The 53,639-nt window shown below is 70.7% G+C and carries 54 protein-coding genes, 2 tRNA genes and 1 other RNA gene; 26 read left to right on the forward strand and 31 right to left on the reverse strand.

Annotated elements, in window-relative coordinates; all coding sequences use genetic code 11:
- Positions 1-48 precede the first annotated feature (48 nt).
- From ACFP1K_RS30630 to ACFP1K_RS30640, 3 genes are all read right to left on the reverse strand, one after another.
- Complete coding sequence (locus tag ACFP1K_RS30630; protein ID WP_380759816.1) at positions 49-1,095, reverse strand: threonine aldolase family protein; 1,047 nt, start codon at positions 1,093-1,095, stop codon at positions 49-51.
- 106 nt (positions 1,096-1,201) lie between these two features.
- A complete protein-coding gene (locus ACFP1K_RS30635; protein WP_380759818.1) occupies positions 1,202-2,152 on the reverse strand; it encodes a D-alanine--D-alanine ligase family protein in 951 nt (316 codons plus the stop codon).
- An 81-nt stretch (positions 2,153-2,233) separates the two neighbouring features.
- Positions 2,234-3,466, reverse strand: a complete 1,233-nt coding sequence (locus tag ACFP1K_RS30640; RefSeq protein ID WP_380759922.1) for an aminotransferase-like domain-containing protein — start codon at positions 3,464-3,466, stop codon at positions 2,234-2,236.
- Positions 3,467-3,877: 411 nt separating this feature from the next.
- Here ACFP1K_RS30640 and ACFP1K_RS30645 point away from each other — a divergent pair, with 411 nt between their 5' ends.
- Positions 3,878-4,480: a GNAT family N-acetyltransferase gene (locus ACFP1K_RS30645; RefSeq protein WP_449329164.1), complete on the forward strand. Its 603-nt coding sequence runs from the start codon at positions 3,878-3,880 to the stop codon at positions 4,478-4,480.
- A gap of 195 nt (positions 4,481-4,675) precedes the next feature.
- On the opposite strand, the gene trxA is transcribed toward ACFP1K_RS30645, so the two are convergent.
- The 8 genes from trxA to ACFP1K_RS30685 all read right to left on the reverse strand — a co-directional run bounded on the left by trxA (position 4,676) and on the right by ACFP1K_RS30685 (position 13,963).
- On the reverse strand, positions 4,676-4,999 hold the full coding sequence (gene trxA / locus ACFP1K_RS30650) for a thioredoxin (protein ID WP_380759822.1): 324 nt from the start codon (positions 4,997-4,999) through the stop codon (positions 4,676-4,678).
- A gap of 13 nt (positions 5,000-5,012) precedes the next feature.
- A complete protein-coding gene (trxB, locus tag ACFP1K_RS30655) occupies positions 5,013-5,945 on the reverse strand; it encodes a thioredoxin-disulfide reductase (RefSeq protein WP_380759824.1) in 933 nt (310 codons plus the stop codon).
- Between the two features lie 205 nt (positions 5,946-6,150).
- Positions 6,151-7,236, reverse strand: a complete 1,086-nt coding sequence (locus ACFP1K_RS30660) for an anti-sigma factor family protein (protein WP_380759826.1) — start codon at positions 7,234-7,236, stop codon at positions 6,151-6,153.
- Positions 7,233-7,871 (reverse strand): RNA polymerase sigma factor SigM, encoded by a 639-nt coding sequence (gene sigM, locus ACFP1K_RS30665; RefSeq protein WP_380759828.1) that lies wholly within the window; start codon positions 7,869-7,871, stop codon positions 7,233-7,235. The genes ACFP1K_RS30660 and sigM overlap by 4 nt, the downstream gene beginning before the upstream one ends.
- A gap of 14 nt (positions 7,872-7,885) precedes the next feature.
- Positions 7,886-9,427, reverse strand: coding sequence for a protein kinase family protein (locus ACFP1K_RS30670; RefSeq protein WP_380759830.1), 1,542 nt, complete (start codon positions 9,425-9,427; stop codon positions 7,886-7,888).
- A 180-nt stretch (positions 9,428-9,607) separates the two neighbouring features.
- Positions 9,608-11,230: a murein biosynthesis integral membrane protein MurJ gene (murJ, locus tag ACFP1K_RS30675; protein ID WP_380759832.1), complete on the reverse strand. Its 1,623-nt coding sequence runs from the start codon at positions 11,228-11,230 to the stop codon at positions 9,608-9,610.
- Positions 11,227-13,338 (reverse strand): DUF6049 family protein, encoded by a 2,112-nt coding sequence (locus ACFP1K_RS30680; protein WP_380759834.1) that lies wholly within the window; start codon positions 13,336-13,338, stop codon positions 11,227-11,229. Before ACFP1K_RS30680 ends, murJ begins: the two co-directional genes overlap by 4 nt.
- Positions 13,339-13,384: 46 nt before the next feature.
- Positions 13,385-13,963 (reverse strand): YbaK/EbsC family protein, encoded by a 579-nt coding sequence (locus ACFP1K_RS30685; RefSeq protein ID WP_380759836.1) that lies wholly within the window; start codon positions 13,961-13,963, stop codon positions 13,385-13,387.
- A 139-nt stretch (positions 13,964-14,102) separates the two neighbouring features.
- On the opposite strand from ACFP1K_RS30685, the gene ACFP1K_RS30690 reads away from it, so the two are divergent.
- Entirely contained in the window at positions 14,103-15,542 is a 1,440-nt protein-coding gene (locus tag ACFP1K_RS30690; RefSeq protein WP_380759839.1) for a CCA tRNA nucleotidyltransferase, read from the forward strand.
- Positions 15,543-15,588: 46 nt separating this feature from the next.
- Positions 15,589-16,869 (forward strand): adenosylmethionine--8-amino-7-oxononanoate transaminase, encoded by a 1,281-nt coding sequence (locus tag ACFP1K_RS30695; RefSeq protein WP_380759841.1) that lies wholly within the window; start codon positions 15,589-15,591, stop codon positions 16,867-16,869.
- Between the two features lie 2 nt (positions 16,870-16,871).
- Here the strand turns inward: ACFP1K_RS30695 and ACFP1K_RS30700 are convergent, their stop codons facing one another.
- Positions 16,872-18,179 carry an MFS transporter gene (locus tag ACFP1K_RS30700; RefSeq protein WP_380759843.1) on the reverse strand — a complete coding sequence of 436 codons (1,308 nt, stop codon included), beginning with the start codon at positions 18,177-18,179 and terminating at the stop codon, positions 16,872-16,874.
- Positions 18,180-18,399: 220 nt separating this feature from the next.
- On the opposite strand from ACFP1K_RS30700, the gene idi reads away from it, so the two are divergent.
- Complete coding sequence (gene idi, locus ACFP1K_RS30705) at positions 18,400-18,996, forward strand: isopentenyl-diphosphate Delta-isomerase (protein ID WP_380759845.1); 597 nt, start codon at positions 18,400-18,402, stop codon at positions 18,994-18,996.
- Positions 18,997-19,014: 18 nt separating this feature from the next.
- On the opposite strand, the gene ACFP1K_RS30710 is transcribed toward idi, so the two are convergent.
- Both ACFP1K_RS30710 and ACFP1K_RS30715 read right to left on the reverse strand, forming a co-directional pair.
- Positions 19,015-20,094: an inositol-3-phosphate synthase gene (locus ACFP1K_RS30710; protein ID WP_380759847.1), complete on the reverse strand. Its 1,080-nt coding sequence runs from the start codon at positions 20,092-20,094 to the stop codon at positions 19,015-19,017.
- A 13-nt stretch (positions 20,095-20,107) separates the two neighbouring features.
- Complete coding sequence (locus ACFP1K_RS30715) at positions 20,108-20,758, reverse strand: PadR family transcriptional regulator (protein WP_380759849.1); 651 nt, start codon at positions 20,756-20,758, stop codon at positions 20,108-20,110.
- A gap of 146 nt (positions 20,759-20,904) precedes the next feature.
- Between ACFP1K_RS30715 and ACFP1K_RS30720 the strand changes: the two genes are divergently transcribed.
- The 4 genes from ACFP1K_RS30720 to ACFP1K_RS30735 all read left to right on the forward strand — a co-directional run bounded on the left by ACFP1K_RS30720 (position 20,905) and on the right by ACFP1K_RS30735 (position 27,025).
- Complete coding sequence (locus ACFP1K_RS30720) at positions 20,905-21,312, forward strand: DUF5318 family protein (protein WP_380759851.1); 408 nt, start codon at positions 20,905-20,907, stop codon at positions 21,310-21,312.
- 412 nt (positions 21,313-21,724) lie between these two features.
- Positions 21,725-24,325 (forward strand): transglycosylase domain-containing protein, encoded by a 2,601-nt coding sequence (locus tag ACFP1K_RS30725; RefSeq protein WP_380759853.1) that lies wholly within the window; start codon positions 21,725-21,727, stop codon positions 24,323-24,325.
- 60 nt (positions 24,326-24,385) lie between these two features.
- Complete coding sequence (locus ACFP1K_RS30730) at positions 24,386-25,735, forward strand: glycosyltransferase family 87 protein (protein ID WP_380759855.1); 1,350 nt, start codon at positions 24,386-24,388, stop codon at positions 25,733-25,735.
- A 150-nt stretch (positions 25,736-25,885) separates the two neighbouring features.
- Complete coding sequence (locus tag ACFP1K_RS30735; RefSeq protein WP_380759857.1) at positions 25,886-27,025, forward strand: mannosyltransferase family protein; 1,140 nt, start codon at positions 25,886-25,888, stop codon at positions 27,023-27,025.
- A 9-nt stretch (positions 27,026-27,034) separates the two neighbouring features.
- Here the strand turns inward: ACFP1K_RS30735 and ACFP1K_RS30740 are convergent, their stop codons facing one another.
- On the reverse strand, positions 27,035-27,790 hold the full coding sequence (locus ACFP1K_RS30740) for a deoxyribonuclease IV (protein ID WP_380759859.1): 756 nt from the start codon (positions 27,788-27,790) through the stop codon (positions 27,035-27,037).
- Between the two features lie 99 nt (positions 27,791-27,889).
- Here ACFP1K_RS30740 and ACFP1K_RS30745 point away from each other — a divergent pair, with 99 nt between their 5' ends.
- Positions 27,890-28,075, forward strand: coding sequence for a hypothetical protein (locus ACFP1K_RS30745; protein WP_380759861.1), 186 nt, complete (start codon positions 27,890-27,892; stop codon positions 28,073-28,075).
- 70 nt (positions 28,076-28,145) lie between these two features.
- Here the strand turns inward: ACFP1K_RS30745 and ACFP1K_RS30750 are convergent, their stop codons facing one another.
- Positions 28,146-28,457, reverse strand: a complete 312-nt coding sequence (locus tag ACFP1K_RS30750) for a hypothetical protein (protein ID WP_380759863.1) — start codon at positions 28,455-28,457, stop codon at positions 28,146-28,148.
- A gap of 252 nt (positions 28,458-28,709) precedes the next feature.
- On the opposite strand from ACFP1K_RS30750, the gene rpsF reads away from it, so the two are divergent.
- The 4 genes from rpsF (at position 28,710) to rplI (ending at position 30,437) form a co-directional block, all read left to right on the forward strand.
- Positions 28,710-29,000: a 30S ribosomal protein S6 gene (rpsF, locus tag ACFP1K_RS30755; RefSeq protein WP_380759866.1), complete on the forward strand. Its 291-nt coding sequence runs from the start codon at positions 28,710-28,712 to the stop codon at positions 28,998-29,000.
- Positions 29,001-29,101: 101 nt separating this feature from the next.
- Positions 29,102-29,662 carry a single-stranded DNA-binding protein gene (locus ACFP1K_RS30760; protein ID WP_380759869.1) on the forward strand — a complete coding sequence of 187 codons (561 nt, stop codon included), beginning with the start codon at positions 29,102-29,104 and terminating at the stop codon, positions 29,660-29,662.
- Positions 29,663-29,736: 74 nt separating this feature from the next.
- A complete protein-coding gene (gene rpsR, locus ACFP1K_RS30765) occupies positions 29,737-29,973 on the forward strand; it encodes a 30S ribosomal protein S18 (protein ID WP_061256131.1) in 237 nt (78 codons plus the stop codon).
- A gap of 17 nt (positions 29,974-29,990) precedes the next feature.
- Entirely contained in the window at positions 29,991-30,437 is a 447-nt protein-coding gene (gene rplI / locus ACFP1K_RS30770) for a 50S ribosomal protein L9 (RefSeq protein ID WP_380759871.1), read from the forward strand.
- A 191-nt stretch (positions 30,438-30,628) separates the two neighbouring features.
- On the opposite strand, the gene ACFP1K_RS30775 is transcribed toward rplI, so the two are convergent.
- The gene (locus tag ACFP1K_RS30775) at positions 30,629-31,939 is read right to left on the reverse strand and encodes an MATE family efflux transporter (RefSeq protein WP_380759873.1); all 1,311 of its coding nucleotides are present in this window, start codon (positions 31,937-31,939) and stop codon (positions 30,629-30,631) included.
- 304 nt (positions 31,940-32,243) lie between these two features.
- On the opposite strand from ACFP1K_RS30775, the gene dnaB reads away from it, so the two are divergent.
- Both dnaB and soxR read left to right on the forward strand, forming a co-directional pair.
- Positions 32,244-34,376 (forward strand): replicative DNA helicase, encoded by a 2,133-nt coding sequence (gene dnaB / locus ACFP1K_RS30780; RefSeq protein WP_380759875.1) that lies wholly within the window; start codon positions 32,244-32,246, stop codon positions 34,374-34,376.
- Between the two features lie 63 nt (positions 34,377-34,439).
- Positions 34,440-34,886, forward strand: coding sequence for a redox-sensitive transcriptional activator SoxR (gene soxR, locus ACFP1K_RS30785; RefSeq protein ID WP_449329165.1), 447 nt, complete (start codon positions 34,440-34,442; stop codon positions 34,884-34,886).
- Positions 34,887-34,890: 4 nt separating this feature from the next.
- On the opposite strand, the gene ACFP1K_RS30790 is transcribed toward soxR, so the two are convergent.
- The gene (locus tag ACFP1K_RS30790; RefSeq protein ID WP_380759877.1) at positions 34,891-35,694 is read right to left on the reverse strand and encodes an ABC transporter permease; all 804 of its coding nucleotides are present in this window, start codon (positions 35,692-35,694) and stop codon (positions 34,891-34,893) included.
- A 2-nt stretch (positions 35,695-35,696) separates the two neighbouring features.
- Positions 35,697-36,620 (reverse strand): ABC transporter ATP-binding protein, encoded by a 924-nt coding sequence (locus ACFP1K_RS30795; RefSeq protein ID WP_380759879.1) that lies wholly within the window; start codon positions 36,618-36,620, stop codon positions 35,697-35,699.
- 144 nt (positions 36,621-36,764) lie between these two features.
- Here ACFP1K_RS30795 and ACFP1K_RS30800 point away from each other — a divergent pair, with 144 nt between their 5' ends.
- The 3 genes from ACFP1K_RS30800 (at position 36,765) to dnaN (ending at position 40,081) form a co-directional block, all read left to right on the forward strand.
- A complete protein-coding gene (locus tag ACFP1K_RS30800) occupies positions 36,765-38,249 on the forward strand; it encodes a sensor histidine kinase (RefSeq protein WP_380759881.1) in 1,485 nt (494 codons plus the stop codon).
- Complete coding sequence (locus ACFP1K_RS30805; protein WP_380759883.1) at positions 38,246-38,899, forward strand: LuxR C-terminal-related transcriptional regulator; 654 nt, start codon at positions 38,246-38,248, stop codon at positions 38,897-38,899. The genes ACFP1K_RS30800 and ACFP1K_RS30805 overlap by 4 nt, the downstream gene beginning before the upstream one ends.
- Before the next feature lie 87 nt (positions 38,900-38,986).
- Positions 38,987-40,081 carry a DNA polymerase III subunit beta gene (gene dnaN, locus ACFP1K_RS30810; RefSeq protein WP_380759885.1) on the forward strand — a complete coding sequence of 365 codons (1,095 nt, stop codon included), beginning with the start codon at positions 38,987-38,989 and terminating at the stop codon, positions 40,079-40,081.
- A 31-nt stretch (positions 40,082-40,112) separates the two neighbouring features.
- Here the strand turns inward: dnaN and ACFP1K_RS30815 are convergent, their stop codons facing one another.
- The 5 genes from ACFP1K_RS30815 to upp form a co-directional block, all read right to left on the reverse strand.
- Positions 40,113-40,787 carry a FadR/GntR family transcriptional regulator gene (locus ACFP1K_RS30815; RefSeq protein WP_380759887.1) on the reverse strand — a complete coding sequence of 225 codons (675 nt, stop codon included), beginning with the start codon at positions 40,785-40,787 and terminating at the stop codon, positions 40,113-40,115.
- A gap of 105 nt (positions 40,788-40,892) precedes the next feature.
- Positions 40,893-42,230 carry a helix-turn-helix domain-containing protein gene (locus ACFP1K_RS30820; protein ID WP_380759889.1) on the reverse strand — a complete coding sequence of 446 codons (1,338 nt, stop codon included), beginning with the start codon at positions 42,228-42,230 and terminating at the stop codon, positions 40,893-40,895.
- Positions 42,231-42,363: 133 nt separating this feature from the next.
- Positions 42,364-42,891, reverse strand: a complete 528-nt coding sequence (locus ACFP1K_RS30825) for a PH domain-containing protein (protein WP_380759891.1) — start codon at positions 42,889-42,891, stop codon at positions 42,364-42,366.
- Between the two features lie 276 nt (positions 42,892-43,167).
- The gene (locus tag ACFP1K_RS30830) at positions 43,168-43,386 is read right to left on the reverse strand and encodes a hypothetical protein (protein WP_380759893.1); all 219 of its coding nucleotides are present in this window, start codon (positions 43,384-43,386) and stop codon (positions 43,168-43,170) included.
- Between the two features lie 135 nt (positions 43,387-43,521).
- The gene (gene upp / locus ACFP1K_RS30835; protein ID WP_380759895.1) at positions 43,522-44,157 is read right to left on the reverse strand and encodes a uracil phosphoribosyltransferase; all 636 of its coding nucleotides are present in this window, start codon (positions 44,155-44,157) and stop codon (positions 43,522-43,524) included.
- A gap of 177 nt (positions 44,158-44,334) precedes the next feature.
- Here upp and ACFP1K_RS30840 point away from each other — a divergent pair, with 177 nt between their 5' ends.
- From ACFP1K_RS30840 to ACFP1K_RS30855, 4 genes are all read left to right on the forward strand, one after another.
- Positions 44,335-44,823 (forward strand): tRNA adenosine deaminase-associated protein, encoded by a 489-nt coding sequence (locus ACFP1K_RS30840; RefSeq protein WP_380759897.1) that lies wholly within the window; start codon positions 44,335-44,337, stop codon positions 44,821-44,823.
- A 17-nt stretch (positions 44,824-44,840) separates the two neighbouring features.
- Positions 44,841-45,332, forward strand: coding sequence for a tRNA adenosine deaminase-associated protein (locus tag ACFP1K_RS30845; RefSeq protein WP_380759899.1), 492 nt, complete (start codon positions 44,841-44,843; stop codon positions 45,330-45,332).
- A 3-nt stretch (positions 45,333-45,335) separates the two neighbouring features.
- Positions 45,336-45,818, forward strand: a complete 483-nt coding sequence (tadA, locus tag ACFP1K_RS30850) for a tRNA adenosine(34) deaminase TadA (protein ID WP_380759901.1) — start codon at positions 45,336-45,338, stop codon at positions 45,816-45,818.
- 82 nt (positions 45,819-45,900) lie between these two features.
- A tRNA-Ser gene (locus ACFP1K_RS30855) sits at positions 45,901-45,990 on the forward strand.
- A 57-nt stretch (positions 45,991-46,047) separates the two neighbouring features.
- Here ACFP1K_RS30855 and ACFP1K_RS30860 read toward each other — a convergent pair.
- The gene (locus tag ACFP1K_RS30860; RefSeq protein ID WP_380759903.1) at positions 46,048-46,569 is read right to left on the reverse strand and encodes a GNAT family N-acetyltransferase; all 522 of its coding nucleotides are present in this window, start codon (positions 46,567-46,569) and stop codon (positions 46,048-46,050) included.
- Positions 46,570-46,839: 270 nt separating this feature from the next.
- On the opposite strand from ACFP1K_RS30860, the gene ACFP1K_RS30865 reads away from it, so the two are divergent.
- Positions 46,840-47,184: a hypothetical protein gene (locus tag ACFP1K_RS30865; protein WP_380759905.1), complete on the forward strand. Its 345-nt coding sequence runs from the start codon at positions 46,840-46,842 to the stop codon at positions 47,182-47,184.
- 74 nt (positions 47,185-47,258) lie between these two features.
- Here the strand turns inward: ACFP1K_RS30865 and ACFP1K_RS30870 are convergent, their stop codons facing one another.
- The 3 genes from ACFP1K_RS30870 to ypfJ all read right to left on the reverse strand — a co-directional run bounded on the left by ACFP1K_RS30870 (position 47,259) and on the right by ypfJ (position 48,928).
- A complete protein-coding gene (locus ACFP1K_RS30870; protein WP_380759906.1) occupies positions 47,259-47,534 on the reverse strand; it encodes a hypothetical protein in 276 nt (91 codons plus the stop codon).
- A gap of 122 nt (positions 47,535-47,656) precedes the next feature.
- Positions 47,657-47,980, reverse strand: coding sequence for a type II toxin-antitoxin system VapB family antitoxin (locus ACFP1K_RS30875; RefSeq protein ID WP_380759908.1), 324 nt, complete (start codon positions 47,978-47,980; stop codon positions 47,657-47,659).
- A gap of 69 nt (positions 47,981-48,049) precedes the next feature.
- Complete coding sequence (gene ypfJ / locus ACFP1K_RS30880; RefSeq protein ID WP_380759910.1) at positions 48,050-48,928, reverse strand: KPN_02809 family neutral zinc metallopeptidase; 879 nt, start codon at positions 48,926-48,928, stop codon at positions 48,050-48,052.
- Between the two features lie 369 nt (positions 48,929-49,297).
- Between ypfJ and ACFP1K_RS30885 the strand changes: the two genes are divergently transcribed.
- Positions 49,298-49,510, forward strand: a complete 213-nt coding sequence (locus tag ACFP1K_RS30885; protein ID WP_380759912.1) for a hypothetical protein — start codon at positions 49,298-49,300, stop codon at positions 49,508-49,510.
- 47 nt (positions 49,511-49,557) lie between these two features.
- Here the strand turns inward: ACFP1K_RS30885 and ACFP1K_RS30890 are convergent, their stop codons facing one another.
- From ACFP1K_RS30890 to ACFP1K_RS30900, 3 genes are all read right to left on the reverse strand, one after another.
- Complete coding sequence (locus ACFP1K_RS30890; RefSeq protein WP_380759915.1) at positions 49,558-49,752, reverse strand: hypothetical protein; 195 nt, start codon at positions 49,750-49,752, stop codon at positions 49,558-49,560.
- Positions 49,753-49,946: 194 nt separating this feature from the next.
- Positions 49,947-50,099 carry a hypothetical protein gene (locus ACFP1K_RS30895; protein ID WP_380759917.1) on the reverse strand — a complete coding sequence of 51 codons (153 nt, stop codon included), beginning with the start codon at positions 50,097-50,099 and terminating at the stop codon, positions 49,947-49,949.
- A 456-nt stretch (positions 50,100-50,555) separates the two neighbouring features.
- Positions 50,556-50,641, reverse strand: a tRNA-Ser gene (locus tag ACFP1K_RS30900).
- A gap of 137 nt (positions 50,642-50,778) precedes the next feature.
- Between ACFP1K_RS30900 and ffs the strand changes: the two genes are divergently transcribed.
- Both ffs and ACFP1K_RS30910 read left to right on the forward strand, forming a co-directional pair.
- Positions 50,779-50,874, forward strand: an RNA gene (gene ffs / locus ACFP1K_RS30905) — signal recognition particle sRNA small type.
- A 109-nt stretch (positions 50,875-50,983) separates the two neighbouring features.
- Complete coding sequence (locus ACFP1K_RS30910) at positions 50,984-53,158, forward strand: DNA polymerase III subunit gamma and tau (protein WP_380759920.1); 2,175 nt, start codon at positions 50,984-50,986, stop codon at positions 53,156-53,158.
- Positions 53,159-53,639 lie beyond the last annotated feature (481 nt).

Below are 53,639 nucleotides of genomic sequence, written 5' to 3' on the forward strand. Positions count from 1 at the left end.
GGGGGTTTCACGTGAAACGGGGGGTGGGGTTTCACGTGAAACCGGGGGTCAGGGTTTTAGGGTTTGGCGGATGGTGGTGGTGAAGGTGTCTATTTCGGTGGGGGTGGTGTTGAAGGCGGTCATCCAGCGGACGGTGTTGGTGGGGGCGTGCCAGGTGTGGAAGAGGTATTGGGATTGGAGGGTGGGGATGGTGTCGGGGGGGAGGGTGGCGAAGATGGCGTTGGACTCTACGGGGTAGCGGATGTCCAGGCCGGGGAGGTCGGAGACGCCGTCGGCCAGGCGTTTGGCCATGGTGTTGGCTTGGGTGGCGTTCTTGCGCCAGAGGTCGTCGGTGAGGAGAGCTGTTAGCTGGGCGGAGATGTAGCGCATTTTTGAGCCGAGTTGGAGGGTCTGGCGTCTCAGGTAGGGGGCGGCGTCGGCCAGGTCGGGGCGGAGGACCACCACTGCTTCGCCTACCAGGCCGCCGTTCTTGGAGCCGCCGAAGCTTAGGACGTCCACGCCGGCGTCGGTGGTGAGGGCGCGCAGGGAGCAGCCCAGGAAGGCGGCGGCGTTGGCCAGGCGGGCGCCGTCCATGTGGAGGAGCATGCCGTTGTCGTGGGCCACTTCGGCCAGGGCGGCGATCTGGTCGGGGGTGTAGCAGGTGCCGAGCTCGGTGACCTCGGAGATGGAGACCACCTTGGGCTGCACCTCGCTGATGTTGCCCCGGCCGCCGAGGCGGGCGGTCACGTCGTCGGGGGTGAGCCTGCCGTCGGGAGTCGGCACGGTGACCAGTTTGACGCCGAGGACGCGTTCGGAGGCGCCGGTCTCATGGGTCGCGATGTGCGCGCTCTCCGGGCAGATGATCGCCTCGTAGCGGCGGGTCATCATCATGCTGAGCGAGAGCATGTTGGCGCCGGTGCCGTTGAGGACCACGAAGCCGGCCGCGTGGGCGCCGAACTCGTCCCGGAGCCGGTCCTGGAGGGCCGCGGTCCACTCGTCGTCGCCGTAGGCGGGGGCGTCACCGGTATTGGCCGCCGCGACGGCGTCCATGACGGCCGGGTGCGCACCGGCGTGGTTGTCACTGGCGAAGCTTTTCGCGTAGCGGGGTTCGATCACCTCGCCAGGCTACGCCCGCCCGCCCCGCCCGCCCGAGCCGGATGCCCGGTTCGCCGGGAAGGCCCGTGGCGGGCGGAAAGAGGGCGGAGAGCAGGGAAGGGACGGATCAGTGCCGGAGCAGCGCGGCTTGCAGCAGGCCGCGGCACAGGGCGCCGAGGTCCTCGTCGGCCGCGGCGGCGGCCATGGGGAACAGCGAGGTCTCGGTCATCCCGGGGGCGACGTTGACCTCCAGGAAGTGGGGCTCCCCGGCGGCGTCCACGATGATGTCGGTGCGCGAGATGTCCCGCAGCCCGAGCGCGGTGTGCGCGGTCACCGCCATCCGGGCGCACGCGTCGGCCACCTCGGGGCGCAGCCGGGCGGGCGCGAAGAACTCGGTGTGACCCGCGGTGTAACGGGCCGAGTAGTCGTAAACACCCTCGTTGGCCACGATCTCCACCGCGGGCAGCGCGACCGGGCCCTTCCCGAGGTCGACCACCGACACCGCGACCTCGACACCCTCGACGTACTTCTCGACCAGCGCGGTGTCACCGTAGGCGAAGCACCCCACCATGGCGGCGGGCAGTTCTTCGGCCTTGCGCACGATGGACCCGCCGAGGGCGGAACCACCGCGGGACGGCTTGACGAACAACGGCAGCCCGAGCCGCTCCACGATGCGCCCGAGCACCGCGGTGGCGCCGAGGTCGTGGAACGTCTCCTTGGGCAGCACGACCGCCTCGGGGGTGCGCACCCCGACCGACCGCACGACGGTCTTGGCGGTCGGCTTGTCGTAGGCGATGCGGCACGCGTCCGGCGCCGCGCCGACGTAGGGCAGCTTCAGCAGCTCGAGGACCGAGCGGATGGCGCCGTCCTCGCCGCTGCCGCCGTGCAGGGTGACGAAGACGACGTCGGGCGGGTCGGCGAGCACGGCGGGCACCAGCGCGGCGTCGGTGTCGCGCGTCTCCACATCGACCCCGTCGGCCTTGAGCACCTCGCACACCCGGCGTCCGGAGCGCAGGGACACCTCGCGCTCGTACGACAGCCCGCCCGCAAGCACCAGCACGTGGCCGAGATCGATCATGGAGGACCTTTCTAGCGTCGTCGGAACCGCCCGTGGCGGCCCGTGGCGCGGGCCGCCAGAGTTTCCGCAGCGTAGTACATCTCAGGTCAGATCCGGACCCGGCGTGTCGACCCCGGCGTGGGGGCGCATCGGGCTGGTGCCGAACGTGTCGCGCAGCACGAGCTCTTGCTGGATCACCCCGGCGAGGCGGCGGACGCCCTCGCGGATGCGGTCGGGCTCGGGATAACAATAGGACAGCCGCATGTTGGCGGCGCCGGAGTCGTCGGCGTAGAAGCCGGTGCCGGGCACGAACGCGACCCGCTCGGCCACCGCCCTCGGCAGGATGGCCTTCGAGTCCAGCCCCTCGGGCAGCGTCATCCACACGAAGAAGCCGCCGGCGGGCTGGGTCCAGCTGCAGCCGGGCGGCATGAGGGCGGTCAGCGCGCCGAGCAGCGCGTCCCGGCGTTCGCGGTACAGCTCGCGGAAGGTCTTGATCTGCTCGCGCCACGGCTGGGTCTCGAGGTACCGCCCCACCGCGAGCTGCGCGAAGCTGGAGTGGGACAGCACGGCTGACTCCATGGCGAGCACCAGCTTGTCCTTGATCGGGTGCGGCGCCAGCGCCCAGCCCACCCGGAAGCCGGGGGCCAGGGTCTTGGAGAACGACCCGAGGTACACCACGCCGTCGGGGTCGTCGGCGCGCAGCGCCCGCATGGGCTCGGCGTCGAAGCCCAGCAGGCCGTAGGGGTTGTCCTCGACGACCAGCACGCCCGCGCGGTGGCAGATGTCCAGCACCTGGCGGCGGCGCTCCAGGGTGAGCGTGACGCCGGCGGGGTTCTGGAAGGTCGGCACGGTGTAGAGGAACTTGACGCGGCGCCCGGCGGCGGTGAGCGCCTGGATGCTCTCGGCGAGCGACTCGGGGATCAGCCCCAGGTCGTCCATCGCGACGTGCACCACGGACGCCTGGTAGGCGGCGAACGTGCCGAGCGCGCCGACGTACGACGGGCCCTCGGCGAGGATCACGTCCCCGGGGTCGATGAAGATGCGGGTGATGAGGTCCAGCGCCTGCTGCGACCCCACGGTGACCACGACGTCGTCGGGGCCGGCGTCGATGCCCTCCAGGCGCATGACCTCGCAGATCTGCTCGCGCAGCTGGGGGTCGCCCTGGCCGGAGCCGTACTGCAGCGCGACGGTGCCGCGCCGGGCCACCAGGTCGGCGACCAGCTCGCCGACGGTGTCCAGGGGGAGGGCGTTGACGTACGGCATGCCGCCGGCCAGCGAGACGACCTCGGGGCGGGACGCGACGGCGAAGAGAGCTCGGATCTCGGAGGCCACCATTCCGGCGGCACGCGCGGCGTACCGATCGATGTAGGCGTCGATGCGCGACCCGTGGGCCGCGGTCCTCCGACCGTGATCCGGCTCTTGCGTCACGGTCCACCTCCTGGGGAATGGGATGCGTGATTGTGATTGGCGCGATACGAGACACCAGAGTACGGCAGCAGCCTCTACCACATTTGGTAATTCTCACCCTGAAAGGGGGACTCCCGTGCGGGAATGGGGCCTGGCCACGGCACAAGAGGGCTCGTCACGGGTCCGGCGGGGTGCGCATGTCCGCCGTGCGGAAGCGCGGCAACGGCGGCGTACTCGGCTACCATGCCACTCTGGAGACGCCGTAGTTCGTGCGCTTTTCTGCCGTGAGCTCGCGTCCGTCTCGCAAGGGATAGGGGGCCCGGGGTGTCGCGCCGGCTGGTGAATGTCACGTTGGACAACCTCGACGATCTGCCACGCCGCTGCCGCCGGTGTGTCTTCTGGGAACTCGACCCGGTCAGCGGGGAGCGCGCCCAGCAGGCGGGCGACCCCGGGCTGGAGAAGGAGGCGTGGATCTCCGCCACCCTGCTCGAATGGGGCAGCTGCGGCAAGATCTGCTACGTCGACGGCGTGCCGGCCGGGTTCGTGCTGTACGCGCCGCCGCTCTACGTGCCCCGCTCGGTCGCCTTCCCCACCTCGCCGGTGAGCGCGGACGCCGTGCTGCTCATGACCGCGCACATCATCTCGGAGTTCTCCGGCGGCGGGCTCGCCCGCATGCTGATCCAGGGCGTGGCCAAGGACCTCACCCGCCGGGGGGTGCGGGCCATCGAGGCCTTCGGCGATCTGAAGTGGGAGCAGCCGGGCTGCATGCTCCCCGCCGAATACCTGCTCGCCGTCGGATTCAAGACGGTGCGCCCGCATCTGCGGTTCCCCCGGCTGCGGCTGGAACTGAAGACCGCCGCGTCATGGCGTGAGGACGTCGAGGTGGCCCTGGAGCGGCTCCTGGGGTCCATGTCCCCCGAACGCGCACTTCGCCCCGTCTGAGGCGATCTCAGGGCCGGACACGCCCCTCCAGGCACATGCGCCACACGCGCCACCGGGGTTCGGCGCCGCCACGGGTCACCGCAACACAGAGCCCCTCGCGCCGCCGGCGCGAGGGGCTCCGCTGGGTGGGTGCCGCCGGGAGGGCGGAGGTACGGCCACGTGATCGTGGGGGACCACCGACCGCAGGGGCGTCTGTTAGATGACGCCTTCGAGCTCGCGGAGCAGCATGGCCTTCGGCTTGGCGCCGATGATCTGCTTCACGACCTCTCCACCCTTATAGACGTTCAGGGTGGGAATCTGGAGTACGCCGTAATCGCGAGGAATGCGGGGATTTTCGTCCACGTTGATCTTGACGATGGTGAGCTTGTCCGCGTGCTCCTTGGCGATCTCCGCAAGGACGGGCGCCACCTGACGGCAGGGGCCACACCATTCGGCCCAGAAGTCGACCAGGACCGGCTTGTCGCTCTTGAGGACCTCGGCGTCGAACGTCGCGTCGGTCACGGCTTTGATCTCGCTCAAGATTTTCCCCTTATCAACTGGTGTGGTCCGCGAGCCAGCGTTCCGCGTCCAAGGACGCGGCGCACCCGGTCCCCGCGGCGGTGATCGCCTGGCGGTAGGTGTGGTCGACGACGTCGCCGCAGGCGAAGACCGCGTCGATGTTGGTCCGCGTGGTGGGCGCGTCGACCTTGATGTAGCCCTCGTCGTCGAGGTTCAGCTGGCCCTTGAACAGCTCGCTGCGCGGGTCGTGGCCGATGGCCACGAACAGCCCGGTCACTGGCAGCTCGGACTCCTCGCCGGTCTTGAGGTTGCGCAGCGTCAGGCCGCTCACCCGGGTCTCGCCGTGGATGTCGGTGACCGCGCTGTCCCAGACGAAGCGGATCTTCTCGTTGGCGAAGGCGCGGTCCTGCATGATCTTGCTGGCGCGCAGCTCGTCCCGGCGGTGCACCACCGTCACCGTGCGGGCGAACCGGCTGAGGAAGGTGGCCTCCTCCATCGCGGTGTCCCCGCCGCCCACGACCGCGATGTCCTGGTCGCGGAAGAAGAAGCCGTCACAGGTCGCACACCAGGACACCCCCCGGCCCGACAGCCGCTTCTCGTTCGGCAGGCCGAGCTCACGGTAGCCCGAGCCGGTCGCCACGATCACCGTGCGGGCGAGGTAGGTCTCCGTCACGGTCTTGACGACCTTGGGGTCCTGCCGCAGGTCCACCTCGACCACGTCGTCGGCGAGCAGCTCGGCGCCGAACCTCTCCGCCTGCTTGCGGAAGCTGTCCATCAGCTCGGGACCGAGGATGCCGTCGGGGAAGCCGGGGTAGTTCTCCACGTCGGTGGTGTTCATCAGCGCGCCGCCCGCGGTGACGGAGCCCTCGAACACCAGTGGGTTGAGATCGGCGCGTGCCGCGTACACCGCGGCCGTGTACCCCGCGGGCCCCGACCCGATGATGATCACATTACGGACGTCGCTCACGCTCTCGCCTTTCCTGCCGCGGCCCGTCGCCCGGCCCGGCCCCATCCGGTTCGCCGGCGACCGCCTCGACTCCGATTCCTTGGGTGCCAGTGGCGTCAACAGATCCTAGGCGTCCGGGATTCCCCGCGGGGTGATGACCCGCCCCGGACATCGCGAAGCCCCGGCGAGCGGGTCGCCGGGGCCTCGTCGTGGCTGAACGCGGGGGCTACTGCCAGCGGCCCACCGCGGGCTTGCGCAGGCTCGCGCAGTTGCCGTCGACGACGTACACCCAGACGGCGTTGCGCAGGCGGTCCTTCCAGAAGGCCATCACCGTGGCCTCGTTGCCCTGGTAGAGCCCCTGGTCGACGCCGATCGGGGTGGGAGCCTTGTCGGCGCCGAGCCTGCGGCCCACCCGGGCGGCGATCTGCGACACGCAACCCGTCACGGATTGGTCCGCCGAGGTGCCGCCGCCCGAACCCGGGCCGGTGGCGCCGACGTAGGTCGCCAGCGGGCCGTCGAGCACGGCGTCGGAGTAGTTGAAGTCGCTCTTGCCGATCGCGTAGTTGCCGCCGGTCTGGGTCGAGCCCTTGCCGATGGTGCCCCGCTGGGGTTGCACCACGGCCGGAGCCGGGGCCGCGGGGGCCGGCAGCGCGACGGTCGGCCCGGACGGCTGCCCGCCGGACGCCGACAGCAGGCTTGCCGTCACACCGACCGATCCGATGACCGCCGCCGCCGCGACGCTCGCCGCCGCTGGCATCAGCCAGGACCGCCGCCGGGAGGATCTCCCGGGCCGGCGCCGGGCCGGGACGATCGAGCCGTCGTCCGACACGACGCCCAGCGGCACCGGCACCTCGTCGGCCGGCGGACCGGCCTGCGAGGGCACCGGGGCGCCCAGGGGCGCCGCGGCCACGGGCACAGGCACGGGGGCCGTGCGCGCCGGAGGAACGGACCGCAGGGGCCGGGCCGGTGTCAGAGCCGGCTCGGGGACCGGCGCGGGGGCCGTCTCCCAGGGGGAGTCGCTCATGATGCGGTTCCAGTCGGGCGCCTCGTCGAGCCGCAGCCCGCCGTCGGCCGTCCTTCCCTCCGCCTCGGCCGCGAGGGCCTTGTCGATGCGCAGCGCGACGCCCATCGGCATCGCGGGAACCGGTACGGCCGCGAGCATCTCGCGGACCGCGGCCAGCTCGGCCAGGCATTCCCCACAGGAGTCGCAGACCGCGAGATGCTCGCGTACCTGCGCCGCCGTGGTGACGTCGAGGAGTCCCTCGGCCAGTTCGGCGAGGACCTCGAAGTCGTAGTGCGTTTCACCCGTCACGAAGTTCTGCTCCCTTCGGGGGATGAGACGCGACTCAAGTCTGATCGGTTCCGCAGATGCGAAAGAATCGGTGCGAGTTTGGCCCGGCCCCGGGCGCAGCGGCTCTTGACGGTGCCCGTGGGCACGCCCAGAACCTGGGCGGCGTCCTCGACCGAGTAGCCCATCATGTCCACCAGCACCAGCGCGGCCCGCTGGTCGGCGGGCAGCAGCTTGAGCGCGGCCGAGACCTCCATGGAGACGTCGCGGTCGCCGGTCTGGTCGGGGATGGGGGTGTCCCGCTCGGCGGCCTCCACGAGCTCGTCGTCGGCCACGGGGCGGATCGATTTACGCCGCATGCGGTCCAGGCAGGCGTTCACGACGATGCGGTGCAACCAGGTGGTCACCGCCGCGTCGCCCCGGAAGCTCTCAGCCTTGCGGTAGGCGGAGACGAAGGCGTCCTGCACCGCGTCGGCGGCCTCGTCGGGATCACCGAGCGTGCGCAGGGCGACCGCCCACATGCGGTCACGGTGGCGGCGGACGATCTCGCTGAACGCGTGTGGATCGCCGTCGATATGGCTCGTCAGCAGGTCGGCGTCGCTCAACGCCGACCGTGCGGCGTGCTCGACCGCCGGTGGACTATCGGGAGGAGGGTTCACAACGTGTGTTCCTGTTATGCCGATCCGGGAGAGTGCACGACTACGTCATAGATGGTGCCACGAAACTTCCCCTCAAAGGCTGGAAGGCGCGTAAACCAGATCAAAACGTACTGACCGCTGGCTGGTTTGTCCGGTGTGAGGGTCACCGTTCCTGACACGTTCTCCTGCTTGGCGGCCCTGCGGAGCGCGCCGAGGTCGGCGGAGTCGCCGACCCTCAGCTCGATCGTCGAGCCTGGCGCGTTGCCCAGTGAGACCACCACGTCGGCGACGCTGACCTCCTTGCCCATGTCCAGCAGCAGGCCGACGCCGTCCTTCAGCCTGCCGAGCTCGGCGCTCTGGTAGGTGGTGGTGTGCCACTCGGTGGACGCCTTGCCGTCGACGGCGAGGCGGGCGAGCTCGGGGTGCTCGGACAGGTCGTCGCCGAGGGGGTCGAAACCGGTGGCACCGGCCGGCTTCAGTGCGACGATCTTGGGGGAGCCCTCGGACGACGGCGTGGCGGACGCGGCCGGGGGCGGGGTGCGCTTGCCGAGGCTGCGGCCGAGGGTCCACGCGCCGAGCCCGACCGCCGCGATGAGCAGCAGGATGACCATCGCGACCACCGCCCGGCTCATCGGGCCGCCCGAGCGCCGGGCGTGCCCGCCGTGTGAGCCGTGCCCTCCGTGACCGCCGTGCCCCCCGTGATCGGAGGGGCGGGGCTGCACCGGGGGCCGCGGCGGACGGCGGGTGTCGAGGTCGTCGGGGGCCTCGGAGCGCAGGGTCAGCGCGGGCGGCCTGCCGGAGACCGGCACCGGCGCGGGGCGCGGCACCTCGGCTAGGGCCTCGGCCACGGCGGCGGGCGTGGTGAGCGGCGGAAGGCCGCGCCGGGGCTCCTGCAGCAGCGCGCGGCACGTGATGGCGTCCAGGAAACCGGGGACCCCGGCGCGGACCTGGCGCGGGGTGCAGACCTTGCCGTCGTCCAGCGGGGCGGACGGGAGGCCGGTGTCGCCCTCGCCCGGCCAGTGGCCGGTCAGCGCGGCGTACAGCAGCCGCCCGAGGCCCTCGGCGTCCTCGCGCGCGGCGTCGTCGCTCTCCACGCCGCGCAGCTTGGCGTCCACGGCGAGGCCGAGCAGCTTGACGGTGCTCCCGGCGGTCCAGATCAGCCGGTCGGGGGTCAGGCACAGGTGGGACAGGCCGGCCTCGTGGGCGTGCGCGACCGCCTCGGCGGCCTCGGCCACCAGGGCCGCGGCCCGCTCGGGCGACATCGGGCCGGAGGAGACAAGATCGGCCAGCGTCTCGCCGGTCACCCACTCGCTGACGACGTACGCCTGGCCGGCCTCCTCGGCGGCGTCGAAGACCTGGGTGACACGGGGGTCGGTGAGGCGGCTCGCGCCGCGGGCGGCGGTCACGACCTCGACGACCCGCGGGAAGTCCGGTGACAGCGTCAGCACGGAGACAGGCCGGGCCAGGACCTCGTCGATGGCCTTCCACAGGGTGGCGCCAGACGACTCGCTGACGCGGTCCTCCAGGCGGAACCGGTCGGCCAGGCGGCCGCCGGGCTCCACGGCCGGGGCGCTCATGAGGTGGTCCTCTCCCTGGTCGCGGGCGATGTCCGGGTGAATACCCCCACGCCCCTCCTGATCTTAGTCGGCCGGTGGCGCCCGGTCGTCTCCGTGCACCGGGCACCATGGTAGTCCGCGGCGGCTCCGGTCCGTGTTGTCGATTGAACGCGGCGAAGCGGACTTCCAGGTTCCTTATGACTAGCGGCCTACCCGCCCGGCCACAAGTCCAATGATCGAACTGATTTCCGCGATTCGCATGCGGTGCGAGGCGAGGAGGTAAAGCAGGCCGCCGGCACCGCCGCCGACCAGAAGCATGATGGCAGAGCTCAAGGGGGTGATGCCCGCCACTTCCGTGGTCCCCCACAGCACGATCAGCGCGACGACCGCCGCGGGGATCGCCGCGACGTACATGCGGGCGAGCGCCGCGCCGACCGCCCGGCCGCCGAGACCGCCGCCGACCCTGCGCGCGGCGAGCGTCCAGGCGACCACGCCGCCGCAGGTGTACGCGGCGGTGAACGCCATCGCGAGCCCCATGACGATGAGATCGGGCGGCAGCGTGAGATAGAGGACGAAGCTCACGGTGGTGCTCACCGCGACGTTCCCCGCCGCGATCAGCGCGGGGGTGCGGGTGTCGCCGAAGCTGTAGAAGACGCGCAGCAGCAGCTGGTAGATGGAGAACGGCACCAGCGCCAGCCCGAACACCTGGAGGACGTTGCCGATGTTCACCGCCTCGGCCACCGAGGTGCTGCCGTGCCCGAAGATCAGCACGGTGACGGCGGGACCGAGCACCATGAGCAGCAGCCCGGCCGGGACGATCACCGAGGAGACCAGCCGCACGCCGGAGGCGAACTCGTCGCGGATGGCCTCCGGCCGCCCCTCGTGCACGTGGCGGCTCATCCGGGGCAGCATCGCGGTGATCACCGAGACGGCGATGATGCCGTAGGGCAGCTGGAAGAGCTGGAAGGCGTAGCTGTAGGAGGCGATGCCGGCGACGTGCCCGGCGCCCTGTTCCGCGGCCTTGCCGGTGGCGCCGGTGGCGAGGTTGGTGGTGACGATGAAGCCGATCTGGTTGACCAGCACGAAGGCGAGGGTCCACACCCCGGCCCGGCCCATCTCGCCGAGCCTGGCGCCCCGCAGGTCCAGGCGCGGCACGAACCGGAAGCCCGCCCGGTGCGCCGCGATGATCAGCACGATCGACTGGACGACGATGCCCGCCGTGGTGCCGATGCCGAGCAGCGCGAGGTCGCCCGAGGTCACCGCGTCGATGTTCCCGCCCGCTCCGCCGGCGACGAGGTAGAGCAGCGCGACCCCGATCACCACCAGGTTGTTCAGCACCGGGGCCCACATCGGGGCGGCGAACCGGTCACGGGTGTTCAGGATGGCCCCGGAGATGGCGCCGATGCCGAAGAACGCGATCTGCGGGAGGATGTAGCGGGCCAGGGTCACCGCGACGTCGTAGCCGCGCGGCGACAGGTCGGTGGTGAGCAGCGAGACCAGCAGCGGGGCGCACAGCACCCCGGCGACCGCGATGGCGAGCAGCACCAGCGTCGCCAGGGTCATCAGCCGCTGCTCGTAGGCCCGCCCGCCGTCCGGGTCGTGCTGCTGCGCCTTGACGATCATCGGCACGATCACGCTGCTCAGCACGCCTCCGATCAGGAGGTCGAACAGGATGAACGGGATCGTGTACGCCACGTTGTACGCGTCGCCCAGCGCCGCCACGCCGATCGCCGACGCGAGCACCGCCGTGCGCGCGAAACCGGTCAGGCGGGAGACCATGGTGCCCGCGGCCATGATCGCGCTGGCGCGCAGCACCCGGCTCATGAAGGTCCCTCTCTCTGTGCGGCCACCGCCGGTGGCGCGGCCTGGCTCGCGCGGCGGCTCCTGGCGAGCCTGCGCGAGCGGCGGCTCACCACCCGCAGCGCCACCGCGGCGAGCAGCACGGTGACGGCGCCGCCGACGATGACGAGCACGATGGCGCCGTAGCCGGTGGTGGTCACGGTCAGCTCGACGGGCTGGTCGTACGGCGTGCCGTCGGCGGTGGTGAGCTGCACCTTGACCACGATCTGGCCGCCGCCGTTGGCCTCCATCGGGATGTCGAGCTGCCGGGTGCCCCCGGGACCGATGGTCACCGGGGACTCGTAGGAGCCGATGGTGAGCAGCCTGCGGTCCCGTGAGGTGATCTTCACCCCGACGGTGGCCTCCTGGTCGGGCAGGTCGTTGCGTATCGTGATCGGCACGATGCCGTTCTTGCCCGCGAGGGTGCGCTGCTCTCCGGTGGTGACCGAGATGGCGTCGGTGCGGCGGGCGATGGCCCTGTCGACCTGTTCGACGAACGGCACGGCGCTGCCGGTGCGCCCGCGCCACGCCGACGAGGCGAGGCGCAGCAGGGCGGTGTCGAACGGCCGCCGCTGGTCGCCCGTCACGGTGGAGGTGAGCGCGGCGCGGTCGCTGAGCTTCTCGGTGCCCGTCATGTACGACTTGGCGAGCTCGGCGGCCCGGTCCTTGTCGGTGTAGGTCAGGTCGGTGCGCGGTACGGGCGGGGTCGCGGGCTTGATCGAGCCGAGGGACACGGGCTTGAGCCACGGCACGGACGCGGCCGTGCGCAGCAGGTCGGTGACGTAGCCGGGGTCGGGGCTCCACCGCCGGGGCGGGGCCACCACGACCGCGCGGGGCCGCGGGGCGGTCTCGGCGCTGATCATCGCGGTCTCGGCGAGGAACCGCTGCTTGGCCAGGACGGCGGTCCCCTCGGCCGGGGTGACCAGCTCGCTCAGCACAGGGTCCGCCAGCAGGACGCGGACCCTGCCCATCACGGTCTCGAGAGAGGCGGCGGCGTCGGGGGTGTAGGTCAGCGGGGCGGCGAGCGGCAGCGCGGCGGCGCCCAGCAGCACGGTCCGCACGTCCCCCACGGCGAGGGCGTCCAGCGCGTCGTGGTCGATCACGCCGCCGACGGGCCAGTTGACGCCCGTGGTCACGTCCTTGCCGAGCAGCTGGCTCGCGACCGCGGCGCCCTTGGTGAGCGCGGCGCCGGTGGCGTCGTCCATGCCGGTGTGCACGAGGGCGGCCACGTCGGGGTCGGCGTACGGCGTGGCGGTGACGGGTGTGTCGGTCAGGGCGGTACGCAGGTCGCGCAGCCACGCGCCGGTGACCGGGTCACCGGGTTTGGCGGTCTTCTCCTGGCCGTCGTCGCCGGTGCCGAGGGAGTATCCCTGGGACATGACCTGGGCGTCGTCGAGCAGGGCCGGGTCGACGAACCAGCTCACGCCCTTGGCAGGGCTTCCGGCGATCTTCAGGATGCGGCCGAGGCGCCCGTCGTCGGCCATGGAACGCCGCAGCTCCTCGTCCACGAAGAGGTCGTCGTCGGCGCGGTGGGGCTGGTCGACGATGGGCAGCGCCCAGGAGATCTTGGTGCGCGGCGGCGCCTGGCCCGCGGGCGCGTACAGCAGGAAGGTGCGCTGGGCGGCGAGCTGGCGCTGGGCCGAGTCGACGAGCTCGATGGTCACCGGGTGGACGCCGAAGCGGTACATGCCGATCTCGGCGGGGGTGAAGGTGAACTCCCAGGGCGCCTGGCCGGACGCGGCGAGCTGGGCCACCGGCACCGAGCGCCTGCTGGTGTCGAGGATCTGCCCCCCTGCGGCGAAGCTCTGCATCTGGGCGCGGCCGGCGAACGGCTGGCGGGAGAACCGCAGGCGGACCTGCAGCCAGGTCAGGGGGGTGGCGCCGGTGTTGGTGACCTTGCCGCTGATGGTGATCGGGGTGTTGGGCTCGCTCGGGGCGTCGGGGGTGATGGACTCCACCACGACAAGGGCGTCCTGGCGGGTCGCCGCCTCCCGTACGCCACCGGCCGCCGGGAGCCCGGCGGCGGCCGCCGCCGGGGCGAACAGGAACGCGGCGACGGTCAGCAGGGAGATGAGGGCGGCTCCGCGGGTCACGTGGCGGCCAGGGGTGGAGTTCGGCGCACGCCCAGAATGGTATGGCCTAAAGCCGGGCGGGCGGCGACCCGCAACGGGGAGGGGTCACCACCGGCCGTACCTCCTTGGAGCCGGGCAGCCGGACCGTGCGGTGCCTGGCGGCCTGCAGGTCCACGAATTTGCCGGGCAGGAGAGTCAGCAGGTCGACGGCCCGCAGGCGCAGCGCGGTACGGCGTTCACCGGTCGGTGAATACAGTGGTTCGTCGGGGTCGCGGACGTCGGAGAGGCGGTCGTCCACGAGCATGGGGAGATCGGGAGGGAGCAGCAGAGGTGACACCGATGTGGCGGCGTAGTCCGTGGCGGAGTTGACGAGGAACGCGGGTGCCGGGCGCACCCGCCGGGCCGCGAGCAGCGCGCCCACCGTCCCGGGCCGCGGCGGCGCGGCGACGGTGGTGACCACGGCCACCGGGCCCCGGGAATCGCGGGTGGTGACCTCGAAGACCGTGACCCGGATACAGGAGGCGGGGTCGACGTCCAGAATGCCGGGGAGATCGTCGACACACGTTAACGCCCGGGGAAGCCTTACGATTTCGTGATGGATCTGGTGGGACAGGAGCCAACGGTGGATCGCGAGGGCGTCTTTCATCGCTCGTGCTCCTGTCCTCAGCGGGTGCCCCCGACGGATCCGCAGCCGTGACCCGGTGGCCGCCCGGGGTACATCCCCTGGCGGGACGTACCAAGGCCGGTGCGGAGGATCGCAACCGCAATCGAAGGACCTACCCAGCTTGTCCGTGTCAAATCTGAGCGTTAGTCAGCAGAAGGCAGTGATCGACCTATTCCGGCGGATTGCACCGGTCGCCGATGAACTCGGCGACCGGTTCTCCGCGCATGGCCACCAGCTCGCCCTGGTCGGCGGGTCGGTTCGCGACGTCTTCCTCGGCCGTATCGGCAACGATCTCGACCTGACCACCGACGCGCGCCCCGAACAGGTGCTGGAGATCGTCAAGGACTGGGCGGACTCGATCTGGACCATCGGTATCGACTTCGGCACGGTGGGGGTCCGCAAGGGCAACTGGGTGCTGGAGATCACCACCTACCGCAGCGAGTCGTACGACCCCAAGTCGCGCAAACCCGGCGTGGTCTACGGCGACACGCTGGAGGCGGACCTGGAGCGGCGCGACTTCGCGGTCAACGCGATGGCCGTCCGCCTGCCCGGCCACGAGTTCGTCGACCCCTACGGCGGCCTGTCCGACCTGTCGGCCAAGGTGCTGCGCACCCCCGGCGCGCCCGAGCGGTCCTTCGACGACGATCCGCTGCGCATGCTGCGGGCCGCCAGGTTCGCCGCCCAGCTCGGGTTCGCCGTCGACCCGCCCGTGGTGACCGCCATGACCGAGATGGCGGACCGCATCGAGATCGTCTCGGCCGAGCGCATCCGCGACGAGCTGGACAAGCTGATCTGCGGGGCCTACCCCCGCGAGGGCCTCGGCCTGCTCGTCGACACGGGCCTCGCCGCGCACGTCCTGCCCGAGCTGCCCAAGCTCCGCCTGGAGATCGACGAGCACCACCGCCACAAGGACGTGTATGAGCACACCCTGATCGTGCTGGAGCAGGCCATCGCGCTGGAGCAGGCCGGGCCGGACCGCGTGCTGCGGTGGTCGGCGCTGCTGCACGACATCGGCAAGCCCAAGACCCGCAGGTACGAGGAGGGCGGGCGGGTCTCGTTCCACCACCACGAGGTGGTGGGCGCCCAGATGACCAAGAAGCGGCTCCAGGAACTGCGGTTCCCCAAGGACGTGGTGGCCGACGTGGCCCAGCTGGTGGAGCTGCACCTGCGCTTCCACGGGTACGGCACCGGCGAGTGGACCGACTCGGCCGTGCGCCGCTACGTCCGCGACGCCGGCCACCTGCTGGAGCGGCTGCACAAGCTGACCAGGGCCGACTGCACGACCCGCAACCGGCGCAAGGCCCAGGCGCTGTCGCGCACCTACGACGACCTGGAGCGGCGCATCTCCCGCCTCGCCGAGGAGGAGGAGCTCGCCAAGATCCGGCCGGAGCTCGACGGCAACGAGATCCAGCGCATCCTCGGCGTGCGGCCGGGCCCGGTCGTGGGCGAGGCGTACAAGTTCCTGCTGGAGATGCGCCTGGACAAGGGCGTGGTCGGCGCGGAGGCCGCCACCGAGGCCCTGCTCCACTGGGGCCGCGAGCGGGGCGTCGGGAAGGACTGAGGCCGGGCCCGCCGGCTCTCCCGGCGGGCCGCGCTAGGGTGGCCGGGTGAACGCCGGCACGCTGCGTGACCTCGACCGCGCGCATCTGTGGCATCCGTACGCCGGGGCCACCCCGCCCGAGCCCGCCCACCCGGTGGCGGGGGCGGACGGCGTGCGCCTGACCCTGGCGGACGGCCGTGAGCTGATCGACGGCATGTCGTCGTGGTGGGCGGCCATCCACGGCCACAACCACCCGCGCCTCAACGCCGCCGCGCGCGAGCAGCTCGACGTGATGGCGCACGTGATGTTCGGCGGGCTCACCCACGAGCCCGCGGTGCGGCTGGCGGTGCGGCTGGCCGAGCTGAGCGGCCTGCCGAAGGTCTTCCTGGCCGACTCGGGCTCGGTGGCCGTCGAGGTCGCCATCAAGATGGCCGTCCAGGCCACCGGCCGCGGCCGGCTGCTCACGATCAGGAACGGCTACCACGGCGACACGTTCGGCGTCATGGCGGTCTGCGACCCGGTGAACGGCATGCACCACCTGTTCACCGATCTGCTGCCCCGGCACGTCTTCGCCGACGCGCCCCCCTGCGACCACGGACGGCACCTCGGGCCGGCGGGGGAGCGCGACGCCGCCCCGCCCGACCCGGCCTACCTTGCCCACCTGGACGAGCTGGTGGCCCGGCACGCCCCCGAGCTCGCGGCGATCATCGTGGAGCCCGTGGTGCAGGGCGCGGGCGGAATGCGGTTCTACCACCCCGCCTACCTGCGCAGGCTGCGCGAGCTGGCCGACGAGCACGGCGTGCTGCTCATCGCCGACGAGATCGCCACCGGGTTCGGCCGCACCGGCGAGATGTTCGGCTGCGACCACGCGGGTGTCCGGCCGGACATCATGTGCGTCGGCAAGGCCCTCACCGGCGGATACCTCACCATGGCCGCCACCCTGTGCGCCGAGGAGGTGGCCGAGCGGGTCGGCGTGCTCATGCACGGGCCGACGTACATGGGCAACCCCCTGGCCGCGGCCGTGGCCGGCGCCTCGCTCGACCTGCTGGCCGAGCGCCCGTGGCGGCAGGAGGTCGGGCGGATCGAGGACGGCCTGGCCGCCGGGCTGGCCGGGGCGGCGCGCGCGCCGGGCGTGGCGGACGTCCGGGTGTTCGGCGCGATCGGGGTCGTCGAGGCCGCCGCGCCGGTGGACGTCGCGAAGGTGCAGGAGATCGTGATGGGCCACGGCGTCTGGCTGCGGCCGTTCGGGCGGCTGATCTACACGATGCCGCCGTACGGCATCACGCCCGCCGAGCTGGCGGCCGTCACGGACGCGATGTCGGCCGCCGCCGCGGCCCTGCCCGCCTAGGGCTACTGCTGGGGAAGCTGCTCGGGCGCGCGGCGCGAAATGGCGCCGCCGGTGAACAGCCGGAAGACGACGGCGGCGGCGACGTACCCGAGCGAGGCGACGGCCAGCACGACGTAGGACTTGCCGTTCGCGGGGAGCAGGAACGCGGCGACCGTCGCGGCCAGCACGAGCATGCCGTTGAAGAGCATGTCGTAGATCGAGAAGACCCGCCCGAGGTACACGTCCTCGACGTCGCGCTGCACGATCGTGTCGGCGCAGATCTTGACGCTCTGCCCGGTCACGCCGAGCACGAAGCCCGCCGCGAGGAACCCCGCCTGGTGGAACGGCAGGCACAGCGCCAGCTCGAGCACGCCGCCCGTGGCCAGCATGATGGGGATCCACCCCTCGGGACGGAACCGCTCGGTGGCCCACGGAGTGATCAGCGCCGCCACGAAGAACCCCGCGCCCGAGGTGGCGAGCACGCCGGTGATCTCGCTGAGGCCCGCCTCGACGTCGGTGGTGAAGTAATAGCGGTAGAGCATCACGGTCATCACGATGGTGAGCCCGTACATGAAACGGTGGGCGGCCATGCCGCCGAGCGCCGCCGCGGGGGACCGCTTGTGCAGCACGTGGCGGGCGCCGTCCACCAGACCGGTGAGGACGTTGCGGACCGCCTCGCGCGCCTGCGGGAGACGCGGGTCGTACGTCGGGCCGAGCAGGTCCCGGGCCATGGTGGCGGCCACGAACGCGCTCAGGCCGAACAGCACGCCGGACACCACCAGGATCAGCGCGGTGCCGCTGTGCGCGGGCCCGAACAGCATGCGCAGCAGGAACCCCGAGCCCGCCCCGATGAACGTGGCGATGGTGCCCGACGTGGGGGTCACCGCGTTGGCGGCGAGCAGCAGCCGCTCGCCCTCGACCACGTGGGGCAGCCCGGCGCTGAGCGCGGACAGGAAGAAGCGGTTGACGCCGAGCACCACCAGAGCGGTGGCGTAGAAGACGAGGTCCGGGGCGTTCAGCGCGACGAGCAGCGCGGCGACCAGCAGGGACCCGCCGCGTACGATCGGCGCGATCACGAGGATCTGCCGGCGCGACCAGCGGTCGATCAGCACTCCGGCGAACGGCCCGAGGATGGAGTACGGCAGCAGCAGCACCGCGAACGCGACGGCGGCCTCGGTGGCGCTCGTCTGCTTCTCGGGGGTGAAGAAGGCGTATCCGGCCACTGCGAACTGGAACACGCCGTCGGAGAACTGCGAGACCAGGCGAGTGGCGAAAAGCCGCTTGAAGTCCCGGCCTCGGAGGACGACGCGGAGGTCGGAGACGAAAGACACGCGGGTCAGCCTACTGGCCGGGTGCCCTGGGTCACATCGGGAACATCCCCGATATGCCGCCAAGAGTGGGTGAAGACCCCATTTCCCACGGCGCCGACCGGCGGGGATGAGACCTGATCCACCCGGGGTGAGTTTTTCCTCACCAGGGAGAAAGCAGCTACGACGCGCCGGGCCGCGGCTTCGTGCCGGTGGGCGGGCACCGCCACGTAACCTCGGTCACGTGACCCATGACGAACATGTCGTGCTGCTGAACGCCGCCGGCGAGGCCGTCGGCACCGCGCCGAAGGCCGCCGTACACGGCACCGACACGCCGCTGCATCTGGCGTTCTCGTGCTACGTGTTCGACGACGAGGGAAGGGTGCTGCTCAGCCGCCGGGCCTCGCACAAGGCGACCTGGCCCGGGGTGTGGACCAACAGCGTGTGCGGTCACCCGCTGCCGGGCGAGCCGCCCGCCGAGGCGGTGGCCCGCCGGATGGGGTACGAGCTGGGCCTGGCCGCCGACCGCATCGAGCTGATCCTGCCCGGTTTCGCGTACCGCGCGGTGATGGCCGACGGCACCGTGGAGCACGAGATGTGCCCGGTCTACCGCGCCGTTGTCTCCTGCGACCCGCGGCCCAACCCCGACGAGGTGGGGGCGGCACGGTGGATGCCGTGGAAGGAGTTCGCCGACGACCTGACGAGCGGGCTTCTCGCCATATCCCCGTGGTGCGGTGAGCAGGTTCCCCTTCTCACCGCACTCGGTCCCGACCCGTCGGCGTGGCCCGTGGGCGACCCGGCGGAGCTGCCGCCCGCCGCGCGCGCCGGGGCTTCCGGCTGACGGCGGCGGGCGCGCCCGTCAGCGCTCGACCTCGCCGCGGATGAACTTCTCGACGGCCTCGCGGGCGTCGTCGTCGGAGTACTGCTCCGGCGGGGACTTCATGAAGTACGAGGAGGCCGACAGGATCGGCCCGCCGATGCCGCGGTCCATCGCGATCTTCGCGGCGCGCACGGCGTCGATGATGACGCCGGCGGAGTTGGGCGAGTCCCAGACCTCCAGCTTGTACTCGAGGTTCAGCGGGGTGTCGCCGAAGGAACGGCCCTCCAGGCGGACGTAGGCCCACTTGCGGTCGTCCAGCCACGGCACGTGGTCGGACGGGCCGATGTGCACGTCGGCCTTGGCCATCTCGTGCGGGATCTGCGAGGTGACCGACTGCGTCTTGGAGATCTTCTTGGACTGGAGGCGCTTGCGCTCCAGCATGTTCATGAAGTCCATGTTGCCGCCGAAGTTGAGCTGGTACGTCCTCAGCAGCTCGACCCCGCGGTCCTCGAACAACTTGGCCATGACGCGGTGCGTGATGGTGGCGCCGACCTGGGACTTGATGTCGTCGCCGATGATCGGGATCCCGGCGTCGGTGAACTTCTGCGCCCACACGGGGTCGGAGGCGATGAAGACCGGCAGCGCGTTCACGAAGGCCACGCCCGCGTCGATGGCGCACTGGGCGTAGTAGCGGTCGGCCTCCTCCGAGCCCACGGGAAGGTAGGACACGAGCACGTCGGCCCGGGCCTCCTTCAGGGCGGCCACGACGTCCACGGGAGCCTCGTCGGACTCCTCGATCATCTCGCGGTAGTACTCGCCGAGACCGTCATAAGTGGGGCCGCGGTGAACGGTGACGCCGGTGGGCGGTACGTCACAGATCTTTATGGTGTTGTTCTCGGACGCCACGATCGCCTCGGAGAGGTCGCGGCCGACCTTTTTGGCATCGACGTCGAAGGCGGCCACGAACTCCACGTCCCCGACGTGGTATTCGCCGAACTGGACGTGCATCAGCCCGGGGACCCGGATGGCCGGGTCGGCGTCCTTGTAATATTGCACGCCCTGCACCAGCGCCGCGGCGCAGTTGCCCACGCCCACGATGGCTACGCGCACGGAACCCATCGCACTCGCTCCTTTACTCGTTCGTCTCATCAGGAACGGGCTCGGCTGACTGCGCCTGTGCCCTCTCCGCTTTTGCTCGAACGGCTTGCGCGCGTTCGGTATCGATCAGTTCGTTGAGCCAGCGCACCTCGCGCTCGACCGATTCGAGGCCGTGGCGTTGCAACTCGAGGGTGTAGCTGTCCAGCCGTTCGCGCGTTCGGGCGAGAGCGGTGCGGACGCCGTCGAGACGCTCTTCCAGACGGCTGCGGCGACCTTCGAGGATGCGCAGCCGAATTTCGGCCTCGGTGAGGCGGAAGAAGGCGAAGTGGACGCCGAAACTCTCGTCCTCCCAGGACGAGGGCCCGGCCTGGGTGAGCAGTTCCTGGAGTCGTTCCTTGCCCTCGGCCGTCAGTTTGTAGACGATCTTGGACCGGCGGCCGGTGAGCGGCGGGGCGACTTCGCCCTTGACCGTGGTTCCGCAGCCACCGTCCTCCGGCGGCTCCTCCGCGATGAGCCCGTCGGCGAGCAACTGCCGAAGGCACGGATAGAGCGAGCCATAGGAGAACGCCCGGAACATGCCGAGCAGGGCGTTGAGCCGTTTGCGCAGCTCGTAGCCGTGCAGCGGGGTTTCGTTGAGCGAGCCGAGCACGGCAAGTTCCAGCTCACTGCTTCGTCCTGCCGCCACTGGAACCGCCCCCTCTCGCGGTGATGTGTTCCGCCGATGTATCGAGTCGATACATCCTCAGGATACGTCGCGGCGGCATACTCCGCAATCGAGAAAGTCGTCAAGCGGTTGGCCTGAAAAGCGAAAAAAGTCGTAGTCTGACGCTCATGTGGTCACAGCGACGGGTCGTGGACTACGGCCTAGCGAAGCGCGCGACGGTCCAGTCGCTGCGTTCCGGTCGCGCGACCAGGCGTGATGTGTGCGATGCTCATCCCTACCTTCTGCGCGCGGCCAGGTACCACGGCGAGCCCACCCAGCGCAGATGCCCCATATGTGAGCACCAGAACGTGACCCATGTCACATACGTGTACGGTGACCAGCTCGGCCGGGCCGCGGGACGCGTAAAGGCAACGTCAGACCTTGTTCAGATGGCTCGCGAATACCCGGAATTCCGGGTCTACGTTGTTGAGGTCTGCCAAGGTTGTGCATGGAATCACCTGACGGTCTCCTTCGTCCTAGGCACTGATGGGCCACCGGGCGACTCCGAAACGGACCGGCGGATCGTGGAGAGGTAGCCGGCCCGCGACCCGAGTTCTCCTGTTTCCCAAGGCGCGTGTTACCCGCCTGCCGCACAGACGTCGAAGACCTCCAGATCGCCAGATGACCCGACGAGGACGCGTGAGTTACAGCAGCTTTGGCCCCGAGCCGACCGGCCGCCCCGGCCCAGCCGAGGGATCCGGTTCATCAGCTCGTCCGGGGCGGCGCCGTCGCTCTACTCAGGGGAGCGCGCCCACCGCTGGACACCAGGCCCCGCCACCGGGCTGGTCGCAGGAACCTTCACCCGGGCGGCGCGCCGCGCCGCCCGGCGCGGAGAACCGCGACCGCGCGGCGCCACAGCCGCCTCCGGACCGGTACGGCGAGCAGCCGCGCCGTCCGGCGGGCGAGCCCGCGCCGCGGGGCGGCGACCCCCGGATGAACGACCCCCGGATGAACGACCGCCGGGCGGCGGGCGACCCCCGGGCGGGCGGCGAGCGTCGCGCGCCCGCGGGCGGACCACGTCCCCGGCGCGCCGAGGCGGCCTACGAGGACACCCAGTCGATGGGGCGGGTCGGCGGCGGCTCCGCCGCGGCCCACGGCCCCGGCGGCGGTCCTGGCGGCTCCGGCGCCCCCGGCGGCCCCCGTCGTGATCCCGGCGCGACCGAGCGCCGCGATCCGGCCGCGACCGAGCGTCGTGACCTGGCAGGCACCGAGCGCCGCGACCCGGCGGAGACGGCCCTCAGCCGTGACCCGGGCGCACGGCCCGGCCGTCGCGCCCGTGGCGGTCCCGGCGGTCCCGGCGGTCCTGGCGGGCCGGAGGGTCCCGGGGGCCCGGGTGGTTCCGGAGGGCCCGGCGGGCCGGGAGGTCCCGGCCGGCGACGGGCGGCGAAGGGTGGGGAGTCGCCCCGCCGCAGGGGCTGGAGGCGCTTCCTGCCCAACTGGAAGATCGTGATGGTCGGCTCCGTCGTGCTCACGGCGGGTGTCTTCGGCATGATCGCCGTCGCCTACGCCAACACCCAGCTGCCGACCGAGAAGGACGCCCAGGAGGCGGCCGTCTCGCAGGGCAGCACCTTCTACTACGCCGACGGCACCTACATGGCCCGTCTCGGCATCGAGCGCCGCGCCGTCAAGCTCGACGACGTACCGCAGTACGTGCGGGACGCCGTGGTGGCCGCGGAGAACGACACCTTCTACAGCGACGACGGCATCTCCTTCACCGGCCTGGTGCGCGCCGCGTGGAACACCGCGACCGGGGAGCAGGTGCAGGGCGCGTCCACCATCACCCAGCAGATGGCGCGCAACTACTTCAAGGGCCTCAGCCAGGAGCGGGAGCTCAAGCGGAAGATCAAGGAGATCTTCATCGCCATCAAGCTCGACAAGGAGTGGAGCAAGGACAAGGTCCTCGAGTACTACCTCAACATCATCCCCTTCGGCCGCAACACCTACGGCATCGAGGCCGCCGCCAACGAGTTCTTCGGCCACGGCGTCAAGAAGCTGACCCCGGCCGAGGGCGTGTACCTCGCGGGACGCATCCAGCAGCCGGGCGCGTTCGACACGGCGGAGGAGAAGAAGAACTTCTCCGGCACCCAGTTCCGGTTCGGCTACGTGCTCAAGCAGATGGCCAAGCTGGACCCGCAGAAGTACGGCGCCTACCCCACCACCCTGAAGTTCCCCAAGCCCGGCTCCCGCCAGGACTCCTCGGCGTTCAGCGGCCTGCGCGGCTACATGCTCACCGAGGCGCTCAAGGAGCTCGAGGCCAAGGGCCTGCCGCGCAGCCAGATCGAGACCGGCGGCTACAAGATCTACACGACCTTCGACCGCAAGCTCATGCTGGCCGCCAAGACCGCGGTGAACCAGACCACCGCCGGGCTGCCCAAGGAGGTCCACACCGGCCTGGCCGCCGTGGACCCGACGAGCGGGCGCGTCGTGGCGTTCTACGGCGGCAACAACTACCTCGGCAAGCACCCCGACCAGTTCAACGAGGCGTTCCAGGCGCGCAAGCAGGCCGCGTCGGCGTTCAAGCCCTACGTGCTGGCGGCGTGGCTGGAGGCCGGGCACAGCCTGAAGAGCTACGTGACGGGCAAGCAGCCGCTCAAGCTGGAGGGAACGACCCCGATCTCCAACGGGCACTCGACCCCGTCGTCGATGAACATCATCTACGCGACCCAGCACTCCATCAACACGGCCTTCGGCCAGATGGGCTTCGAGGTCGGCCTGGACGCGGTCAAGCGCATCGCCGAGGACGCCGGGCTGAGCAAGGACGCCATGGAGAAGAGCGTCGCCGACCACAAGTACCTCTTCTCGATCGGCAGCGCCGGCGTGACCCCGGTGGAGCAGGCGGCGGGCTACTCGATCTTCGCCAACGCGGGGAAGCACTACCCGACGCACACCGTCATCCGGGTCATCGACCCGAACAAGATCCAGATCATCTCCGAGGACAAGACGCCGAAGCAGGTCATCGCCGAAGAGGTGGCGGCCGACGCGGTGGTGGCGCTCCAGTCGGTGGTGAAGGGCGGCACGGGGACGGCGGCGGCGCTGTCCGACCGTCCGGTGGCCGGCAAGACGGGGACGAACAACGACAACAAGGAAGCCTGGTTCGTCGGGTTCACCCCGCAGCTGTCCGCCTCGGTCGGCATGTACAAGGAGAACCGCAAGAGCGGAGCCGAGCTGTCCCTGGGCAACAACTTCGACGGCGGCACCGTCCCGGCCCGGGTGTGGCGCGCGTTCATGGCCGAGGCCATGAAGGGCAGGAAGGTCGCGGAGTTCCCCGACCCGTCCAACATCGGGAGCCCGCTCGACCTCGCGCCCAAGCCGACGCCGACGCCCACCCCGACGCCGCAGGACGAGTTCCCCGACGACGGGTTCCCGACCGACGACGGCCAGCCCGACGACAACGGTGGCGGCGGCGAAGGCTGCCTGCCGTGGGACGACGCCTGCAACAACAACGGCAACCCCGACCCGTTCGGGGGCGACGCGCCCGGAACGGCGTCCACGCCACCGCCCACCCCTGACCCGGCTCCGACGGGCGGACGACGCACACCGTCCCGGTGAGGCATCATCGTGGGGTCCCGGCGCCAGCGGGGTGCCGGGACATGGTGATGGGATGAGGTCATGAACCGATCGACGTACGCCCCGGGAACGTCCGGTTCCGTGGCGCGGGCCGTGGCGCCGTTCGTGCCCCTCGCGCTCCTGGCCACGGCAGGGGCGGTGCTCGCCTACCTGTGGAAGGCGCCCTGCCGGTTCGGCGGCGCCTGGAACGACGGCACCCAGCAGTTCCTGAACTTCTGTTACACCGACATCTATCCGCTGTGGTGGAACGAGAAGCTCGACCAGGGCTTGGCGCCGTACTTCGGGCACCCGGTGGAGTACCCCGTCGGCATCGGCGCGCTGATGTGGGTGATCCAGCGCATTGTGGCCGGGTTGAGCGAGCCCGGGGTGTGGTTCTACGACCTCACCGTGCTCCTCATGGCGGTGTCGCTGGTCGTCGGGGTGGTGGTCCTCGCGAAGCTGTCGCTCCTGCAGCGCCGGCCGTGGGACGCCGCGTGGTACGCCCTTGCGCCCGCCCTGATCCTCACCGCCTTCATCAACTGGGACCTGCTGTGCGGCGCGCTCGCCCTCGGCGCCTTCCTCGCCTGGTCCCGCAAACACCACTTCCTGGCGGGGGTGCTGCTCGGGCTGGCGGTGGCCACCAAGTTCTATCCCGTGGTCTTCCTCGGCCCGTTGTTCCTGCTCTCGGTGCGTGCCAGGAAGTTCCCCGCGTTCCTGTACACCGTCGCGGGCCTGGTGATCACCTGGGTGGCGGTGAACCTTCCGTACATGCTGCTGGCCTTCCAGGGCTGGAAGCGGTTCTACGTCTTCAGCAGCGAGCGCGGCGCCGACTGGGGGTCGCTCTGGTACTTCTTCCAGATGAAGCAGTGGCCGTTCCTCGGGGACGCGGCCCGGCTGGACACCCTCGGGATCGTGTCGTTCGGCCTGATGTGCGCGGCCATCGCGGTGCTCGCGTTCACCGCGCGCACCCGGCCCCGGCTCATGCAGCTGTGTTTCCTGGTGCTGGCCGCGTTCATGGTCACCAACAAGGTGTGGTCCCCGCAGTACGTGCTGTGGCTGGTGCCGTTCGCCGTGCTGGCCCGGCCCAACTGGAAGCCGCTGCTGCTCTGGCAGATCGCCGAGTGCTGGTACTTCTTCGCGATCTGGCTCTACCTGGTCGGCATCCAGCCGGGCAACGAGGCGCTCGGCATCAGCGACGTCACCTACTACACCGCAGTGTGGGGCCGGGCCCTGACCATCGCGTTGCTGGCGGCGTTCGTGGTGCGCGACATCCTGCGCCCGGAGCACGACGTGATCCGTCAGGACGGCCTGGACGACCCGGTGGGCGGTGTGCTGGACGGTGCGCCCGATCATTTCGTGCTACGCCTGGACTCGCCCGCGGCGCGCGAAGAGGCGCCCGCGACGCCCGCCTGATCCCGTCGGCGTACGAAACTTTCACGATCGCCCCGGCCGTCGGCGCACGCCGTCGCCGGGGCGATCGCATGATTCGGTCGGCTGTGCGGTGGGTCACTTGGCTGCCGAAATCTAATCGGGAGTCCGGGATGACCATCTATTCTCCTCTGTGTGCAGACCTCCCCTCAGGAGGCCGTGGCCGTAGCCGTCGCGCCCTCTCCCCGTGGCCGCGGCACGGCCACCGGTGAGGCGATCCTGCTGTGGACGCTCTCACGGGCCGGGCTCGTCATCGCGGCGGCGGTGTGGATCGGCGTGCTCGCCGAGGACAAGACCAGCTCGTTCCTCGATCGGTGGTCGCACTGGGACGCCAAGCACCTGGTGGACATCGCGAAGCACGGCTACGACGGCGTCCCCGGCACGCCGCCGGATCTCGGCCTGCCGGCCTTCTTCCCCGGCATGCCCCTGGCCCTGCGGCTGGTGCACATGATCGTCTCTGACTGGTCGCTCGCGGGGCTGCTGATCTCGTTCGTCGCCGGCACGGTCGCCATGATCGCGCTGGCGCGGCTCGGCGAGCTGGAGGGCCCGCCCGGCACCGGCCCGCGCGCCGTGCTCGCGCTGCTGCTGTGCCCGACCGCGGTGTTCCTGCTCGCCGGGTACAGCGAGGCGCTGTTCCTGGCCTTCGCGATCCCGGCCTGGCTGGCCGCGCGGCGCGGCAACTGGATCGCCGCCGGGCTGCTCGCCGCCGGGGCCTCGTGCGTGCGCATCACCGGCCTGTTCCTGGCGCTGGCGCTGATCGTGGAGTTCGTCGCGCGGCGGCCGCCCGCGCGCCGGGCCCCGTGGCTGCTGGTCCCGTTCGTGCCGCTGGTGGCGTATTCGGCCTATCAGTACAGCCGTACGGGCGACTGGCTGGCCTGGCAGCACGCCCAGGAGGCGGGCTGGGGCCGCTCGATGACGTGGCCGTGGGACTCGTTCTGGACCACCTGGCAGATGGCCACCAACGACGGGCCGTTCGCCTGGCCGTTCCGCATGGAGCTCGCGGGCGCGGTGCTCGGGGTGGTGGCCCTGCTGTGGCTGCTGGCCGTGCGGCGCTGGAGCGAGTTCCTGTACGTCGGGCTGCAGCTCGGCGCGCTGCTGCTCTCGTCGTACTACCTGTCGATCCCGCGCTCGGCGCTGTTGTGGTGGCCGATCTGGATCCTGATCGCGCAGGCGGGGGTGCGCCGAAGACCGATCTTGTGGGGTTACGCGTTGCTGGCGGGGCCGCTGATGGTGCTCAACACCCTGACGTTCCTCAGCGGGGCCTGGGCAGGCTGAGGCCCCGCCTCAGAGGTGCTCGCGCAGGAACGCGATGTCGGCCGCCTGGCCGTCACCCGGGGTCTCCACCACCACCGGCGCTCCGGCGGCGCGGCACACCGCGAGGATGAGCTCGGGGTCGATCGTGCCCTTGCCGAGGTTGGCGTGGCGGTCGGCGCCGGAGTCGAAGGCGTCGCGCGAGTCGTTGCAGTGGATCAGGTCGATGCGGCCGGTGATGGCCTTCACCCGGTCGACCACGCCGATCAGCTCCTCGCCGCCGGCGTGCGCGTGGCAGGTGTCCAGGCAGAAGCCCACGTCGAAGCCGTCCAGGGCGTCCCAGAGGCGGGCGATGCGCTCCAGCTTGCGCGCCATCGCGTTGTCGCCGCCCGCGGTGTTCTCGATCAGGACGGGGATGGGCTGGTCGAGCCGCTCGAACACCTTGCGCCAGTTGTCGAAGCCGACCTGCGGGTCGTCGTCCTTGCCGACGTGGCCGCCGTGCACGATCAGGCCCTTGGCGCCGATCGACGCCGCGGCCTCCAGCTGAGCGGCGAGGATCTTGCGGCTCGGGATGCGGATGCGGTTGTTGGCGGTGGCGACGTTCACGACATAGGGCGCGTGGACGTACACGTCGACGGCGGAGTCGCGCAGGGCGTCCGCGCCGGGCGGGATCACCGGGCCCTTCCAGCCCTGCGGATCCCCGAGGAAGAACTGCACGACCTCGGCGTCGCGGGCCGCGGCGTGGGCCAAGGGGTCGTCCTGGTCGACGTGAGCTCCGATGCGCACCATGGGGTCGAGCCTAGCCGTTTCGGGAGGCGCCGTATGGGCAGTGGAGCGCCGCGTTGGTACGCCTAGAGACCTGCGTACCGTGACATATAGGAGACAATTGTGGCCTACTACCGCCGCGGGGTCAGCTTTTTAGGGCTGATCTACATCATCATCGGCATTTACGTGGCATGGGTTCACGACTACATCACCCCCGCCCTCCTCAAGCGGATCGCGCAAGCACTTCTCGCGGTGTTCCTCTGGTTCCTGATCTTGCTCGGTGTCGACCTGCACATCGGTGGCGAGTGACGCCGCCGCGGACCGTGGCGGGGCGTTTTCATAGAACGTCCCGCCCTCCCGGCTCCGGCCCTTCCGCCCGCTAAGGGATGAACCCCCCGTGGAAGATGCCGAGGGCCACGCCCACGAAGGACATGATGATGGCCACGATGTTGACCGAGCGCTCCGCGGTGGTGGCCGAGACGTACTGCGCGTACAGCCCGGCCGGGAAGCCGAGCACGCCCGCGAAGGACGCGACGGCGTGGGCGTCCACGATCAGGCCGCAGACGAACGCCACGGCGCCGAGGCCGAGCGCGGTCAGGGTCAGGGCGTTCTCCAGCGGGTGCCGGTGACCGTCGGAGTTGAGCGTCAGGCGCGGTGTCTTGATTCTGAGCGGGCCCGTGGTGTGTGGCATCCCGGCAGCCTCCTTCCTCATGGCACCTACCTGGCATGACGTTCCCGTTGCGCGGGTGACTTACCCCACGCGGGCGAAGGTGGCCGGGCCGGGCGCGGGTCGCTGGTAGACTCGTCGGGCTACGTCTAGTTGTGCGCGTGTCAACGCCGCGCGATCACCGGGCCGCCACCGAGGCGGGCTCGAAGACGTCAGCGTCCTCCTGTCACGGCATGGTGTCGTGACCGCAAGAGTCCAGAGGAGGTTGGAAGTCCTATGCGTCGTTACGAGCTGATGGTCATCCTCGACCCGTCCCTCGACGAGCGCACGGTCGCTCCCTCGCTCGACCAGTTCCTCACCGTGGTCCGCAATGACGGCGGCACGGTGGAGAAGGTCGACGTGTGGGGTCGCCGCCGTCTCGCCTACGACATCACCAAGAAGTCCGAGGGCATCTACGCCGTCGTCGACGTCACGGCCACCCCGGCCACCGTCAAGGAGCTCGACCGCCAGCTCAACCTCAACGAGGGCATCCTGCGGACCAAGGTGCTGCGTCCCGACGTGCACTGACCCGCCCCCGCGGTGAGGCCGAAGCCCGGTTTTTGTCGGGCGGTGGCCGTACTCTGAGCCCAACAGCTGCGCAGATTCACCCACGAAGGCGAGAGCGACCGATGGCAGCAGGCGACACCACGATCACCATCGTCGGCAACCTTGTCGACGACCCGGAGCTGCGTTTCACCCCCTCGGGGCAGGCCGTGGCCCGGTTCCGCATCGCATCCACTCCGCGGTTCATGGACCGTCAGACCAACGAGTGGAAGGACGGCGAAAGCCTCTTCCTGACCTGCAACGTCTGGCGCCAGGCGGCGGAGAACGTCGCCGAGAGCCTTCAGCGTGGCATGCGGGTCATTCTTCAGGGGCGGCTGCGCCAGCGGTCGTACGAAACCAAGGAAGGCGAGAAGCGCACCGTCTACGAGGTCGAGGTCGACGAGGTCGGCCCGTCCCTCCGCAACGCCACCTGCAAGGTCAACAAGACCTCGCGCCAGGGTGGCGGCGGCGGTGGCGGCGGCTTCGGCGGCGGCTCCGACGACCCGTGGGCCTCGGCCTCGCCGGCTCCGGCCGGCGGCGGGTTCGGTGGCGGCGGCGGTGGCGGTGGTGGCGGCTACAACCAGGGCGGCGGCTTCGGCGGCTCCCAGGGTGGTGGCGGCGACCTCAGCGACGAACCGCCTTTCTGATCCAGTTCCATCCACACCAGTAACCGATCGACCATTCCCGCGTGACGCGGGGCTCTCTTAGGAGGAGCACCACGATGGCGAAGCCGGCACTGCGCAAGCCTAAGAAAAAGGTTTGCCTGTTCTGCCATGACAAGATCTCCTACGTCGACTACAAGGACACGGCGCTGCTGCGGAAGTTCATCTCCGACCGCGGCAAGATCCGTGCCCGCCGGGTGACGGGCAACTGCACCCAGCACCAGCGCGACGTGGCGACCGCGATCAAGAATGCCCGTGAGATGGCCTTGCTGCCGTACACGAGCACCGCGCGCTGACGGGAGGCCGCAGAGATATGAAGCTCATTCTGACCACCGAGGTCTCGGGCCTCGGCGCCCCTGGCGACGTCGTCGAGGTCAAGGACGGCTACGGCCGTAACTACCTCATCCCCCGCGGGTACGCCATGCTCTGGACCCGTGGCGCGGAGAAGCAGATCGAGTCGATCAAGAAGGCGCGTTCGGCCCGGGAGATCCGGGACCTGGACACCGCCAAGGAGGTCGCGGGCCGCCTCGGCAACCTGCGGGTGACCCTGCGCACGCGCGCGGGCGACTCCGGCCGGCTGTTCGGCTCGGTTACCACCGGCGACATCGCCGACGCGGTGAAGGCCGCCGGCGGTCCCGCCCTCGACCGCCGCCGCATCGAGATCAACAACGCGATCAAGAGCGTCGGCTCCCACCGGGTGTCCGTCCGGCTGCACCCCGAGGTCTCGGCCAACCTCGACGTCGAGGTCCTCGGCGGCTGAGTCCCCGGCGACCAGGCCCTCGCCCTCCGAGCGGGGCCACCACGGCCCGATCTGCGACCCCTTCCCGGCACGCCCGGGGAGGGGTCGTGGCGTTCCGCGGCCGTTCCGGCCCAGGTGGCGAGCAGGGGTCGCGGCGTTCCGCGAGCGTTCAGGCCTAGGTGACGAGCGGGGTCGCGGCGTTCCGCGAGCGCTCAGGCGCCGGTGACGAGCCAGGCATGGCCGCGGGCGCGCAGGCCGAGGGTCACGGCGCGGGCGGCCATCCACAGGGCGAGGGCGGCCCAGAGGGCCACCAGCCCGCCGCCGAGATGGCCGACCAGATAGGCCGCCGGGAGGTAGACGACGGTGGTGAGAGCGGACGCCCAGGCCAGGTAGCGGCGGTCACCCGCGCCGATGAGCACGCCGTCCAGCACGAACACCAGCCCGGCCAGGGGCTGGAGCAGCGCGACCAGCCACAACACCGAGATCAGGTGGTCAGCCACGCCGGGCTCCACGCCGAACAGGTGCGGGATGACCGGGCTCAGCGGCAGGATCAGCAGGCCGAGCACCACGCCGTACCCGATGCCCCACACGACCATGGTGCGGGTGGCGTCCCGGGTGCGCCGCACGTCCCCGGCGCCGAGGGCGTGGCCGGTGATGGCCTGGCCGGCGATGGCGATGGCGTCCAGCGCGAACGCCATCAGCGTCCAGATCTGGGTGGCGATGGCGTGCGCGGCGAGCTGGGCGTCGCCCATGCGGGTGGCGACGCCGGTCGCGACGAGCAGCACGACGCGCATGCAGACGGTACGGATCAGCAGCGCGATGCCCGCCGTGCCGAGGGCCCCGATCCCGGCGGGGTCGGGCCGCACCGGCACGTGGTGCCGCCGCGCGGCCCGGACCACGGTGAGCACGTAGACGGCCGCGCCGCCGGTCTGCGCGAGCACCGTGCCCCAGGCGGACCCGGCGATGCCCCAGCCGAACACGAGCACGAACAGGGCGTTCAGCACGGCGTTGAGCGTGAAGGAGCCGACGGACACCGTCAGGGTGGTGACGGTGTCGCGCAGGCCGCGCAGCACGCCGGTCCCGGCCAGGATGACGAGCATGGCGGGGGTGCCGATCAGGCTGATCCGCAGGTAGGTGACCGCCTGGTCCGCGACGTCCGGCGACGCGCCGAACAGCTCGACGATCCAGGGGGCGAGGGGCCAGCAGACCGCGATCAGCGCGACGCCGATGGCGACGGCCAGCCACAGGCCGTCCACGCCCTGCTTGACCGCCCGGGGCAGGTCGCCCGCGCCCGCCTGCCGCGCCACCGCGGCCGTCGTGCCGTAGGCGAGGAAAACACAGATGTTGATCAGGGTGGTCACCGCGGCGCCGGCGATGCCGAGGGCGCCGAGCGCGGTGGTGCCGAGGCGGCCGACGATGGCGTAGTCGGCGAGGATGAACAGGGGCTCGGCGATCAACGCGCCGAACGCGGGGACGGCGAGGCGGAGGATCTCCCGGCCGTCCGCGCGCGATGTAAGAGTCACCCGGCTATTTTGTCCCTTACGTCCGGGTGATCTTCACCCGGGGTGGCGGCTAGGGGCGTGTCGCGCCGACTTTCTTTTCTCCACAGCCAGTGGATACGGTTTCCGCTGCTCAGCAAGGGCTGTGCACAACCGCCTCGGACTTATCCACAGAGTTGTCCCCAGCGTGCCCACACCCTGGGGCGAGAACTGCACACCTTATCCACAACCCTGTCTACAGGACACGTTGCCGGTTCCCGCCGAACCGGCGAAACTGTCACCCCGGCTACCTCGGGGGTGCCGGAGGTTTCGAGGAGGGGCGTTCGGGATGAGCAGCGAAGTCGCCTCGTTCGAAACACCGTTCGAGCGCACCCCGCCCGCCAACATCGAGGCCGAGCAGTCCGTCCTCGGCGGCATGCTGCTGTCCAAGGACGCCATCGCCGACGTGGTCGAGCTGCTGCGTTCCGACGACTTCTACCGCCCCGCGCACCAGATCATCTACGACGCGATCCTCGACCTGTACGGCCGCGGCGAACCCGCCGACGCGGTGACGGTCTTCGGGGAGCTGTCCAAGCGGGGCGAGATCGCCCGGGTGGGCGGCGGCGCGTACGTGCACACCCTGACCGCCGTGGTGCCCACCGCCGCCAACGCCGGCTACTACGCCCGGATCGTGCGCGAGCAGGCGATCCTGCGCCGCCTCATCGAGGCCGGCACCCGCATCGTCTCCTACGGGTACGGCGGGCAGAACGAAGAGGTCGACGAGCTGGTCGACCGGGCCCAGGCCGAGATCTACGCGGTCACCGAGCGGCGCACCAGCGAGGACTACCGGCCGCTGTCCGAGATCATGCCCGGGGCGCTGGACGAGATCGAGGCCATCGGCAGCCGCAGCGGCCAGATGGTCGGGGTGCCCACCGGCTTCCAGGACCTCGACGCGCTGATGAACGGCCTGCACCCCGGCCAGATGATCGTGGTCGCCGCCCGTCCCGCCATCGGCAAGGCCCTCGCCCTGGACACCCCCCTGCCCACGCCGGACGGCTGGACCACGATGGGCGAGGTCCGCCCCGGCGACCTCCTCATCGGCGCCGACGGCCGCCCCACCCACGTCGTCGCCGCCACCGGCGTCCTGCGCGACCGCCCCTGCTACGAGCTCGAGTTCGACGACGGCACCGTCATCGTCGCCGACGCCCGGCACCAGTGGCGGGTCACCCGACGCCCGGCCCTCGTGCCGCCCCCCCGCGGCACCGCCCCGCGTCCCGCCGTCCTCACCACCGAAGACCTCGCCGCCGCCCTGCACGACCCCGCTCGTGAGCTCACCGTCGAGCCGGCCGCGCCGTTCCGGTTGCCCGCGCGGGACCTGCCTGTGTCGCCGTCCACCCTCGCCGCCCGTCTCGACGGGCTCCGGCGCGTTCCGGCGGCCTACCTGCGCGGCTCGGTCGCGCAACGGCGCGAGCTGCTGACCGCCCTGTGCGACGCGATGGGCCGCTCCGGCGGCGACGGCGTGATCGAGCTGGTGTTCGACGGCCCCGGCCTCGCGCGGGACGTGCGCGAGCTGGCGCTGAGCCTCGGGGCCACGGCCACCGTGCGTGTCCTCGCCGTGCACGGCGGCGCGCCGGCCCACGTGGTGTGCTTCACCCGCGCCGAGATCGAGGGCCGGGAGAGCAGGGCGCGCCGCGTCGTCGCCGTCCGCCCGGTGCCGTCCCGCCCGGTGCGCTGCGTCGAGGTGGACAACGCCGACCACATGTACCTCGCCGGCCGTTCCTGCGTGCCCACGCACAACAGCACGCTCGGCCTGGACTTCGCCAGGTCCGCCGCAATCAAGCACCACATGACGACGGTCGTGTTCTCGCTGGAGATGTCCCGCAACGAGATCACCATGCGCCTGCTGTCCGCCGAGGCCAGGGTCGCCCTGCACACCATGCGCTCGGGCACCATGAACGACGAGGACTGGACCCGCCTGGCCCGCCGCATGAGCGAGGTCGCCGAGGCCCCCCTGTTCATCGACGACTCGCCCAACATGTCGATGATGGAGATCCGCGCCAAGTGCCGCCGCCTGAAACAGCGCCACGACCTCCGCTTCGTCATCGTCGACTACCTCCAGCTGATGAGCTCCCCCAAGAAGACCGAAAGCCGCCAGCAGGAGGTCTCCGAGATCTCGCGAGCCCTCAAGCTCCTGGCCAAAGAGCTGGAGGTCCCCGTCATCGCCATCTCCCAGCTGAACCGCGGCCCCGAACAACGCACCGACAAGCGACCCCAGGTTTCAGACCTACGCGAATCCGGCAGTATCGAGCAGGACGCCGACGTGGTGATCCTTCTGCATCGGGAGGACGCGTACGAGCGGGAGTCGCCGCGGGCGGGGGAGGCCGACCTCATCGTGGCGAAGCACAGAAACGGGCCGACGGCGACAGTGACGGTGGCCTTCCAGGGGCATTACAGCCGATTTGTGGATATGGCGCCGCACTGATCCGCTGATCTTCGCCTCGGCCTTAAGTATGGTTGAGGTCGGTTGCTCGGCGGGGTGCGGGGGGTGGACGTGATCGGCATGGAGCTCACCGTGGGGGAGCTGGCGGCGCGTAGTGGGGTGGCGGTGTCGGCGCTGCACTTCTACGAGCGGCAGGGGCTGATCACCAGCAGGCGGACCTCGGGGAACCAGCGGCGGTACCGGCGGGACATGTTGCGGCGGGTGGCGCTGATCCGGATGGCGCAGCGGGTGGGGATACCGCTGGCGGACATCGCCGCGGTGCTCGCGACGTTCCCGCCGGGCCACGTGCCGACCCGGGCCGACTGGCAGCGGATGTCGGAGCGCTGGCGGGTGGAGCTGGACGAGCGCATCCGCCGGCTCCAGCAGATCAGGGACGAGTTCACCGACTGCATCGGGTGCGGCTGCATGTCCCTGGACCGCTGCCCCCTCATCAACCCCGGGGACGAGCTGGGCCGCCAGGGCCCGGGGCCCCGGCGGCTGCTCGGCGGGTGAGCCGTCATTCCCAGCGGAACAGGCGGGCCGCGGTGAGACCCGCGATGAGGATCCAGGCGGCGAGGACGGCCAGGTGGAGCGGTTCCGGGGTGGTTCCGGCCCAGGAGTCGCGCAGGGCCTGGCCGAAGGGGCCGGTCGGGGTGAAGTCGCTGACCGCGCGGAGGGCGTCGGGCATGGCCTCCCGGGGGAGCCACAGGCCGCCGAGGAACAGCAGGGGGAACATCACGAGGGCGCCGAGGCCGCCGGCGGCGCGGCTGCTCGGCACGATGGCGGCGAGCAGCAGGCCGACGGCGAACAGCGCGCACACGCCGAGCACGAAGGACACCGCGAACCACCCGAGCTGGGCGGGCACCTGGGAGCCCAGCACGAGGCGGCCCGCGACGATCGTGAGCGCGGCGGCGACGACCGCCGAGACGAGGTTGATCACCAGTTGCACGCCGAGCAGCCGGACCGGGCCGACGGGGGTGACCGACAGCCTGCGCAGGATGCCGCGTTCGCGGTAGACCGCGAGCGCCGCCGGGATCGCGCTGAACGCCGAGGTGGCCACCGATAAGATGATCATCATGGCGGGCAGCTGTGTGTCCACGACTCGCTCGCCGCCCCATTCCGGCAGGGGCTCCCGGAAGCCGGGGATCGCGCTGCCGAGCACCAGCAGCAGCCCGAGCGGCAGGAACAGGGTGAAGAACGTCGTCATCGGTTCGCGCAGGTAGAGCCGCGCCTCGGTCAGCAGCAGCTTGCGCGTGCCCCCCGCGCGCACGCCGTGACGTACCGGGGCGGTGCCGATGGACGACCGTACCGGGGTGGCCATGTTCATACCTCTTCCGTTTCCGTGCTGTCGGCCGCGTGGCCGGTGAGCGCCAGGAAGGCGTCGTCCAGCGTCGTGCGGTCCATGGTGAAGTCCCTGGGGACGATGTCGTCGGCCGCCAGGGCGCTCGCCACCGCGAGCAGGAGGTTTCCCGAGCCGGTCACCGTGAACCGGTCGCCCACCATGGTGACGCCGGCCGCCTCGGGCAGCGCCCGCAGCACCGCCTCGGCCTCGGGGCCCGCGCGGAAGCGCAGCCGCTGCCCGCCGTCCGCCCGGGCGATCAGGCCCTCCGGCGTGTCGATGGTCGCCACCCGGCCGCCGTCCAAGATGGCGATCCGGTCGCACAACCTCTCGGCCTCCTCCATGAAGTGAGTGACCAGCACGATCGTGACGCCCCGGGACCGGACCAGGTCGATGAGCTCCCAGGTCTCCCGCCGCGACTTCGGGTCCAGGCCCGTGGTGAGCTCGTCCAGGATCGCCACGCGTGGCGTGCCGACCAGGGCCAGGGCGATGGACAGCCGCTGCCGCTGCCCGCCGGACAGCTTGGCGAACGCGGTGTCCCGCTTCGGGCCGAGGCCGACCTCCTCCAGCAGCTTGCGCCAGTCGGCCGGGTGCTCGTAGAACGAGGCGTACAGGTCCAGCGCCTCGCCCACCTTCAGCTTGTCGGGCAGCGTGCAGTCCTGGAGTTGTACGCCGAGGCTGTGCCGCAGCTCCGCGCGGTCCCGGCGCGGGTCCAGCCCGGCGACGCTGATGGTGCCGGCGTCCGGGACCCGCAGGCCGGAGACGCACTCGACCGTGGTGGTCTTGCCGGCGCCGTTCCGGCCGACGACGCCGAAGATCTCGCCCTCCGCCACGGTGAACGAGACGTCGTCGACCGCGACCCGACCGCCGTACGCCTTGCGCAGGCCGGTGATCTCGATGATGTCCATGCCGTAGACGCTAGGAACCGGCGGGCACCGCCGGAATGCGGCTGCGACCCCGCCGGGGGTGTACCTGGATACACCCCGGCCGGGTGGCCACGCCCACTGACCGCGGCGGTTCCGGTGCCGCACACTGACCCTATGTTCCTTCGGATGCTCACCGGATTCGCCCGCAGCCTGGCCCTGACGTTCATCACGGGGGTGAACATGCTGCTGGCCGTGCTGATCCTGTTCATGCACGCGTTGTGCTTCGGGCTCGGCGTGGTGTTCCTGTATCCGGCCACGGTGCGGCTGGTCCGCGTCCGGGCCGCCCAGGCGCGCGATCTGGCGAAGGCGTGGTCGGGCGTGCAGATCGCGACGCCCTACCGTCCCGCGCCGCCGCCGCCGATGCCGGGCCGGGACGGGTGGTACCGGGAGGGGGTGCAGCGCTACCGGACGTCCCTGATCCCGCGCTTCAACCTCGACTTCAACTGGGTGCTCAAGGATCCGGCCACCTGGCGCGACTTCGCCTGGCTGCTCACCGACCCTCTGGTGGGCCTCGCGATCGCGGCGGCGCCGCTGTTCATGATCGGCGGGGGTGCCCTGCTCGTGGGCACGGGGCGGCCACTGGAGATCGTCGCGGGCCTGCTCCTGCTCGCGGCGTCGTTCTGGGCCGCGGCGGAGGCGCCGGGCCTGCACGGCCGATGGACCCGCCTGCTGCTCGCCCCCACGGCCAAGGCCCGCCTGGCGGGCGAGGTGCGCCATCTCAACCGGACCCGCACCGATGCCGTCGACTCGCAGGCGGCGGAGCTGCGGCGCATCGAGCGCGACCTGCACGACGGCGCCCAGGCGCGCCTGGTGGCCATCGGCATGACCCTCGGCGCGGCCGAGGAACTGGTGGAGAAGGATCCCGCCGCCGCGAAGGCGCTCATCGCCAAGGTGCGCGAGGCGTCGGCCGCCTCCCTGATCGAGCTACGGCAGGTGGTGAGAGGCATCCATCCACCGGTGCTGGCCGAGCGCGGCCTCGGTGACGCGGTGCGCGCCCTCGCCCTGGACAGCCCGCTGGACATCACGGTGCGGGTCGATCTTCCGACCCAGCCGGAAGCCCCGGTCGAGTCCGCCGCGTACTTCGTGATCAGCGAGCTGCTGGCCAACGCCGGACGGCACTCGGGCGCGCGTGCCGTCACGGTGGACATCAGTCACCGCGGGCCGGCCCTGCGGATCACCGTCACCGACGACGGCTACGGCGGTGCCGACCCTTCCCGGGGCAGCGGTCTGCGCGGCATCGAGCGGCGGCTCGCGGCCTTCGACGGCGTCCTGGCGCTGCACAGCCCCCTCGGCGGGCCGACGACGGCGATGGTCGAGATCCCGCGTGCGCTCGCGGTGGATCCCTGTTCCGTGCTGCCGCAGTGGCGGCGGACGATGATGAACATCTCCTGGGGGCTGTTCTGGCTCCCGCTGTTCCCGCAGGGCCTGGTCCCGGCCTTCCTGAAGCTCTTCCAGGTGCCGGAGCGGAGCTGGTTCCTCGCGCTTTATCTGCCCGCGGGGCTGCAATGGCCGGTGATCTTAGGCATGATCTCCCTGGGCGGAGGCATGGTGGCCTTCGCCGCGCGGAGCCTGTGCGTGGCCAAGCGGGCGGAGCGGGAAGCGATCGCGTGAGAGTGGTGCTGGCGGAGGACCTATTCCTGCTGCGGGAAGGGCTGGTCAACCTGCTGCAGGCACACGGATTCGAGATCGTCGCGGCGGTGGAGTCCGGGCCGGAGCTGCTCAAGGCCCTGCTGGACGAGCGTCCCGAGGTGGCGGTGGTGGACGTGCGCCTGCCGCCGACGTTCACCGACGAGGGCCTGCAGGCGGCCCTGACGGCCCGGCGGCACATCCCCGGCCTGCCGGTGCTGATCCTTTCCCAGCACGTCGAGCAGCTGTACGCCCGTGAGCTGCTCGCCGACGGGACCGGTGGCGTGGGGTACCTTCTGAAGGACCGCGTCTTCAACGCCGGGCAGTTCGTGGACGCGGTGCGCCGGGTGGCGACCGGGGGGACCGCCATGGACCCCGACGTCATCGCCCGGCTGCTCGCCAGCAACGCCCGCAACGCCCCGCTCGGCAGGCTCACCCCCCGGGAACGGGAGGTGCTGGAGCTGATGGCCGAGGGACGCTCCAACGCCGCCATCGCGCAGCGGCTGTTCCTCAGCGAGAGCGCGGTGGCCAAGCACACGGCCGCCATCTTCGCCAAGCTCGACCTCGCGGTGTCCGACGACGACAACCGCCGGGTGCTGGCGGTGCTGGCCTACCTGAACGGCACCCGCGGGTGACCCGCACGGCGTGGTCGCTTCGCCGTCAAATGTCCGACCCACGCGTTACCTTTGCGTGGACGGACGTTGCGAAGGGGATGGATCAGCGTGAAGTTCCAGGTGAACCGTGATGTCTTGGCCGATGCGGTGGCGTGGAGCGCCCGCACGCTGCCGGGCCGTCCGGCGATGCCGGTGCTGTCCGGCATCCTGCTGGAGGCCCTGGACACCGGTCTGATGCTCTCGGTGTTCGGCTACGACGTCTCGGCCCGTGCCTTCGTCGAGGCCGACATCGCCGAACCCGGCAAGGCGCTGATACCGGGGCGGGTGCTCGCCGAGATCACCCGGAGCCTGCCCGCCGAGCCGGTCGAGATCGCCACCTCCGGCAGCGAGGCCGTGCTGACCTGCGGCAGCACCGAGTTCGGCCTGCTCACCCTGCCGGTGGCCGACTTCCCCACGCTCCCGGCGATGCCGCCGAGGGCCGGGACGGTGGGCGGTGTCATCTTCGCCTCGGCGGTCGGCCAGGTCGCGGTCGCCGCCAGCAGGGACGACACCCTGCCGATGCTCACCGGCGTACGTATCGACGTCGACGACGTCAACGTCTCGCTGGCGGCCACCGACCGCTACCGCATCGCGGCCAGGGACTTCCTGTGGCACCCGGACGAGGCCGGGCAGCAGGTCTCGGCGATGGTGCCGGCCAGGGTGATGTCCGAGGTCGCCCGCTCGCTGCGTGCGGGCGAGGTGGAGATCGGGTTCGGTGACGGCATCGCGGGGTTCGAGTGCGCGGGCCGCGTCACCACGGTGCGCCTGCTGGACGACCAGTTCATCGACTACCGCGCGCGGCTCAGCGACGACTGGCCGATCCAGGCCGTGCTGAAGGTCGCGCCGTTCGTGGAGGCCGTCAAGCGGGTGGCGCTGGTGGCCGAGCGCAACACCGCGGTCCGGCTGTCGTTCACCAGCAACCAGGTGCTGATCCAGGCGGGCGGCGGCGAGATCGGCCGCGGCGCCGAGGCGCTGCCCGCCGAGCTGGACGGCGAGGAGCTCCAGATCGCCTTCCAGCCCCACTACCTGCTGGACGGCCTGGCCGGGGTCGAGACCGAGGACGTCCGGCTCCACATGGCGTCCCCCACGCGGCCGGTCCTGGTCACCGATCACGACGACGACCCCGCGTTCCGCTACCTGGTGATGTCCCTGCGGCTCGGCTAGCCCACGGGCGGGGCCGCACGGGCCCCGCCGGCTAGTCCTGCTGCTCGGTCAGGGCGATGGCGATGTGCTCCATGCAGGCGTGCCCGGCACGCTCGGCCGCGGCGGCGTCGCCCGAGGCGATGGCACGGGCGATGGCGTCGTGCGGGATGTGCCCGGCCAGCGGCGCGCCCGCCGCCGCGATGCTCGCGCGCAGCGCGGCGGAGAAGTCCTTGTAGAGCTCGATCAGCACGCGGTTGTGGGTGGCCTCCACGACCGCGATGTGGAACGCCAGGTCGGCCTCGACGAAGGTGTCCCCGCCGTCGGCCCAGGCCTGGTCGCGGCGCTTCAGGGCCGCCTCGATCAGCTCGATGTCCCCCTCGGTGCGGCGCACCGCGGCGAGCTTGGCCGCCTCGATCTCCAGCGCGCGGCGCACCTCGAGGATCTCCAGGTGCTCCGCCGCGCGGAGGCGGCGCGCCATGGCCCCCGACAGCTCGCTGGTCGCCCGGACGTAGGTTCCGTCGCCCTGGCGGCACTCCAGCAAGCCTGCGTGGGTGAGGGCGCGCACCGCCTCCCTGACGGTGTTCCGGCCGACTCCGAGCTGCTCGGCGAGCACCGTCTCGGTCGGGATCTTGGCATGCATCTGCCATGATCCCGAGGTGATCTGATCTTTCAACTGCTCGATCACCTGGTCGACGAGGGAAGCCCGCTGTGCCGTACGCAGACTCACAGTCTGCCTCCTCCGAGGTAACCAATCATCCCACGAGTCAATGATTGGTTGACCTTAGTTATTCCCGTGCCTCGGCGCCAAATCCGAACGCGCGGGGAAGGAGGCCTACCGGGCGAACACCGCGGACGTGACGGCACCGGCGACGGTCGACCTGACCCCGACCGCTTCGAGTGCCCTACGATACGCCCGCGATTGCTGATCGCGGTGACCGGCCCTCCCCCACAGATCGCCTAGCTCACGCCAGACCCGGGCGACCTCGCGGTCGCGGACCGTGCCTGTTGCGGGCGCGGCGGTCAGCAGGGCGGCGGCCTGCCGCAGGCTGGACGCGGGGTCGCCGTCGGACCGTGCCAACCCGGCCTCGGCCTGCACCAGGTGCGCCGACGCCGCGATGGCCACGGGGCCTTCCGCCAGCAACTCCAGTGCCCGGCCCGCGAGACGGGAGGCGTCGAGGTGGTCGCCCGAACGCAGCCTGACCCGGGCCAGCACGATGAGGCTCCGGCCGTGCTCGACCGCCGCGGCGGGCAGCACGGAGAAGACCTCGCTCGCACCCGAGACGAGCCGGTCGAACTCTTCGGTCTCGACGTTGCCCCGGGCGGCGGACAGCTCCGCCCAGCGCATGGCGATCTGGGCCATGCGGGTGGCGATCCTGGCGGGACGGCCGGCGGCGAGCGCGTCGTCGGCGAACCGCACGGCGAGCGCCGAGTCCTCACCTTCCGCGGCGGACACACTTGCCTGCCACAGGGAGAGGATCTCGGTGGTGCGGTCGGCGGGGACGGGCACACCCGTCGAGCCGAGCACCTCCTCGACGTACGAAAGGCCGATCTCGGCCTCCGCCAGCGCGGCGGCGAGCTCGACGGCGACGTCGCCGTGCACGAGCGGGAGCCGGGTGACCTGCTCCAGCGCGTGCGCGCCTAGGTCGCGGGCGCGAAGGACGTCGCCCGCTCGTTGGTAGCAACGGCACAGCGCCACGGTCAGCGGCAGGTCGGCGAGCCGTTCGGGGTGCGCGGAGGCTTCACGACGAAGCCGCTCGTACGCCTCGACGGCGCTACCGATCTTGCCCTGCGCCTCGAGCGCGCGGGCGCGCCCGAAACGGGCGTGCGCGGCGAGGAGCGCGTTGTCCTCACCGGCCGCCCGGACGATGTCGCCGAAGCGCTCGGCCGCCAGGGCGGGGTCGCCGTGGCCCAGTTCCAACTCGGCATGGCGCAGCCCCAGCTCGGTGTCGATCCGCTGACGCGGCTCGATCCCGTGCAGCAGGAACTCGGTGGTGCACCCTAGACGCTCGGCGAGCAGACGGGCCACCACCGGAGTCGGCGTGCGCTTGCCGGACTCGATGAGAGAGACATAACTGTCGGATAGGTCGGGTCCAGCCAACTGGGCCTGAGACATACGCCTGCTCAGCCGCAATCCGCGGACGCGGTCACCGATGGTTCCCTGACTCGGCATGTGATCTCTTAGGGCGGGGATATGGTCAATGGTTCCGCCATGATGGCACGAAGGAGCCGAATCGGGTATACCCACGTCAAGAATCCCGAAGGAGAGCCGCGTCTCGCGCCTCGGGATTCTGGACGAATCATGACTAATCGTCGTCGTTCGAACTCGGAAAGAGCATCTGGCAGACCTCCAGGTACAGGGTCTCCGGATAGGGGATGTAGGGGACCGTCGACAGCGCCTGGTCCTGGCCGGCCGACTCGAGGACGAACTCGCCGTACCCGAGCATGCGGCCCAGCAGGGAGCGCTGGAAGCTCATGTCCGTGACCTTGCCGAGGGGCATCATGTCGACCCGGCGGGTGATCAGGCCCCTGGTCAGCAGCATGCGCTTGGAGGTCACCACGAAGTAGTCGACCGACCACTCCGCCACCTTCCACACGAAGCGGATCAGTAAGAGCAGCCAGGCCCACCAGACGATCACCAATGCCTGGGAGCCGGTGCTCTCACCGAGCCACTTGCTGAGCAGCCCCGCGAGGATCAAGCCGCCGAAGACCTCGGCGACCGGCCGTAACAGTACCGCCGGATGACGGCGTACCATGATGACCTGGTGCTCTTGGGGGAGAAGGTAGCGATTGACCGACGACGGAGCAGAGTCCCCGTGCGTTACAAGCCTCATGTCAGCTTCGTGAAGAATAGAGCCAGCGAATCCGCGGCATTCACCACAGTGTCCAATGCTCCCTTGACCGCGCTGGCTGCGTCAGCCGGTCTGGTGAACAGGTAGAAAGCCACAAACGCTATGGCTGCGTACGTTAGAACCTTCTTGACCTGCACTGCCGCCTCCGATTACCACTCACCCACTGCACCCACCGTATAGATTACCCAGCCACATGGCCGGGTAAAGCGCATCCAGACCCTCCAGTCTTAGACTTATGGGGTCTGGATGTGGTTCGTGTCACCCTTGCTCGGTGGCCACCACGGCGAGCACCTGCAGGTGCTTGCGTGCGATGCGCTCCACCAAGCCCGGGTAGGCGTACCCGGTGACTTCCATCGCGCCGTGGTGAGCCGCTTCGATGCAGCGGGTCACCGTCGCGGCGGGATGGACTCCGGCGAACTCCACCTTGAGCACGGTCTCGACCTGTGAGTAGGTCTCGCCGTCCGGCTGATGGTCCATCGCACTCCCAGGCGTGCCTCCCCGGCCCGTGGGCCGGAGACACGGATGACTGTCTTCGTCACTATGAGTACCCGGTGGACGACAGCATGTAACAGTCTGGATGGCAAGCTGCGGGAGAACGAACGAAAAAGCTTTTCAGACGGCACCGTAAAGACGGTCGCCCGCGTCCCCGAGGCCCGGAACGATGTAGCCGTGCTCGTTCAGCCGTTCGTCCAGCGCGGCGGTGACCACACGTACCGGCGTGAAATCGGCAAGGGCCTTCTCCATGTACGCAAGGCCCTCGGGCGCGGCGAGCAGGCAGATGGCCGTCACGTCCTCGGCGCCGCGCTCGAACAGCAGCCGCACCGCGGCGGCCAGCGTGCCGCCGGTGGCCAGCATCGGGTCCAGAACGTAGCACTGGCGGCCGGACAGGTCCTCGGGCAGCCGTGTGGCGTACGTCTGGGCCTTCAGGGTGCCCTCGTCCCGGATCATCCCGAGGAAGCCGACCTCGGCGGTCGGCAGCAGGCGGGTCATGCCGTCGAGCATGCCGAGACCCGCGCGCAGGATCGGCACCACCAGCGGCGCCGGGCGGGCGAGCCGTACGCCGTGGGCGGGGGCGACGGGGGTGTTGACGGTGGCCTCGACGACCCTGACGTCGCGCGTCGCCTCGTAGGCGAGCAGGGTGACCAGCTCGTCGGCGAGCCGGCGGAACGTCGGGGAGTCCGTGCGCTCGTCCCGCAGCGCGGTGAGCTTGTGCGCGACGAGCGGGTGGTCGACGACGAGGGTCTTCATGGCTGCCAACGGTATCGTCTGTGACCCGGTGAATGGTACAAGCGGGCTGGTAACGACCATCGGGCATCCGCAGGCAGGGACCGCTCGTTTTTGATCACAATTTGCCCGAGCGCCGTACGACGGCCTAGGGATTCTGGGAGCATTGCCAACTGTGAGAACCGCGTCGGTGGAGTGAAGATGACAGACGTAGACGCTCTTGACTTCGCCATCGTGGTCTACCGTGAGGACGACCAATGGGAAGCCGAGATGCTACCCGTGGGCCTCACCGAGGACCTCCATGGCCTCATCCATGCGCTCCGGCAGCAGCCGAGCATGGCCGCCACGATTGGGCTCGTCGCGGTGGGGGATGACTTCTTCGTGGCATTACGGGTCTTCGGTGAGCACGTGGACGTCTTCCTCTCCGACATCACCGCGTCCTGGGATTGGCCCCTCGCCCGGCAGGTCCTGGAGTTCCTCGACGTGCCCGTGCCCGAGGAGGAAGAGCTCGACATGGTGCTCCCCGCCGGGGACCTGTCGATTTTCGCCGATCTCGGCCTCGACGAGATGGAGCTCGGCGCTCTCTCCGGCGATCTCGAACTGCTGCCTGATGAGGTGCTTTCCAGCATCGCCGCACGGCTGGGCTTCTCCCAGCCGTTTGAACGTGCCGTCGACTCAGCCCTAGGCTGACCTCGGGAGCCCCGATCATGCCCTCGAGACCATCACGTGGTTCTCTGTTCGCCGCCGGCTTCGTCCGCGTCACCGACGGGTGGAGCGGCGCGGAGGTGGACCTCGGCAACGCCGAGATCGCCGACGACCTCGGCGACGCCGTTCAGGAGGCTCTCGGCCTCAGTGGGGACGAGCTCGCCCTGCTCTGCGTCGAGGTCGAGGACGAATGGTTCGCCCTGATCCGCTACCAGGACGAATCCGAGCCGAGGGCGTTCGTGTCCGACGCGCACTCCGCGGCCAACGACCCCCTCGGCGAGCTGTTCAACGAGCTGGCCGGGGTGCTCGTGCCGGACAAGGACGCGGATCTCGGCGTGCGGCCGGCCGGGGACTTCGAGTTGTTGAGCGACCTCGGGGTCTCTCCCGAGGAACTACTTGAGCTGAGTATGGAAGAAGGCGTGCTCCCCGCCGACACTCTTTCGGTGATCGCCGAGAAACTGGCCTTCGCCGACGAGCTCGACCGCCTGCGTTAGGGCATGACCGAAAACTCCGTGAGCCCCCCTGCGGCCGGGTTCGAGGAGCCGATGCGGCGGGCGCTGGCGCAGGCCGTCCTCGCGGCCCGGCGCGGCGAGGTGCCGGTCGGCGCGGTCGTGATCGGCCCCGGGGGCGAGATCATCGCCGAGGCGGGCAACGACCGCGAGAGCTCGGCCGACCCCACCGCGCACGCCGAGGTGCTGGCGTTGCGCGCCGCGGCCCGCGCCAGGGGCGGGTGGCGCCTGGACGGCTGCGCGCTGGTGGTGACTCTCGAACCCTGCACGATGTGCGCCGGCGCCGCGGTGCTCGCCCGGGTGGACCGCCTGGTGTACGGCGCGGTGGACGAGAAGGCCGGCGCCGCGGGCTCGCTGTGGGACGTGGTGCGCGACCGCCGGCTGAACCACCGCCCCGAGGTGATCGCCGGGGTGCTGGCCGGGGAGTGCGCCGCGCTGCTGCGGGAGTTCTTCACCGAACGACGCGGCTGACCACCCCTTTTCCCTACATTTCCCTACATACCGGACGGTCGGCATGCACGAAACAGGGCCCGGATCCGGTAGGCTGCTCCGCGGTGGAGTCGCCTAGTGGCCGAGGGCGCACGCCTCGAAAGCGTGTGATGGGGCAACCCATCCGTGGGTTCAAATCCCACCTCCACCGCCAGCGACGAAGGGCCTCCGACCGGCGTGCCGGGTGGAGGCCCTTCGCGCGTTCCTGGAGTCACATATCGTTGAACGGCGCGGCGTAGGTGAAGGCGCCCCGCAGCGCCGGGGTGTACGTGCTGAGCGGGCGGGCCTGGAAGTGGGGGGCCCACTCGGGCACCGGCGGGGTGACCCCGTACTCCGACGCCAGGCGGAAACCGAACAGCGGGTAGTAGTCCGAGTGGCCGAGCAGCACGACCAGGGGCTCGCCGAGCGCGTCCGCCGCGCCCAGCACGGCGTGCACGAGGGCGTGCCCGACACCCCGGCGCTGGAAGGCGGGCAGCACGCCGAGCGGGCCGAGCCCGAGCACGGGCGACGAGCCCACGCTCGCCCGGGTGCAGACGACGTGCCCGACCACGGCGCCGCTCACGTCCTCGGCGACCAGTGACAACTCGGGCAGCCATCCGTCGCAGGCGCGCAGCGCGTCGACCAGGCCGGCCTCCGGCGGGGTGGTGCCCGGCGCGTAATCTCCGGCGAACGCCGCGAGGTGCACGGCGTGGATCGAGGGGATGTCGGCGGGGGTCTCTCGGCGTATCAGCACGGGCCAAGGCTTCCCGGGCGCGCTCCGCCGCGTCAAGCGAATAAACCTCGTCCGGGGCGTTCCCTGTCGGCTTCGGTGAATGCCCAGAAATCCCTACAAATTCCGATGAATGACCCGACCAAGGCTTTGCCGCGTCCGGGCTCTTCGCTGGATTTCGCCAGGTTAGGGTGACATTGAACTATTTAAGCGCCGTTTCCCGGAATGCCGAATACGGCGCTCCGAGCGCCCGGGAAAGCCTGGGACCGACCACTCGATTCGGAGTGATCTCACATGCTCAGACACACTCTCGCCGCCGGCGCCCTCGTGGCCTCCGCCCTGGTCATCCCGGGCGCGCTGGCCCTGAACTCCGCCGCCGCCTCCACCACGACGCCCGCCGTCGTATCGGTTTCCTCCGTGCCGGGAACCGGTCTGCAGGCGCCCTGCAGGGGCAAGAACTGCAAGAACAAGAGCGGGCACAAGAACAAGAAGAATAAGAAGAACAAGCACAGCAGCGGCAAGCACAAGAAGCACAACGGCAAACACAAGAAGCACAGCAGCGGTAAGCATAAGAAGCACAGCAGCGGTAAGCACAAGAAGCACAGCAGCAAGCACGGCAGCAGCAAGCACGGCCGCTGAGGCCGTACGGGCTCCGTGTTCCGTCGCCCCCGGAGGGGATCTCCCTCCCGGGGCGACTCCGTTGTCCCGGTGGATCAGCGGTGCGCCGGGCCGTCCTCGCCGGGTTCTCGCTCCGGCGGCGCCTGCGCGGCGTCGTTCTCGCAGTGCGGCGGCAGGTGCAGGCCCTCGCCGGCCGCCGGGCCGCGCGGCACCTGCCGCGGGATGGTGTACGCGGTGTCCTCCGCCCGCAGCACCAGCGCCATCAGCTGGTCGACCAGCCATTCCGCGGGTTGTTCGCGGAGCCGGCTCCGCACTCGCTCGCGCAGCTCTCCGGCGAGCTCTTCACGGACCTGCGCCACGATCTGCGTCACATCTCGCATTGGTATCCGCCCGAGGTTGGGTTCAGTGTCGCCCCTGCGACGGTCGCAGCTTAGGAAGCGCGGGCCGGGCGGATGGGCGGGACGAGAACTCTTTTACCTACGGTGTACGGGACTCATTCACCGTCCGCGGGCGGCCCGGTGGGCGCGTCGACGTCCAGGACCCGGGCGTGCAGCACCGAACGCTGGTGCAGCGCCGCCCGCAGCGCGCGGTGCAGGCCGTCCTCGAGGTACAGCTCGCCGCGCCACTGCACGACGTGGGGGAACAGGTCGCCGTAGAACGTCGAGTCCTTGGCGAGGAGCGAATGCAGGTCGAGCACCGCCTTCGTGGTTATCAACGTGTCCAGTCGCACCTGGCGCGGTGGTATCTGCGCCCATTCACGATGCGAGAGGCCGTGCTCGGGATAGGGACGTCCTTCGCCGACTGACTTAAAGATCACCCTAGTCAGTTTAAGAGAGTTTCTGGCTTCTCAGCCGCGCCGATGGTCCCTCGATGACCGCACGGTGGGTCAGATATCACCGGAGAAGGTGTCGCACCGGCCGGGCGCGCCCGACTGATAACCCGTGGTGAACCACTTCATCCGCTGCTCGGACGTGCCGTGGGTGAAGCCCTCGGGGTCGACGCGGCCCTGGGTGCGCTCCTGGATCCGGTCGTCGCCGACGGCCGCCGCGGCGTCCAGTGCCTCCTGGATCTCGGCCCGGGTGAAGTCCTTCTCGTACAGCCCGGTGCTCACCGCGTTCTTGGCCCAGACCCCGGCGTAGCAGTCGGCCTGCAGCTCCAGCCGGACCGAACCGCTGGTGGCGCCCTGCTGGTCGCCCTGGACCTTCTCCATGGTGCCGAGCAGGTTCTGCACGTGGTGCCCGTACTCGTGCGCGATGACGTACGCCTGCGCGAACGGCCCGCCCTTGGCGCCGAACCGGCTCTGCAGCTCGTCGAAGAAGGTCAGGTCGAGGTACACCTGCTGGTCGTTCGGGCAGTAGAACGGCCCCACCTGCGAGCTGGCCTGCCCGCACCCGGTGTTCACCGCCTCGGAGAACAACACGGTCTTGGCCGGGGTGTAGCTCGCGGAGGCGTCCTGCGGGAGGGAGTCCGCCCAGTACTCCTGGATGCTGTTGACGATGCCGACCACGCGGCACTCCTCGGACTGGTCGGCGTCCGCGCCGGTCTGGCACTTGTCGGCGAGGTTCGAGGTCGGCTGCGCGACCCCCGGGTCGCTCCCGCCGCCGCCCATGATGTCGCCCGGGTTCACCCCGAACAGCAGCGCGGCGATCAACGCGATGATCCCCGCCGCCCCGCCGCCGATCGCGAGCCCGCCCCGGCCGATCCCGCCGCCACCGCGGTTCTCGACCTGCGAGGCATCAAGATCGGCATTGTCCCTGAAGTCCATCGCCCTGATCCCTTTGTCTGAGCCGCCACGGTGAGTAATGCCCCCTCCTGCTGCCCCCCAGCCAATCGATCATGCGCGCCACGGCCGTCCGCCCAGCTCACTCCCTCAGCGGATGGCCCCCCTCAGTGCTCCCCGTCCCCGTCCGGGCGGTCACCTCCCGCCCAGGAGCCCCCGTCCCTCAACGGACGATCACCTCAACCCAGGGCACACAGGATGCACGGCCCTCTTCCCGTCACCCATCCCCCGGCTCCACCCAAAGGAAGCGCCCCGTTCCGCCGCCCCCCGGCGCGTGATCTTCATCCCCCGCCCGCCTCCGGCTAACGTCACCACTGATCGGATGATCTTCCAGCCTCGACGGGGTGACCGCACATGCCACCAGATCTCCCACCCCCCGCGTACTTCCTCCGCAGCGCCCCCGTCATGTCCACCACCGCCTGGCTGAAGGACCTCGCCAGAACCCGCGCCCCCATGGTCGCCGCCCTCACCCTGGCCGCCGCCACCGGCGCCGGCCTGGCCCTCGGCCTAACCCCGTCCTGCCCCTACGCCCCTCCCCCCGCTCGTCCCGCCCCCACCGCCCCCTGAACGCCGGAAGGCCTGGGCCGCGAGTGCGGCCCAGGCCCTCCATCCGGCTAGTCCATGATGCTGTGCAACAGCCCGATCGCCGCGAGCCCGGTCGGCAGCCCGACACCCGGGCCCATGGTGGTACTGAGGTCCAGCCCGACATGCCCGCCCAGCCCGAGGATCACCACCCAGCGCTGCGGAAGCCGCGCGGGTTGATCAAGTGAATGGTTGCCTTGGGCAGGCTTCCGCCAAGGTATTCTCATCGGCGATGTCCTTCTCGTGCGCTTGGAGTGCGGGTACGGACAAAAGAACGGCTCCCTGTCTCGACCACAGGGGGCCGTTCGCTTTGGTACGGATGATGCGTTTGTTCTCTGAGCGTTATCTTGCTCTACCACTAATGGCTAAGCAAGTGCATCTGCACAGACGCATGCACGCTGCATATGCACGTGCATTCCGATCAGTCGCGCTGAGGCAGCCGGCGGTGCCGGACCGTAGCCACCGTCGAGAGCGTCACGAGCACCGCGAACAGAACCACCGCCCCCACCACCAGGGGATTGACGAAGCCCGGCACGAGATCGGGCCCGCACGTGGTGTCACGCAGCGGCCACATGCTCTGAACACCGTCCGGCGAGAGCGGATGCCCCGGCCGTAAAGATCCGGATTCGCCAAGCCACACCGATCGTCGGGATCGGTCATCGCCCAGAAGGCCGTCGTCCCCATCCCGTACCCATAGACGGCCACCGCCCCGCAACCGACCGCCCAGGTCGCCAGCCACCCCGCCCTCCGCCGCCTGGCCCCGAACACGATCACGCCCCGCACCCCCAGCACCACCCCGGCCACCCCGACCAGCGGCCAGCCCAGCGAGAGGAACATGAAAACGATCAGGAGAGTGAAATAGATGAAGTCCATCGCCGCCGATTGTGACGAAGACGAACGAGCACCAGGACAGTGGGGTCGCTCCGCCGTGCCACGACGGCGAGTCCGCACCCCCGAACCGGGGGCGGAAAGCACGAAGGGCCCGGTTGGATCGACCGGGCCCTGCGTGTTCTTGCTGCTCAACCAAGCGCGGAGGATAGGAGATTCGAACTCCTGAGGGGTTGCCCCCAACACGCTTTCCAAGCGTGCGCCCTAGGCCAACTAGGCGAATCCTCCGTCGAGAAGCTTACCGGACTTCGGGGTGGGGGGAGACCATCGAGGGAGAGAGGGTTTGGGGGGAAATCTGCGGTGGGGGCGGGGGTGGTTCGTGGCGGGGAGGGCCACGAGTGGTGCCGGGCGCGGCTAGACTGTTTCCGGACCCCTCGCATGGCGTCATCCTGTGAACCTCCCCAGGGCCGGAAGGCAGCAAGGATAAGCGGGCTCTGATGGGTGTGCGAGGGGTCTTTTCGCCGGAGAACCGGGACGGTGACACGGGTTGTCGTCGCGGGGGAAGAGCGGGCGTCGGCCTTCGCGGCTCTTCGGCGGTTGACACTCCGGCCCCCTAGGCGAGGAGACGGCATGAGTCTCGCCCTCTACCGCAAATACCGCCCTGGGACGTTCGCCGAGGTCAAAGGTCAGGAGCACGTCACCGAGCCGTTGCGGCAGGCGCTGAGCACGGGGCGGATCAACCACGCTTATCTCTTCAGCGGGCCGCGCGGGTGCGGCAAGACCTCCAGCGCGCGCATCCTGGCCCGCTCGCTGAACTGCGAGAAGGGGCCCACGCCCGATCCGTGCGGGGAGTGCGAGTCGTGCGTGGCGCTCGGGCCGGCCGGGCCGGGGCACCTCGATGTGATCGAGATCGACGCGGCGTCGCACGGTGGTGTGGACGACGCGCGCGACCTGCGGGAGCGGGCGTTCTTCGCGCCGGTGTCCGCGCGGTTCAAGATCTACATCATCGACGAGGCGCACATGGTGACCCGTGAGGGGTTCAACGCGCTGCTGAAGCTCGTCGAGGAGCCGCCGCCGCACCTGAAGTTCGTGTTCGCGACCACCGAGCCCGAGAAGGTCATCGGGACCATCAAGTCCCGCACCCACCACTATCCCTTCCGGCTCATGCCGCCCGGCACGCTGCGCACGCTGCTGGAGGAGATCCTCGAATCCGAGTCGGTGCCGTACGAGCCCACCGCGCTGCCGCTGGTGGTGCGGGCCGGGGCGGGGTCGGCGCGTGACTCCCTCTCCATCCTGGACCAGCTGATGGCCGGGGCGGACGACGCCGGCATCACGTACGCGCGTGCGGTGTCGCTGCTCGGCTACACCGACGGCGACCTGCTGGACGAGATGATCGCCGCGTTCGCCGCGCGGGACGGCGGGCTGGTGTTCGGGACCGTGCACCGCGTGATCGAGGGCGGGCACGATCCGCGGCGGTTCGCGATGGACCTTCTGGAGCGGTTCCGGGATCTGGTCGTGCTCGCCAACGTTCCGGGGGCGGCGGCCAGCGGGCTGCTGGACCGGCCCGGGGACGAGCTGGAGCGGCTCGGGGGGCAGGCGGAGTCGATGGGGCCCGCGGAGCTGACCCGGGCGGCGGAGGTGTTCAACGCCGGGCTCACCGAGATGCGGGGGGCGACCTCGCCTCGGTTGCTGCTGGAGCTGATGTGCGCGCGGGTGTTGCTGCCGGGGGCGGGGCAAGGGGAGTCCGCGTTGATGGCGCGGCTGGAACGGCTGGAGCGGGGGGCGGGGTCCGTACCCGTTGCCTCCGCTCATGTCGCGTCCGCTGCTCCGGTGGTTTCTCCTCCTATCGCGTCCGCGGGGCCGGTGGCCGGTGATTCGGAGCCGCTGGCTCAGCCGCAGGGTGGGGCGGTGGTTCGGCCGCAGGAGGTCACGGTGCCGCCGCCTCCGGCGCGGCCGGCTTTCTCTCGGGGTGCGGATGCCGGGGATGACCGTTCTACTTCGGGGCGGGGTGACTCTTCTACGGGGCGTGGTGACGAATGGCCTGCGGCGGCGCGGGCCGGTGCTGTGCCGCGGCCGTCGGATGACGTTTCCGCGCCGGAGCCGGTGCGGGCTTCCGCGGTGGGTGGGGGGGCCATCCAGCAGGCGTGGCCGCAGATTCTTGAGACGCTCAAACGGCGTTCGCCCGCGGTGTGGGCGAACGTCAGCACCCACGCCCAGGTCGCCGGGGTCGAGGGGGAGCTCGTCACGCTCGGGTACAGCCAGGTCGGGGCCCAGCGGTACTTCATCAACGGTGGGAAGGACGGCGTGGTCGCGGCGGTCATCGCCGAGGTCCTCGGGGGGAACTGGCGGGTGGAGGCCGTGCTCGGCAACGGTGGCGGCGCCCCCTCGCCCGCCCCCGCGCCCGCCGTACGGCAGTCCCGTCCCGCGCCGACCCACGCGCCGTCGCCGCAGCGCGCCCCGGCCCCTCCGCCCGCTCCCCCGAGGACGCAGCAGGCGCCGCCTCCCGTGGACGAGTCCTGGCCCGACGCCCCCTCCGACGACGAGGGCCCTGGCCCGGCCCCCACCCCGCCCGGTGGTTTCGCCGCCGCCCGCTCCGCCGCCCAGGCCGCGCAATCCCGCCCGCCCAAGACGTCCGCCCCCGCCTGGCCTGACGCCGTCCCCAGCCGCTCCCCTTCTCCCTCCCGTGAGGCCGACGAGGTCGACCCGGACAACGACGCCGACGCCGACACCGACGACCTGACCGGCATGGCCCTGGTCCAGCGCGAACTCGGCGGCACCATCATCAACGAGATCGACCACTCCTGACCCTCCCTTCCCCGCCGCACATCGCGCCGGTCCACACCGCTGTGCTACTCGCCGCGCCGGCGCTGTACAGGGCTGGACGCCGACGCTTGGGGCGCGGGGTGAGCGCCGCCCCGCATGGAGGCGCGGGGTGGGCGTCAACCGGACGGGGGCGCGGGGTGGGTGTCAACCGGACGGGGGCGCGGGGTGGGTGTCAACCGCGTGAGGGTGCGGGGTGGGTGCCGACCGCGTGGGGGCGCGGGGTGGGCGTCAACCGGACGGGGGCGCGGGGTGGGTGTCAACCGCGTGAGGGTGCGGGGTGGGCGTCGACCGCGTGAGGCGCGGGGTGAGCGTCAACCGCATGGGGTGCGGGGTGAGCGTTAACCGCATGGGGTGCGGGGTGAGCGTCAACCGCGTGGGGGTGCGGGGTGCGCGCTGACCGGGTGGGGATGCGGGGTGGGTGATGTGTGTATGAGGGGGCGGGAGGGGGCGACCCGGGGAGGGG

The sequence above is a fragment of the Sphaerisporangium aureirubrum genome (assembly GCF_042658925.1).
GTDB lineage: Bacteria > Actinomycetota > Actinomycetes > Streptosporangiales > Streptosporangiaceae > Sphaerisporangium > Sphaerisporangium aureirubrum.

Coding starts and splice junctions, on each gene's coding strand:
- ACFP1K_RS30710 (WP_380759847.1), bottom strand. CDS start 20,094: ATGGGTTCCGTGCGCGTAGCCATCGTGGGCGTGGGCAACTGCGCCGCG.
- ACFP1K_RS30725 (WP_380759853.1), top strand. CDS start 21,725: ATGAACGACCGCCGGGCGGCGGGCGACCCCCGGGCGGGCGGCGAGCGT.
- ACFP1K_RS30635 (WP_380759818.1), bottom strand. CDS start 2,152: ATGATCGATCTCGGCCACGTGCTGGTGCTTGCGGGCGGGCTGTCGTAC.
- rpsF (WP_380759866.1), top strand. CDS start 28,710: ATGCGTCGTTACGAGCTGATGGTCATCCTCGACCCGTCCCTCGACGAG.
- ACFP1K_RS30820 (WP_380759889.1), bottom strand. CDS start 42,230: ATGCCGAGTCAGGGAACCATCGGTGACCGCGTCCGCGGATTGCGGCTG.
- ACFP1K_RS30845 (WP_380759899.1), top strand. CDS start 44,841: ATGCCCTCGAGACCATCACGTGGTTCTCTGTTCGCCGCCGGCTTCGTC.
- ACFP1K_RS30885 (WP_380759912.1), top strand. CDS start 49,298: ATGCCACCAGATCTCCCACCCCCCGCGTACTTCCTCCGCAGCGCCCCC.
- ACFP1K_RS30750 (WP_380759863.1), bottom strand. CDS start 28,457: ATGCCACACACCACGGGCCCGCTCAGAATCAAGACACCGCGCCTGACG.
- dnaB (WP_380759875.1), top strand. CDS start 32,244: ATGAGCAGCGAAGTCGCCTCGTTCGAAACACCGTTCGAGCGCACCCCG.
- ACFP1K_RS30830 (WP_380759893.1), bottom strand. CDS start 43,386: ATGGACCATCAGCCGGACGGCGAGACCTACTCACAGGTCGAGACCGTG.
- ACFP1K_RS30795 (WP_380759879.1), bottom strand. CDS start 36,620: ATGGACATCATCGAGATCACCGGCCTGCGCAAGGCGTACGGCGGTCGG.
- ACFP1K_RS30825 (WP_380759891.1), bottom strand. CDS start 42,891: ATGAGGCTTGTAACGCACGGGGACTCTGCTCCGTCGTCGGTCAATCGC.
- ACFP1K_RS30720 (WP_380759851.1), top strand. CDS start 20,905: ATGTGGTCACAGCGACGGGTCGTGGACTACGGCCTAGCGAAGCGCGCG.
- ACFP1K_RS30640 (WP_380759922.1), bottom strand. CDS start 3,466: ATGGTGGCCTCCGAGATCCGAGCTCTCTTCGCCGTCGCGTCCCGCCCC.
- rplI (WP_380759871.1), top strand. CDS start 29,991: ATGAAGCTCATTCTGACCACCGAGGTCTCGGGCCTCGGCGCCCCTGGC.
- ACFP1K_RS30685 (WP_380759836.1), bottom strand. CDS start 13,963: ATGAAAGACGCCCTCGCGATCCACCGTTGGCTCCTGTCCCACCAGATC.
- ACFP1K_RS30790 (WP_380759877.1), bottom strand. CDS start 35,694: ATGGCCACCCCGGTACGGTCGTCCATCGGCACCGCCCCGGTACGTCAC.
- ACFP1K_RS30670 (WP_380759830.1), bottom strand. CDS start 9,427: ATGAGCGCCCCGGCCGTGGAGCCCGGCGGCCGCCTGGCCGACCGGTTC.
- ACFP1K_RS30730 (WP_380759855.1), top strand. CDS start 24,386: ATGAACCGATCGACGTACGCCCCGGGAACGTCCGGTTCCGTGGCGCGG.
- rpsR (WP_061256131.1), top strand. CDS start 29,737: ATGGCGAAGCCGGCACTGCGCAAGCCTAAGAAAAAGGTTTGCCTGTTC.
- murJ (WP_380759832.1), bottom strand. CDS start 11,230: ATGAGCCGGGTGCTGCGCGCCAGCGCGATCATGGCCGCGGGCACCATG.
- ACFP1K_RS30740 (WP_380759859.1), bottom strand. CDS start 27,790: ATGGTGCGCATCGGAGCTCACGTCGACCAGGACGACCCCTTGGCCCAC.
- ACFP1K_RS30760 (WP_380759869.1), top strand. CDS start 29,102: ATGGCAGCAGGCGACACCACGATCACCATCGTCGGCAACCTTGTCGAC.
- upp (WP_380759895.1), bottom strand. CDS start 44,157: ATGAAGACCCTCGTCGTCGACCACCCGCTCGTCGCGCACAAGCTCACC.
- ACFP1K_RS30865 (WP_380759905.1), top strand. CDS start 46,840: ATGCTCAGACACACTCTCGCCGCCGGCGCCCTCGTGGCCTCCGCCCTG.
- ACFP1K_RS30910 (WP_380759920.1), top strand. CDS start 50,984: ATGAGTCTCGCCCTCTACCGCAAATACCGCCCTGGGACGTTCGCCGAG.
- ypfJ (WP_380759910.1), bottom strand. CDS start 48,928: ATGGACTTCAGGGACAATGCCGATCTTGATGCCTCGCAGGTCGAGAAC.
- ACFP1K_RS30895 (WP_380759917.1), bottom strand. CDS start 50,099: ATGTGGCCGCTGCGTGACACCACGTGCGGGCCCGATCTCGTGCCGGGC.
- ACFP1K_RS30800 (WP_380759881.1), top strand. CDS start 36,765: ATGCTCACCGGATTCGCCCGCAGCCTGGCCCTGACGTTCATCACGGGG.
- tadA (WP_380759901.1), top strand. CDS start 45,336: ATGACCGAAAACTCCGTGAGCCCCCCTGCGGCCGGGTTCGAGGAGCCG.
- ACFP1K_RS30890 (WP_380759915.1), bottom strand. CDS start 49,752: ATGAGAATACCTTGGCGGAAGCCTGCCCAAGGCAACCATTCACTTGAT.
- ACFP1K_RS30840 (WP_380759897.1), top strand. CDS start 44,335: ATGACAGACGTAGACGCTCTTGACTTCGCCATCGTGGTCTACCGTGAG.